51 protein-coding genes and 3 pseudogenes (2 of these 54 running past the window's edge) are annotated in these 56862 nt (G+C 70.0%); 26 read left to right on the forward strand and 28 right to left on the reverse strand.

What is annotated here, in order from left to right; translation table 11 throughout:
- Positions 1-68, forward strand: partial view of a CGNR zinc finger domain-containing protein gene (locus OOK07_RS22460; RefSeq protein WP_266682566.1) — the 3' end only. It extends 493 nt beyond the left edge of the window; 68 of the gene's 561 nt are visible here — the last part of the coding sequence; its start codon lies off the left edge, out of view; the stop codon is at positions 66-68.
- Between the two features lie 132 nt (positions 69-200).
- On the opposite strand, the gene OOK07_RS22465 is transcribed toward OOK07_RS22460, so the two are convergent.
- The 8 genes from OOK07_RS22465 to OOK07_RS22505 form a co-directional block, all read right to left on the reverse strand.
- On the reverse strand, positions 201-374 hold the full coding sequence (locus OOK07_RS22465) for a hypothetical protein (RefSeq protein ID WP_323178125.1): 174 nt from the start codon (positions 372-374) through the stop codon (positions 201-203).
- Between the two features lie 167 nt (positions 375-541).
- Positions 542-844 (reverse strand): SCO5918 family protein, encoded by a 303-nt coding sequence (locus tag OOK07_RS22475; protein ID WP_266798144.1) that lies wholly within the window; start codon positions 842-844, stop codon positions 542-544.
- A gap of 66 nt (positions 845-910) precedes the next feature.
- Complete coding sequence (locus OOK07_RS22480) at positions 911-1246, reverse strand: CBS domain-containing protein (RefSeq protein ID WP_266802005.1); 336 nt, start codon at positions 1244-1246, stop codon at positions 911-913.
- 177 nt (positions 1247-1423) lie between these two features.
- On the reverse strand, positions 1424-2893 hold the full coding sequence (locus OOK07_RS22485) for a DEAD/DEAH box helicase (protein WP_266682568.1): 1470 nt from the start codon (positions 2891-2893) through the stop codon (positions 1424-1426).
- A 169-nt stretch (positions 2894-3062) separates the two neighbouring features.
- Positions 3063-3266 (reverse strand): cold-shock protein, encoded by a 204-nt coding sequence (locus OOK07_RS22490; protein ID WP_007383480.1) that lies wholly within the window; start codon positions 3264-3266, stop codon positions 3063-3065.
- A 283-nt stretch (positions 3267-3549) separates the two neighbouring features.
- Positions 3550-4062, reverse strand: a complete 513-nt coding sequence (locus tag OOK07_RS22495) for a hypothetical protein (protein ID WP_266798145.1) — start codon at positions 4060-4062, stop codon at positions 3550-3552.
- 270 nt (positions 4063-4332) lie between these two features.
- Positions 4333-5697, reverse strand: a complete 1365-nt coding sequence (locus OOK07_RS22500; protein ID WP_266798147.1) for a S53 family peptidase — start codon at positions 5695-5697, stop codon at positions 4333-4335.
- A 167-nt stretch (positions 5698-5864) separates the two neighbouring features.
- Positions 5865-7232 carry a helix-turn-helix domain-containing protein gene (locus tag OOK07_RS22505; protein WP_266798149.1) on the reverse strand — a complete coding sequence of 456 codons (1368 nt, stop codon included), beginning with the start codon at positions 7230-7232 and terminating at the stop codon, positions 5865-5867.
- 186 nt (positions 7233-7418) lie between these two features.
- Here OOK07_RS22505 and OOK07_RS22510 point away from each other — a divergent pair, with 186 nt between their 5' ends.
- The 4 genes and pseudogenes from OOK07_RS22510 to OOK07_RS43725 all read left to right on the forward strand — a co-directional run.
- Complete coding sequence (locus OOK07_RS22510) at positions 7419-8150, forward strand: DUF4232 domain-containing protein (RefSeq protein WP_266798150.1); 732 nt, start codon at positions 7419-7421, stop codon at positions 8148-8150.
- Between the two features lie 54 nt (positions 8151-8204).
- Positions 8205-8375: a hypothetical protein gene (locus OOK07_RS22515; RefSeq protein WP_266802332.1), complete on the forward strand. Its 171-nt coding sequence runs from the start codon at positions 8205-8207 to the stop codon at positions 8373-8375.
- A 19-nt stretch (positions 8376-8394) separates the two neighbouring features.
- Positions 8395-9762 (forward strand): phosphatase PAP2 family protein, encoded by a 1368-nt coding sequence (locus OOK07_RS22520; protein ID WP_266802006.1) that lies wholly within the window; start codon positions 8395-8397, stop codon positions 9760-9762.
- 66 nt (positions 9763-9828) lie between these two features.
- A pseudogene (locus OOK07_RS43725) lies at positions 9829-9997 on the forward strand (DUF4097 family beta strand repeat-containing protein); the annotation flags it as partial.
- 273 nt (positions 9998-10270) lie between these two features.
- On the opposite strand, the gene OOK07_RS22525 reads toward OOK07_RS43725, so the two are convergent.
- The 5 genes from OOK07_RS22525 to OOK07_RS22545 all read right to left on the reverse strand — a co-directional run bounded on the left by OOK07_RS22525 (position 10271) and on the right by OOK07_RS22545 (position 13499).
- The gene (locus tag OOK07_RS22525) at positions 10271-10399 is read right to left on the reverse strand and encodes a hypothetical protein (protein ID WP_266683745.1); all 129 of its coding nucleotides are present in this window, start codon (positions 10397-10399) and stop codon (positions 10271-10273) included.
- A 127-nt stretch (positions 10400-10526) separates the two neighbouring features.
- Positions 10527-10748 (reverse strand): CarD family transcriptional regulator, encoded by a 222-nt coding sequence (locus tag OOK07_RS22530; protein WP_266518301.1) that lies wholly within the window; start codon positions 10746-10748, stop codon positions 10527-10529.
- 76 nt (positions 10749-10824) lie between these two features.
- Entirely contained in the window at positions 10825-11175 is a 351-nt protein-coding gene (locus tag OOK07_RS22535) for a MerR family transcriptional regulator (protein ID WP_266682574.1), read from the reverse strand.
- A 424-nt stretch (positions 11176-11599) separates the two neighbouring features.
- Positions 11600-13066, reverse strand: a complete 1467-nt coding sequence (locus tag OOK07_RS22540) for a DEAD/DEAH box helicase (protein WP_266798153.1) — start codon at positions 13064-13066, stop codon at positions 11600-11602.
- 229 nt (positions 13067-13295) lie between these two features.
- Positions 13296-13499, reverse strand: a complete 204-nt coding sequence (locus OOK07_RS22545) for a cold-shock protein (protein WP_266518316.1) — start codon at positions 13497-13499, stop codon at positions 13296-13298.
- Between the two features lie 597 nt (positions 13500-14096).
- On the opposite strand from OOK07_RS22545, the gene OOK07_RS22550 reads away from it, so the two are divergent.
- Together OOK07_RS22550 and OOK07_RS22555 are read left to right on the forward strand one after the other, a co-directional pair.
- Positions 14097-17201 carry an FAD-binding and (Fe-S)-binding domain-containing protein gene (locus tag OOK07_RS22550; protein WP_266798154.1) on the forward strand — a complete coding sequence of 1035 codons (3105 nt, stop codon included), beginning with the start codon at positions 14097-14099 and terminating at the stop codon, positions 17199-17201.
- Positions 17202-17246: 45 nt separating this feature from the next.
- Positions 17247-19058 (forward strand): thiamine pyrophosphate-requiring protein, encoded by a 1812-nt coding sequence (locus OOK07_RS22555; RefSeq protein WP_266798155.1) that lies wholly within the window; start codon positions 17247-17249, stop codon positions 19056-19058.
- A 45-nt stretch (positions 19059-19103) separates the two neighbouring features.
- Here the strand turns inward: OOK07_RS22555 and OOK07_RS22560 are convergent, their stop codons facing one another.
- Both OOK07_RS22560 and OOK07_RS22565 read right to left on the reverse strand, forming a co-directional pair.
- Positions 19104-19427 (reverse strand): hypothetical protein, encoded by a 324-nt coding sequence (locus tag OOK07_RS22560; protein WP_266798156.1) that lies wholly within the window; start codon positions 19425-19427, stop codon positions 19104-19106.
- A 287-nt stretch (positions 19428-19714) separates the two neighbouring features.
- The gene (locus OOK07_RS22565) at positions 19715-23014 is read right to left on the reverse strand and encodes a S8 family peptidase (RefSeq protein WP_266798157.1); all 3300 of its coding nucleotides are present in this window, start codon (positions 23012-23014) and stop codon (positions 19715-19717) included.
- Between the two features lie 290 nt (positions 23015-23304).
- On the opposite strand from OOK07_RS22565, the gene OOK07_RS22570 reads away from it, so the two are divergent.
- From OOK07_RS22570 to OOK07_RS22585, 4 genes are all read left to right on the forward strand, one after another.
- Positions 23305-23760: a hypothetical protein gene (locus OOK07_RS22570; RefSeq protein ID WP_266682580.1), complete on the forward strand. Its 456-nt coding sequence runs from the start codon at positions 23305-23307 to the stop codon at positions 23758-23760.
- A gap of 37 nt (positions 23761-23797) precedes the next feature.
- Positions 23798-24475: a two-component system response regulator CseB gene (cseB, locus tag OOK07_RS22575; RefSeq protein ID WP_266798158.1), complete on the forward strand. Its 678-nt coding sequence runs from the start codon at positions 23798-23800 to the stop codon at positions 24473-24475.
- Complete coding sequence (locus OOK07_RS22580) at positions 24472-25698, forward strand: ATP-binding protein (protein ID WP_266682582.1); 1227 nt, start codon at positions 24472-24474, stop codon at positions 25696-25698. Before cseB ends, OOK07_RS22580 begins: the two co-directional genes overlap by 4 nt.
- A 439-nt stretch (positions 25699-26137) precedes the next feature.
- Complete coding sequence (locus OOK07_RS22585) at positions 26138-26737, forward strand: hypothetical protein (protein WP_266798159.1); 600 nt, start codon at positions 26138-26140, stop codon at positions 26735-26737.
- Here the strand turns inward: OOK07_RS22585 and OOK07_RS22590 are convergent.
- Positions 26725-27708, reverse strand: a complete 984-nt coding sequence (locus OOK07_RS22590; RefSeq protein ID WP_266798160.1) for a TolB family protein — start codon at positions 27706-27708, stop codon at positions 26725-26727. The two genes, OOK07_RS22585 and OOK07_RS22590, sit on opposite strands and share 13 nt — an antisense overlap.
- Before the next feature lie 487 nt (positions 27709-28195).
- On the opposite strand from OOK07_RS22590, the gene OOK07_RS22595 reads away from it, so the two are divergent.
- Positions 28196-28780, forward strand: coding sequence for a TerD family protein (locus tag OOK07_RS22595; RefSeq protein WP_266682585.1), 585 nt, complete (start codon positions 28196-28198; stop codon positions 28778-28780).
- Between the two features lie 117 nt (positions 28781-28897).
- Here OOK07_RS22595 and OOK07_RS22600 read toward each other — a convergent pair whose 3' ends face one another.
- Positions 28898-30367, reverse strand: coding sequence for an MFS transporter (locus tag OOK07_RS22600; protein WP_266798161.1), 1470 nt, complete (start codon positions 30365-30367; stop codon positions 28898-28900).
- 141 nt (positions 30368-30508) lie between these two features.
- Between OOK07_RS22600 and OOK07_RS22605 the strand changes: the two genes are divergently transcribed.
- Positions 30509-31459 carry a LysR family transcriptional regulator gene (locus OOK07_RS22605; RefSeq protein ID WP_266798162.1) on the forward strand — a complete coding sequence of 317 codons (951 nt, stop codon included), beginning with the start codon at positions 30509-30511 and terminating at the stop codon, positions 31457-31459.
- A 405-nt stretch (positions 31460-31864) separates the two neighbouring features.
- Here the strand turns inward: OOK07_RS22605 and OOK07_RS22610 are convergent, their stop codons facing one another.
- The 3 genes from OOK07_RS22610 to OOK07_RS22620 all read right to left on the reverse strand — a co-directional run bounded on the left by OOK07_RS22610 (position 31865) and on the right by OOK07_RS22620 (position 34071).
- Complete coding sequence (locus OOK07_RS22610) at positions 31865-32563, reverse strand: hypothetical protein (protein WP_266682587.1); 699 nt, start codon at positions 32561-32563, stop codon at positions 31865-31867.
- A gap of 136 nt (positions 32564-32699) precedes the next feature.
- Positions 32700-33446 carry a hypothetical protein gene (locus tag OOK07_RS22615; RefSeq protein WP_266682588.1) on the reverse strand — a complete coding sequence of 249 codons (747 nt, stop codon included), beginning with the start codon at positions 33444-33446 and terminating at the stop codon, positions 32700-32702.
- A 79-nt stretch (positions 33447-33525) separates the two neighbouring features.
- The gene (locus tag OOK07_RS22620; protein ID WP_266682589.1) at positions 33526-34071 is read right to left on the reverse strand and encodes an RNA polymerase sigma factor; all 546 of its coding nucleotides are present in this window, start codon (positions 34069-34071) and stop codon (positions 33526-33528) included.
- 97 nt (positions 34072-34168) lie between these two features.
- Between OOK07_RS22620 and OOK07_RS43475 the strand changes: the two are divergent.
- Positions 34169-34867, forward strand: a pseudogene (locus OOK07_RS43475) (serine/threonine-protein kinase); the annotation flags it as partial.
- Positions 34868-35365: 498 nt separating this feature from the next.
- Here the strand turns inward: OOK07_RS43475 and OOK07_RS22630 are convergent.
- Together OOK07_RS22630 and xynC are read right to left on the reverse strand one after the other, a co-directional pair.
- Complete coding sequence (locus OOK07_RS22630) at positions 35366-35866, reverse strand: GNAT family N-acetyltransferase (RefSeq protein ID WP_266682591.1); 501 nt, start codon at positions 35864-35866, stop codon at positions 35366-35368.
- Positions 35867-36686: 820 nt separating this feature from the next.
- Positions 36687-38051: a glucuronoarabinoxylan endo-1,4-beta-xylanase XynC gene (gene xynC / locus OOK07_RS22635; protein WP_266798164.1), complete on the reverse strand. Its 1365-nt coding sequence runs from the start codon at positions 38049-38051 to the stop codon at positions 36687-36689.
- 173 nt (positions 38052-38224) lie between these two features.
- Between xynC and OOK07_RS43730 the strand changes: the two genes are divergently transcribed.
- Complete coding sequence (locus OOK07_RS43730) at positions 38225-38539, forward strand: hypothetical protein (RefSeq protein WP_524540337.1); 315 nt, start codon at positions 38225-38227, stop codon at positions 38537-38539.
- A 127-nt stretch (positions 38540-38666) separates the two neighbouring features.
- Here the strand turns inward: OOK07_RS43730 and OOK07_RS22645 are convergent, their stop codons facing one another.
- Both OOK07_RS22645 and OOK07_RS22650 read right to left on the reverse strand, forming a co-directional pair.
- Positions 38667-39101: a nuclear transport factor 2 family protein gene (locus OOK07_RS22645; protein WP_266798165.1), complete on the reverse strand. Its 435-nt coding sequence runs from the start codon at positions 39099-39101 to the stop codon at positions 38667-38669.
- Between the two features lie 87 nt (positions 39102-39188).
- Positions 39189-39677, reverse strand: a complete 489-nt coding sequence (locus OOK07_RS22650) for a zinc-binding dehydrogenase (RefSeq protein WP_406312176.1) — start codon at positions 39675-39677, stop codon at positions 39189-39191.
- A gap of 77 nt (positions 39678-39754) precedes the next feature.
- On the opposite strand from OOK07_RS22650, the pseudogene OOK07_RS22655 reads away from it, so the two are divergent.
- From OOK07_RS22655 to OOK07_RS22690, 8 genes and pseudogenes are all read left to right on the forward strand, one after another.
- Positions 39755-39805, forward strand: a pseudogene (locus tag OOK07_RS22655) (hypothetical protein); the annotation flags it as partial.
- Between the two features lie 9 nt (positions 39806-39814).
- Positions 39815-40234 carry a hypothetical protein gene (locus tag OOK07_RS22660; protein ID WP_266802334.1) on the forward strand — a complete coding sequence of 140 codons (420 nt, stop codon included), beginning with the start codon at positions 39815-39817 and terminating at the stop codon, positions 40232-40234.
- Positions 40235-41018: 784 nt separating this feature from the next.
- On the forward strand, positions 41019-41279 hold the full coding sequence (locus OOK07_RS22665; RefSeq protein ID WP_266682594.1) for a ribbon-helix-helix domain-containing protein: 261 nt from the start codon (positions 41019-41021) through the stop codon (positions 41277-41279).
- The gene (locus OOK07_RS22670) at positions 41276-41719 is read left to right on the forward strand and encodes a PIN domain-containing protein (RefSeq protein WP_266682595.1); all 444 of its coding nucleotides are present in this window, start codon (positions 41276-41278) and stop codon (positions 41717-41719) included. The genes OOK07_RS22665 and OOK07_RS22670 overlap by 4 nt, the downstream gene beginning before the upstream one ends.
- A gap of 1175 nt (positions 41720-42894) precedes the next feature.
- Positions 42895-43701: an SDR family oxidoreductase gene (locus OOK07_RS22675; protein ID WP_266802007.1), complete on the forward strand. Its 807-nt coding sequence runs from the start codon at positions 42895-42897 to the stop codon at positions 43699-43701.
- Positions 43702-43707: 6 nt separating this feature from the next.
- Positions 43708-45045, forward strand: coding sequence for an NAD(P)/FAD-dependent oxidoreductase (locus OOK07_RS22680; RefSeq protein WP_266798166.1), 1338 nt, complete (start codon positions 43708-43710; stop codon positions 45043-45045).
- Between the two features lie 88 nt (positions 45046-45133).
- Entirely contained in the window at positions 45134-46621 is a 1488-nt protein-coding gene (locus OOK07_RS22685) for a cytochrome ubiquinol oxidase subunit I (RefSeq protein ID WP_266798167.1), read from the forward strand.
- Positions 46621-47661 carry a cytochrome d ubiquinol oxidase subunit II gene (locus OOK07_RS22690; protein WP_266798168.1) on the forward strand — a complete coding sequence of 347 codons (1041 nt, stop codon included), beginning with the start codon at positions 46621-46623 and terminating at the stop codon, positions 47659-47661. The genes OOK07_RS22685 and OOK07_RS22690 overlap by 1 nt, the downstream gene beginning before the upstream one ends.
- A gap of 37 nt (positions 47662-47698) precedes the next feature.
- Here OOK07_RS22690 and OOK07_RS22695 read toward each other — a convergent pair whose 3' ends face one another.
- The 4 genes from OOK07_RS22695 to OOK07_RS22710 all read right to left on the reverse strand — a co-directional run bounded on the left by OOK07_RS22695 (position 47699) and on the right by OOK07_RS22710 (position 52740).
- Complete coding sequence (locus tag OOK07_RS22695; RefSeq protein WP_266682599.1) at positions 47699-49279, reverse strand: GMC oxidoreductase; 1581 nt, start codon at positions 49277-49279, stop codon at positions 47699-47701.
- Positions 49280-49453: 174 nt separating this feature from the next.
- Positions 49454-49969 carry a gluconokinase gene (locus OOK07_RS22700; protein WP_405671253.1) on the reverse strand — a complete coding sequence of 172 codons (516 nt, stop codon included), beginning with the start codon at positions 49967-49969 and terminating at the stop codon, positions 49454-49456.
- Entirely contained in the window at positions 49966-50910 is a 945-nt protein-coding gene (locus OOK07_RS22705; RefSeq protein WP_266798169.1) for a cyclase family protein, read from the reverse strand. The genes OOK07_RS22700 and OOK07_RS22705 overlap by 4 nt, the downstream gene beginning before the upstream one ends.
- A 3-nt stretch (positions 50911-50913) precedes the next feature.
- On the reverse strand, positions 50914-52740 hold the full coding sequence (locus OOK07_RS22710) for a glycoside hydrolase family 15 protein (RefSeq protein WP_266798170.1): 1827 nt from the start codon (positions 52738-52740) through the stop codon (positions 50914-50916).
- 240 nt (positions 52741-52980) lie between these two features.
- On the opposite strand from OOK07_RS22710, the gene OOK07_RS22715 reads away from it, so the two are divergent.
- The 3 genes from OOK07_RS22715 to OOK07_RS22725 all read left to right on the forward strand — a co-directional run.
- Positions 52981-53934: a DUF389 domain-containing protein gene (locus OOK07_RS22715; protein ID WP_266798171.1), complete on the forward strand. Its 954-nt coding sequence runs from the start codon at positions 52981-52983 to the stop codon at positions 53932-53934.
- 231 nt (positions 53935-54165) lie between these two features.
- A complete protein-coding gene (locus tag OOK07_RS22720; RefSeq protein WP_266798172.1) occupies positions 54166-55086 on the forward strand; it encodes an aldose 1-epimerase family protein in 921 nt (306 codons plus the stop codon).
- Between the two features lie 121 nt (positions 55087-55207).
- Positions 55208-56862, forward strand: partial view of a cation:proton antiporter gene (locus tag OOK07_RS22725; RefSeq protein ID WP_266798173.1) — the 5' portion only. 124 nt of this gene lie beyond the right edge of the window; the window shows 1655 of its 1779 coding nt (coding positions 1-1655); its start codon is at positions 55208-55210; the stop codon falls past the right edge of the window.

Here is a 56862-nt window from a genome sequence, read left to right on the forward strand (position 1 = left end):
GCGGCAACAAGATCAAGGCGGCCGCCTACCGCGCCCGCAAGAAGACCGCGCCCGCGGCGGCCCGCTGACCTGCCGGGGCCGCCGCCCCGCCGGCCCCGTACCGCACTGTCCGACACCGCCCTGTTCGACCGTCGTCGCGCGGAGGTGGCCGAGGCCGGTGTCGAGCGCCGCCCTGAGGTGGGCCGAGTCGCCCGTGGACATCATGATCGCCACGCCTCCCGGACGCCGGCCGGCAGCGCGGCGGCCGTCCGGTCCACAGGAAGAGCCGGTGACACCAGGCCGTTGGTCCGCAGGGCGCGCATGCCCCGCACGGGCTGCTCCTGCCACTGGCTGAAGGGCACCCCGGCCGGTGGCACCGGCTCACCCGACGCCATCGCGCACACCGTGGTCCGGCCGGCCGGAGACGAGGCGGCCTTCGCGCACGGCACGGTGGTCGACGCGGACGGTGGTCGACGTGGACGGCGGCCGGACGGGCGTCGCGGTCATCGCCGCCCAGCCCGTCAGGGGCCAGGGGCGAGCCGAGCGCACCGCGCGGTCCGGCTCACTCCCAGTTGACGCCCGTCACCTGCCACGGCGCGGGCTGTTCGGCGTGCGCGGCCGGCGGGGCGGGCGGGGCGTCATGACAGGTGAAGCCGAGCCGGGTCAGCGCCCTGCGCACCTCGCCCACGGTGAAGTCGCGACGGTTCTGCCGGGTGATGACCTCGCCGACCTGCATGACGGGGAAGGTACGGCGGCCGATGGTCACGGACACTCCCGTGACGGCTTCGGGCTTGATGCCCTCCATCGAGTGCTCCACCTCGAACTTGGTGAAGTCGAAGGGAAAACGGGCGATGACGCAGCGCATGTTGCCTCCACGGGGTTGAGAGGGAAACGCCGGAGCGGGCCGACGCGGTGCGGGCGGTCAGTCGGTTCAGAAAAGGAGAGCGAGGACGCCCAGGGCGCAGCCGTGCTCGTCGACCACGGGGGACACGTCCAGGGTCCGTACCCGCATGGCGGTCTCCGCGTCGCCGAGCGTGGCCGCGGACGAGGTGAACGGCCCCCGGTCGTACGGGATGTCCCGCAGCCGGGTCCGGTCGCGGTACCACGAGCCACCGCGGTGGGCGTCGAGCTGGGCCCGGGTGACCAGGCCCCCGCACCGGCCGTCCTCGTCCCGCAGCAGCAGATGTGCGACGCGGGCACCGTCGAGAACGGACAGCGCGACGTCGACCGCCATGTGGTCGTCGACCTGCAGTCCCGGCGCGTCCATGGCGTCAACGGCCGTCAGGCGGGTGCCGTCGGACTCGACGGCCGGAAGGGGAGACAGCGTTCGGGCGGGCGTCAATGGCTTCTCCTCAGCGAACAAGTGTGCGTCGGGGTATGCATGACGACGGGATGGCTGAACCAGCCGGCTCGGCCGACTGGTTCATCCGAACGACGACTGGCGTTACGCCTTCGAGCTCGGCGGGAACCTGCGGCGGCCGCTCCGGGCGGGCCGCCCGTCCCGCCCGCGACCGGCGGACCGGGCGCGCGCCGGCGGATCGGCGACCGGGACGGTGAGCACGACGGGCGACCCGGAAGGAGTCCTGGCTCCGGTGATACGGCTCAGTTCGGCCTCGCCCGACCGGGTCCGGGTGGTCCGCGCGGTTATCCCGGCGTCGTCCAGCAGCCGGGCCATCGCGCGGCGCTGGTGGGGCAGGACCAGGGTGACGACGGTGCCGGACGCGCCGGCACGGGCGGTACGGCCGCCGCGGTGCAGATAGTCCTTGTGGTCACCGGGCGGGTCGAAGTTGACGACGAGGTCGAGGTCGTCGACATGGATGCCGCGGGCCGCGACATTGGTGGCGACCAGCGCCGTGACATGGCCGTCCTTGAACTGGGCCAGGGTCCGGTTGCGCTGCGACTGGGACTTGCCGCCGTGCAGGGACGCCGCGCGCACTCCGACCGCCAGCAGCTTCTTGGCCAGCCGGTCCGCCGCGTGCTTGGTGTCGAGGAACATGATCACCCGGCCCTCGCGGGCGGCGATCTCGGTCGCGGTGGCGTGCTTGTCCTCGTCCTCGATGTGCAGCACGTGGTGGTCCATCGTGGTGACCGCGCCCGCGGCGGGGTCGACGGAGTGGACGACGGGGTCGTGCAGGTAGTTCCGCACCAGCCGGTCGACGTTACGGTCCAGGGTGGCCGAGAACAGCAGCCGCTGACCGTCGGGACGCACCAGGTCGAGCAGGGCGGTGACCTGCGGCAGGAAGCCCATGTCGGCCATCTGGTCGGCCTCGTCGAGGACGGTGACGGAGACCTGGTCCAGCTGGCAGTCGCCCCGGACGATGAGGTCCTTGAGCCGTCCCGGTGTGGCCACGACGACCTCGGCTCCGCCACGGAGCGCGCTCGCCTGGCGGCCGATCGACAGACCGCCGACCACGGTGGCCAGCCGCAGGCGCAGCGCCCGGGCGTAGGGGGTGAGGGCGTCGGTGACCTGCTGGGCCAGTTCCCGGGTGGGCACGAGGACGAGTGCCAACGGCCGTCGGGGCTCGGCCCGTTGGTCTGCGATACGGGCCAGCAGGGCGAGGCCGAAGGCGAGTGTCTTGCCCGAACCGGTACGCCCGCGGCCCAGAACGTCCCGGCCGGCCAGCGAGTTGGGCAGCGTCGCCCCCTGGATGGGGAACGGCACGGTCACGCCCTCGGCGTGCAGGGCGGCCAGCAGCGGCTCGGGCAGGTCGAGGTCGGCGAACGCCTCGACGGCCGGCAGCGCAGGGGTGACGGTGACCGGCGCCGCGAACTCCTCGCGGGGCCCGGCCGGACGGCTGTTCTTACGACCGCTGCTCCGGCCGGCCTCGGCGGGACGGGAACGAGCGTTTCGGCGCGCCGGTTTCTGCCGGGGGAGGTGTGAGGAGCCGTCACTGGTGCGGCCGGTGCGGTTCATGCAGGCCCTTCCTCGATGCGGCACGTATCGAGGAAGTCCCGCAGAGCGGCCGACGGCCGCACCGGGATTCGCAAGAATGAGCCTGCCGTGGGTCGACGGGAGATAGCAATGAATCGGGGCCCGCACCCTGGGTGCGGGCCCCGATCACGTAGAACGCGACGCGTCGGCGTCAGGCAGGAACGATGTTCTCGGCCTGCGGGCCCTTCTGACCCTGCGTGACGTCGAAGGTAACCTTCTGGCCCTCCTGAAGCTCACGGAAGCCGGAGGTGGCGATGTTCGAGTAGTGGGCGAACACGTCAGCGCCGCCACCATCCTGCTCGATGAAGCCAAAACCCTTTTCCGCGTTGAACCACTTCACGGTGCCAGATGCCATATTGAATCTCCCTTTGGGGCAGTTAACCGGAGTCCGCACCTTGCAGGCCCCGGAGTCGCCGCGATGATCGCCCCTCCGGAAAAATCCGGAAAGCTCCGGAAACAAGAAAAGGTGCTCGTCGACGCAAGTCGGTTGAGCACCCAATTTCTGATGTCTCTGGTAACCAAAACTGCAACTTTTATCACGGTATCACAGGTCGGGCCGTACGCCCCAGGATTTTTTGCGTGGCCGCCTGCCGTGTCGGTGAGTCCCCCGGTCGGCGGGCGGCCGTCCCGGTGACGGCTCAGCCGAAGAGGGCCACCCGCGGCTGCACCGTGCCCGTGGCCTGCGGGCCGATGACGGTGAGGCGGTAGACCTCGGTCAGGGTCTCGTCCGCGTGCAGGGTGCGCCGGGCGGCCGAGAGATCGGTGAACAGCGTGCCGGTCTGGGTGCCGACCCGTACGGCTTCCCAGCAGCCGTCCGCCGTGCGGCGCTCCAGCGTGATGTCCGACGGTGCCAGGAACGGTCCCGCGTCCTGAGACTCCACCAGGAGCTGCGGGGCGACCGTCCGGTCCGCTGTCGCGTCATTGCGGTAGGTGAGCGTGAACTCGTGCTGCTCGCCGGCGGCCGGCAGCGGGCTCGTCGCCAGGTTCACGAAGCCGGTGGGCGCGGCGGATGCGTGCACCCGCGAAGACGGGGACGCTCCCGCGACCGCCGGCCGGGCGGCCGCCATGGCGGGGCCCGCCGTGGCCAGACCCGAGAGTGCCACGAGGAGGGCCACGGAAGCGAGCGTGAGACAGCTGTTCTTCGAGGGCATGTTCGCCGATCCTTCGGGTTCGCTCGGATGAACCGGCCTGCCCCGCAAGGCTGTCGGCCCGGAACATTACCCAGGCTACGCAGCGCGGCCCGGACCGGCGGGACGGGTCCCGCCTCGTCGGCACACGGTCTTCACATGTGCAAGCGGATCGGGTCGCTGTGCAACCTCTGTGCAGGCGGACAGGGCGCCTCGGAGAGCGTGGACGGCCCGGGTGCGGGACCCGGGCCGTCCACGTGGCGTCAGACGTGTCCGTCAGCTGTGCCGGACGGGTCAGCCGTGGTGGCTCGCCCTGGCGAGGGCCGGGACGAAGCGCAGGGCGTCGATGGTGCCGACGCCGGTGGCGAGGTCGTAGCCGTTCACGGCCTTGTAGCCGGTGACGTGTTCGTAGCTGTTGTCGGTGCCGTCGTTGACGTCGACGACGCCGTTGCTCTTGGCGTGGTGGGCGGCGAGGTCGTACAGGGCCTTGTGGATGTTGCCCACCCGGTGGCCGGCCGCCTGGTCGGCGAGCGCGACGATGCCCGCGAAGATCGGGGTGGCCTCGCTAGTGCCGCCGGTGACGTCCCAGCCGACAGCGGTCGGGTCGTAGCTGGAGTAGATCCACGCGCCGCCGTTGACCGCGGCGGTCATGGAGATGTCCGGGGTGCCGCGGCGGGTGCCGACGACGCCCTTCACACCGTTCTGGAAGGACGGGCGGGTGAAGACGTGGGACTGGCCGCCACCGCCGGAGCCGTAGTCGTTGTAGACGCTGTCCGGCTTGACGCGGTCGCCCTTGTCGTTCAGGTGCAGCTGGGTGCCTCCGACCGAGGTGACCAACGGGTCCGCGGAGGGCCAGGAGTTGACCCGCTTCTTGTAGTACGTCTTGCCGTCCGCCTGGAGGTCGGTCGCGCCGCCGTCACCGGACGCGGCCAGCACGGTCACCTTCTTGCGGTCCGCGTCCTGGAAGGCGTACCGCAGCTTCTTGATGCTGGAGAAGTCGCCCTGGTCGAAGCCGGGGAAGGTGTTCTCCGTGGCGCCGAAGCTCTGGCTGATGACGTCGCCGACGTTGTGGTCGATCAGGTACTTCTCGGCGTCCATCATCTCCGGCAGACCGGTGGTGCCCTCGGTTTCGGAGACCGCCGTCTCCACCAGGACGATCTTGGCGGCGGGTGCCACGGCGTGCGCCAGCTCGACGTCCAGGGTGGTCTCGCCGGCCCAGCCGGTCATGTCGGAGTTCTTGGGGTCGAAGGCGGGCACATGCCCCCACTTGACCACGTTCACCTTGGTGCTGGGCAGACCGAACTGGCTGCTGTAGACGTCGAGATCGTGCTGCACGGTCGGGGAGCCGTACGAGTCGACGATGACGATGGTGCGGCCCTTGCCCGTGACGCCCTTGCGGTAAAGGGCGTTCAGGTCGTACGCCTTGCGGTACTGGAGCGGGTTGTAGCAGTTGATCTGCCACTTGGCCTGGCACTGCTCGCTCGTCAGCGGGCTGCTCACGCTGTGCGCCAGGCCGTGCCCGGCGACGGCCGGTACTGCCAGGGTGCGCGGTACGGCGGCGGATACGACGGCAGGTGCGGCGGTCGTCAGTGCGGTGACCGCGAGGGCGGCGACGGCAGTGGCGGCCGCGATCCCCCGACCGGTACGGGCTATGTGCATGTATCCCTCTGTGGTTCGGAGTCTCACGAAGTGGCCGCGGTCTCACTGAAGTGATCGCGACAGAGTGGTCTCCGGCATCCCATCGAATAGGGCATGGACAGGACAAGGCCGTTGAAGGGACGATGCCGAACCCTTTACCCCGCGATTGGTCGCCCGAGGTCCTCGGATCAGTTCCCCCGTGCGATCCACTCGCCGCCGCCCAGCGGGTAGTCGTAACCCGGGCGGCCCGCGTCGGCGCTCGTGCGGAAGGGTGCGCCGTTGTTGTCGATGCGGACCGTGCCGTGGCGGCTGCCGCTGGACCAGTCCAGGGTGAGGTCCCAGCGGACGTCGTGCGCCGTGGTGTGCGCGGTGACGTAGAAGACCTCCGGGTCGGACTCGCTGACCTTGTACGGGAAGTCGCGCTGGCCGTTCTTGACGGTGACCGTGGGGCTGCCGCCGTCGAGGCCGATGTCGAACGACTTGGTGCCGACGCCGCCACCGCAGCCGACACCCATCGAGTAGTCGTTCCAGGCGAGGGGCGCGCCCTTGGTGAGGACGCGGACGTGCAACGCGCCCAGGACGACGGTGTCCTCACCCGTGCCCTGGACCGTGAGGGCGACCCGCTGTTCGCCCGAGGACACCGCCCCGTACGCGGCGGCCCAGCGCGGAGCGTCCTGCTCGCTCGCCGGCGGGCCGACCTGCTCCGGTTCGCTGTCGACGAGGAAGTGCTGGCTGCACGGATCGTCGTAGACGTAGGGACGGGTGCCGACGGTGAGCGGGACGGCGCCGCCGGCGCCGTCGTCGGTGGTCCGGGCCCCGCCCTGGTTGCCGTCGCCCCCGGAACCGGCCGTCGCGGCAGGGGAGTTGGAGACCGATGCGGACGGCTTGCGTCCGCTGCCGCTCGGAGACGGCGTGACGGAGGGCTTTCCGCTTTCGGCGCTCCCGCCGTTCCCGGTGGTGCCGGTGATCGGCGCCTTGGCGGTGTCCCCGGTGTCCCCGACACCCGTCGGACGCAGGGCGAACACGACGGTTCCCAGCGCGGCGACCACCGCGAGGGAGGCGATCAGCGCGGTACGGCGACGACGGAGCCAAGCGGCACGAGGGGGCGGCGCGAACTCGCCCGGCATGTCGACGACAACCGGCTTACCGGACCCGTCCTCGCCCTCATCTTCGACCTTGCCCTTGCCCCTGCCCTCGTCCTCGTCCTCGCCCCGCCCAGGTCCCGCCGCAACGGCTGAACCGTCCGAACCGGCTCCCCGCGCCGAACCCGTCGCCGCAACCTGATCCGCCCGCTGCCCGCGTGCCGCGTCCGCCAGGATCCAGCGGCGGTGCAGCTCCACCAGCTCCTGCGGTGTCGCCCGGCAGACCCTGGCGAGGCGCTCCACCGGTGCGTACTCGACCGGCACGGCGGTGCCGTTGCAATAGCGGTGCACCGTCGACGTACTCATGTGCAGGCGCTTGGCAAGCGCCCCGTAGCTCAGTCCCGAGCGGTCCTTGAGCTCCCGCAGCAGCCGCGCGAACGCCTCCGCCTGCCCGGCCTCCGTCGCCCCTGACACCCGTTCCCCTCATCCCCGTATTCCAGTGGCGCGTTCCAGAACCACTGCTTTCGCCCTGGTCAGAGGGCGCTTCGGCGTTCCAGCGTCCCCAACTGCCCGCCATGTGTGGCAGTTGGGACGGATCGCCTCACAAGCTTCGGTCATCCAATCACCACCGCAACCCGAACACCGAAGGGGTACGACCACGTGTCCAGCCACCGCATCTCCCGCACCCGTCTCGCCGCCGCCGCGGCGACCACCGTTCTCGCCGCGCTCTCCCTGACCGCGTGCAACGACGGAACAGGCGCCCACGACGAGGGCGGCGGGGCGAGCACCTCCACGAGCGTCTCCTCCGGTGCCCCGTCGCCGAGCTCCAGCTCCCCTTCGTCCTCGGACGCGTCGGGCTCCTCGAACTCCTCGGGTTCGTCGGGTTCCTCCGACGCCAGGCCCGGCGCCGGCTCACGGTCCACCGCACACACCTCCGCACCGAAGGCGCCCGCCTCCTCCGGCAAGCCGGTCACCTGCGAGGGTTCCAACACCAAGACGGTCGCGGCCCCGTTGACCCGCCCCGTGAACCACATGCTGCTCACGGTGACCAACACCGGCAGCAGGAGCTGCTTCCTCTACGGCTATCCGGCCGTCCGTTTCGGCGAGGCCCAGGCCGTGCCTCCGGTCATCGAGGAGTCGCAGCCGCAGGCCGTCGTCACCCTGAAGCCCGGCGAGTCCGGGTATGCGTCCGTGAGCCTGTCCGCCACCGACGGCAGCGGCTCGAACGGCCACACCGTGAAGTCCCTGGCCGTCTACTTCCACGGCCGCTCCGGCAACGAGAGCGTCGGCGCGGGAGCCCACCCGTCGCTGCCCGCGAAGGGCGCCTACGTCGACGACTCGCTCAAGGTCACGTACTGGCAGCAGTCGATGGACGACGCCATCAACTGGTGATGACGGCCGCGGAACCACCCATGACCGGCGAACTCCCCGCACGGCTCCGCTAGCATGTTCGAACTCGCGATGAACGTCACCCATCGTCCACTGTTCACCGGGAACCATGGCATTTACCGCGATGAGCACCTCCATTCCATCGGCATCCTGAAAATCGGCCAAACAATTGAGACCTACGGCGCCGCGGTTTTTTACGCGAACAAAGTGCAGGACTACGGGCTCTGAGCGGGGCAGGCCACTGGCGATACGCTGGGCCGCGGCGGGTGCTGTGGCCCTCGGATTCCTTGTCGCGTTGGAAATCGTCGCGCGCCGCTACGGCCTGCCGGGGCCGATAACCAGTCAGGCGCGGGAGCTGATATTCCTGCCCAAATCGGGCTTCGTGCTGTACGCCGGTCTGGCGCTGATGATGGTGGTGCTCACCCGGCGGGAACGCTTCGTCGCGGCCGGTGCCGCGATCGGGATCGACGCCGCCCTCCTGTTGGTGCGTTGGGCGGCCGGCGCCAGGTTGACCGGCGGCCACCCCTTCGGCAACGGCGCCCTGTGGGTGATCTGCGGCTGTGCGGTCATAGCCGTCACGCGCCGCACCGGCCGCGAACGTGTCCTGCTGCTGAAGGGCGTCGGGCTGAGTCTGCTGCTGATAGCCGGCCGCAAGACCGGTGACACCTGGCTCCTGATCACGTCGAAGTCCCGCCCGGTGGTGCTCGACCAGTACATGGAGAACGCCGACCACGCGCTGGGCAATCCGTCGTGGCTGGTGGGCCGGGCTCTCACGGCCACCGGCCCGATCGGTGCCCATCTCCTCAACTTCGTCTACGGCCAGCTTCCGGTGGCCGCGGTCGTGGTCGCGCTGTACCAGCTGCGCCGTGTGGCGGTCGAGCGCCGCTTCCCCGGCCACCATCTGGTGCGCACCTTTCTGGTGATCGGCCTCCTCGGACCGGCCATCTACATGATCTTTCCGGTGGTCGGCCCGATCTACGCCTACGGAGCCGGGAACGCGCACTGGGCGGCCGACCACCTGTGGCTTCCCACGCAGCCCACCGGGCAGTGGGCGGTGGCCAACCTGTGGCCGGACGTGGTGCCGCCGATCCATTCCCCGCAGGGGATGCCGTTCGACCGGATCACCCCGCGCAACTGCATGCCCAGCCTGCACACGGCGTGGGCCACCACGATCTTTGTGCACTCCAGGAAGGGCCCACGGGTTCTGCGCTACGCCGGCACGTTCTGGCTGGTCGCCACGCTCGCCGCAACGCTGGGGTTCGGCTACCACTACGGCGCGGATCTCGTGGCCGGAGTGGTGTTCGCGCTGACCATCGAGGCGGCCGTGCAGGCACTCGACCGCGGCTGGGACCGGTCGGCAGTCCGGCTGGTCGCTCACGGCACGACGGTATTCGTCGCGCTGTTGCTGTCCTATCGCTTTCTGTCGATGGAGATGGCCCGCCATCCGTGGGTCTTCGGACCGCTTCTCCTTCTGGCGATGGCCTCCGTGATCCACCGCTTCGTGCGGTACACCACCCTGCAGCAACCGAAGCCGGCGCCGGCACCGGCACATGTGCCCGTGCCGGCGCCCTCGCCGGCCCCGTCGCCGTCCCCCACCTCCTCCACCGGAGGATGAAGCGGCACCGCAGACGGTCGACACCCCGCACCGATCGCCACCGTCCTGGACATCCCCGCGGGACGCATGCGGTTCATCGCCGCAGACCGGGCCGACACCACGGCCGAGGTCCCGCCCGCGGACGCCTCCAGGAGCCGCGACGTGAAGGGCGGCGGAGCAGATCGAGGCCGCTTACGGCGAAGGCGTCCTGCGGATCGAGGCCCCGTCCGCGAAGAACCGGATCCTCGGCGACTCCGCGCAGCCCTCACCGGGCAGACCGACCGAGCGGATCGTCTGCCTCGGTGCCTCTGGCCATGCCGGCACCGGCCGCTCCGTCATCCTGCGCCGCCACGTCTTCGCCAAGCGCCGCGGGACCGCACGTCCCCTGCAATCCCGGAAAACGACCGCGCCGCCCGTCCTGCCTGCGGCACAGCGGGCGGTGCTGTCCCCGGGAGTCCGGTCGCCCGGCCGAGGCGGTCGCCGAAGTCCTCCGCGCGGCCGCCGCGGCCTCGGCATGGCCGTCGGACCGCTAGGCCGCCCTGGGCCGTGCCGCTCGCCTGCGCGGGGCGGGGTCCTGTGCCTCCTCGGGCAGCGAGGTCTCGTCCTCGTACTCCCCGAAGTCGGGGGCCTGGAAGGGGCTCGTGGTCGGGGGCGGCAAAGCCGTGGCGGAGCAGCGGGGCTGCTCCTCCGGAGCGGAGAACAGCGAGGTGGGGTCGATGAGGGGGTCTGCCTTTCGTTACAGGTCCCCGAAGGGGCCTGGCGTGCCGTGACCGGGCACAACGGTTCTACAGCTTGGTCATTTTGGTGTACGGACTCAAGATCCGCATCCTGGCCGAGCCGAAATCCACGAGCACCGCGATTCCGTCCTCGATGCCGAGGACCCGGCCGAGGCCGTGCATGTCGTGGGTGACCTGGTCGCCCACCGCGAAGTGCTTGGGGGTGGGTGCGACCGGCGCCTTGAAGGGGCTGGTGGGCAGATGGCGCTTCGGTGCAGCGTGCCTTGTCATTGCCCCCAGTATGCGCCCACGTCCAACCGGGTCTTCCGCTCACTCGGCAAAGACCGGACCACCCGAGCCCACGCGATCAGCTCGAACCGGGACCGGACAGGCCGGACGCCTTGTTCGCGGCACGGCGGTACTCGGCGTTGATGCGCTGAGCTTCCTCGAGCTGGTCCTCGAGGATGACGATGCGGCACGCGGCCTCGACCGGGGTTCCCCTGTCGACGAGCTCGCGGGCGCGAGCGGCGATCCGCAACTGGTAGCGGGAGTACCGGCGATGCCCGCCCTCCGACCGCAGCGGAGTGATCAGCCGGGCCTCGCCGATGGCTCGGAGGAAGCCGGGGGTGGTGCCGAGCATTTCGGCGGCCCGGCCCATGGTGTACGCGGGGTAGTCGTCGTCATCCAGACGATCGCCGAGCGGAGTATCTGCTGCCATGTCACCTCGTTGTGCAACGCGTCGAGGGGCCCGGATGCCGTACGGCACCAGGGCCCCGAAGGGAATTCAACACCATCCGTCGGCCCTCATGCTGTGCCGACCTTCTGTTTCCGCTACCCGGCCCGCAAGGGGCAGGTGTGCGGGGATCGCAACTGCGTGAGCGGTCCTCCGTCCTTCCTGAACCAACTTGGTGAACGGGTACTGCGGTCCCACTGGACCGTGCCAACGCGAAGAAGGCTAATCGTCACGGGATGCAATGTCTACTCTGGCAAGAGTAGATTTTGGCGATCTGAAGTCGTAGGCGTCTTGTGGCCTGGGGGTTTTGCCGGGCAGCGCGACGCGGGCACACAACAGTGAGGGCCCTGCCGACGCGCGTCGGCAGGGCCCTCACCGGGTCCTGGATGGCGGTTTCCCGCCTGAGGCTCTAGGCGGCGGAGTTGGAGCCGGTCCGCCGCGGTGTCCTGCGGCGTGCCGCTTCGCCGACGGGCCGGCCCTGGCCCGCGTGGCCCCGGCGACCGCGACGGCTCTGGGAGGACGAACCCGCGCCACGGGGACGTTCCGCGACCGGCGCGGTGATGACGACCGGGACACCGGAAGGGGCCTGGGCACCTGTGATGCGGCTCAGCTCCGCCTCACCCGATCGCACCTGGGCGACCTGGGGGGTGATGCCCGCCGTAGCCATCAGGCGGCTCATGCCGCGACGCTGGTCGGGGGTCACCAGGGTGACGACGCTGCCGGACTCGCCGGCACGGGCCGTACGACCGCCGCGGTGGAGGTAGTCCTTGTGGTCAGTGGGCGGATCCACATTGACGACCAGGTCGAGGTTGTCGACGTGGATTCCACGCGCCGCGACGTTGGTCGCCACCAGTACCGTCACGTGCCCGCTCTTGAACTGGGCCAGGGTCCGGGTGCGCTGCGGCTGGGACTTGCCGCCGTGCAGGGCCGCGGCGCGGACGCCGCTGCCCAGCAGGTGCTTGGTCAGGCGGTCCACGGCGTGCTTGGTGTCGAGGAACATGATCACCCGGCCGTCTCGCGCCGCGATCTCGGTGGTCGTCCGGTGCTTGTCCGCGTCGTGCACATGGAGTACGTGGTGCTCCATGGTGGTGACCGCGCCCGCTGACGGGTCGACGGAGTGGACCACCGGGTCCGACAGGTAGCGGCGGACGAGCCGGTCGACGTTGCGGTCCAGGGTGGCCGAGAAGAGCATCCGCTGCCCGTCGGGACGTACCTGGTCGAGCAGGGCGGTGACCTGGGGCATGAAGCCCATGTCGGCCATCTGGTCGGCCTCGTCGAGGACCGTGATGTCGACGTCGTCCAGCCGGCAGTCGCCCCGGTCGATGAGGTCCTTGAGCCGCCCGGGCGTCGCGACGACCACCTCGGCCCCGGCGCGCAGCGCACCGGCCTGCCTGCCGATGGACATTCCGCCGACGACCGTGGCCAGCCGCAGGCTCACGGAACCGGCGTACGGCGTGAGGGCGTCGGTGACCTGCTGGGCGAGCTCGCGGGTGGGGACGAGGACGAGGGCGAGCGGCTGCCGCGGCTCGGCACGACGCCCCGCTGTACGGGCAAGGAGCGCGAGGCCGAAGGCGAGGGTCTTGCCCGAGCCGGTGCGGCCACGGCCGAGCACGTCACGACCGGCCAGGGAGTTCGGCAGGGTCGCCGCCTGGATCGGGAACGGCGCGGTCACGCCTTCGCGGCCGAGCGTGGCCAACAGCCGCGCGGGCATGGCGAGATCGGCGAACGCCTCGGCGGGCGGCAGCGCGGGCGTGATCGTCTTCGGCAGGGCGAACTCGCCCTGCGGGGCCGCTCCGGCCTGTCGATTTCCGAAGCTCTTGGAACGGCGCGGACCACCGGAGCGGTCATATGTACGGGATGTGCGGGCGCGATTCATGCGGAACCTTCCTTGATGGCACGCAGCAAGGAATTCCCGCAGCACAGAAGCGGCGCAGAGAATCTCGAGACGAGCCAGAGTCGATGTGGGCCGGGTCGGACCGACGGGGAATGCGTCACCGGTCGGTCGTGCGGCGGAGTCTTCCCGTCGCTCGCCCTGAAAAGCAGCGAGCCGGGGCCCGCACCCCAAGGTGCGGGCCCCAGCTGCGAAGTATCTGTCAGCGCTGGTGTCAGGCCGGAACGATGTTCTCGGCCGTCGGGCCCTTCTGGCCCTGCGCGATGTCGAAGGACACCTTCTGGCCTTCCTGCAGCTCGCGGAAGCCGGAGGCGGCGATGTTCGAGTAGTGGGCGAAGACGTCGGGGCCGCCGCCGTCCTGCTCGATGAAGCCGAAGCCCTTTTCGGCGTTGAACCACTTCACGGTGCCAGTAGCCATGTCATTTCTCCTTCGGAGGCGGAGTCAGGAATTCACCCTGTGTGAATTCCGTGTCGCCGTGATGATTAACCCGTCGGAAATGAACCTTCTGGCAACCACACCTGCAACTGAGATCGACAGTAGCACGGTGCGATCGGCCCTGCACGGTCGATAATTCCGCTCCGGTGAAGGGTCGGGGAATACTCGCGGCGCCCCGCACCTAATTCTCATTTCGCGAGCGCAGATATTGCTCTGCGTGGGCGAGACCTTCACTGTCGCGCTCGCCCACCCGCAGCCCTGTGGCCTCCTCCGACGGCGCCTGTGCCGTCATCACCGTCGTCAGCGGACGGCACGACGGTGAACCCGCCGAGACGCCACTCTGGCGACGAAGGTCACATCTCCCGCGAACACGCCGTCAGGCCGGTGCGCCGGTCAGGTCGTCCGGCTCGGCGCTGAACAGCTCGGCGGGGTCGATTCCCCTACCGGTGAAGTGAGGGCGGCAGGCGGCAGCCGTCGGGCGGATCTGCCCCGAATGCCTCCGTTGCACAGTGCGAAGGCGGGTACTCGTGGGCCGGAGGCTCTCGTGGGAGCCCAGTCCTCGACCCGAAGGTTGATGCGATGGCTCGTACATCACGACACGGCGCGCGCGGCCCGGCTGCCGGATCTGAGACCACGGTCGACGCGCTCGCCCTGGAGGCCGCGCTTCGCGACGCGGTCGACGGCGAGGTCCGCTTCGACGCGGGCAGCAGGGGAGCGTATGCCACGGACGGGTCCAACTACCGTCAGGTGCCCATCGGCGTGGTCGTCCCGCGCAGTGTGGAAGCCGCCGTGCGGGCGGTGGAGGTGTGCGCGCGGTTCAGGGCCCCGGTGCTGTCCAGGGGAGGCGGCACCAGTCTGGCGGGGCAGACGACCAACACGGCGGTGGTCATCGACTGGACCAAGTACTGCCACGCCCTGCTGTCGGTGGATGCCGACGCGCGCACCTGTGTGGTGGAGCCGGGGATCGTCCTGGACGAGCTCAACCGGCAACTGTCCGGGCACCGCCTGCAGTTCGGGCCCAAGCCCTCCACGCACAGCCACTGCGCGCTCGGCGGCATGATCGGCAACAACTCGTGCGGGGCATCGGCGCAGGCGTACGGCAAGACCGTGGACAACGTGCGCTGCCTGGAGATCGTCACCTACGACGGGACCCGTATGTGGGTCGGGCCGACCACCGAGGCCGAACGGAAGCGGATCGCCGCCCAGGGCGGGCGCCCGGCCGAGATCCATGCCGGTCTGGAGCGCATCGTCGCCGAGTACCTCGCGGACATCCGGCAGGGATATCCGAGGATTCCGCGCCGGGTCTCCGGCTACAACCTGGATTCCCTGCTGCCGGAGAACGGCTTCGACCTGGCGAAGGCCCTGGTCGGCAGCGAGGGCACCCTGGTGACGGTGCTGCGCGCCGAACTCGATCTGGTGCCGGTGCCGCCCTACCAGTCACTGCTGGTGCTCGGCTACGACGACATCTGCCGCGCCGCCGACGACGTACCCGAGCTGCTGCGGCACTGCTCACCGGGCCAGCTGGAGGCGCTGGACGGCCGTATGGCACAGCTCATGCGCGAGGAGCACGCCTACCTCGACTCCCTCGACGCGCTGCCGGACGGCGACAGCTGGCTGATGCTGCAGTTCGTCGGCGACAGCCAGGACGCCGTCGACGAACAGGCGCACGCGCTGCTGCGCGCTCTGGGCCGCAGTGAGAAGGAGGCCACGGTGGCCTTCTCCGACAACCCCGCACGTGAGCAGAAGATGCTCAGGGCCCGCGAGGCGGGGCTCGGGGTGACCGCGCGCCCGCCTGGTGGCCGGGAGACCTGGGAGGGCTGGGAGGACTCCGCCGTTCCGCCCGAGCGGCTGGGCGACTACCTGCGCGACCTGAAGACCCTGTTCTCCGAGTTCGACTACGACCACCCCTCGCTGTACGGGCACTTCGGACAGGGGTGTGTGCACACCCGCATCCCGTTCGGGCTGAAGACCGCCGAGGGTGTCGCCGACTTCCGTCGCTTCGTGGAGCGCGCCGCGGACCTCGTGGTCTCCTACGGCGGTTCCCTGTCCGGCGAGCACGGGGACGGCCAGTCCCGGGGCGAGTTGCTCACCCGTATGTTCGGCGAGCGGCTCGTGACCGCCTTCGGTGAGATGAAGGCCCTCTTCGACCCGGACAACCTCATGAACCCCGGCAAGGTCGTCGACCCCCACCCGGTCGACGGGCAGCTGCGGCTCGGGCCCGCCTGGCGGCCGGCCGGCGTCGAGACGCACTTCGGCTATCCGCAGGACGATCAGTCCTTCACCCGCGCGGTGATGCGCTGTGTCGGCATCGGCAACTGCCGCGGCCATCAGGGCGGCGTGATGTGCCCGTCCTACCGGGCCACGAAGGAGGAGGAGCACTCCACCCGCGGGCGGGCCCGGCTGCTCTTCGAGATGCTCGACGGCCACGCGGACTCACCCGTCACCGACGGCTGGCGCTCGACCGAGGTACGTGACGCCCTCGATCTGTGCCTGGCCTGCAAGGGCTGCAGGTCGGACTGTCCGACGGGCGTCGACATGGCGACGTACAAGGCCGAGTTCCTGGCCCACCACTACGACGGCCGCGTGCGCCCGGCGGCGCACTATTCCATGGGCTGGCTGCCGGTGTGGGCCCGGCTGTCCCGGCTCGCCCCGTCGCTGGTCAACAGCGCGCTGCAGGCGCCCGGTCTGGCCCGCGCCGGCAAGTGGCTGGCAGGCGTCGACGCTGCCCGCCAGGCACCGGTGTTCGCGCCGCAGTCGTTCCTGCAGTGGTGGCAGGCCCGCGCCGTGGACGAGCCGGATCCCGCCGATCCACGGACAGTGGTGCTGTGGCCCGACACGTTCAGTACCTACTTCCATCCGTCGGTCGCGACCTCGGCGGTACGTGTCCTGGAGGACGCCGGCTTCCGCGTCGCCGTACCCGCGGACGCCGTGTGCTGCGGTCTCACCTGGATCTCCACCGGGCAGCTGACCATCGCGAAGAAAGTCCTGCGGCGCACGCTCGACACCCTGCGCCCCTACATCGAGGCCGGCACCCCGGTCATCGGGCTCGAACCCTCCTGCACCGCGGTGTTCCGCGCCGACGCGCCCGAACTGATGCCGGACGACCAGGACGTGCAACGCCTGGCCGGCCAGTTCCGCACCTTCGCGGAACACCTGGTGCGGCACGCGCCCGAGGACTGGCAGCCGCCCGCGCTGGCCCGGCAGGCCCTCGTGCAGACCCACTGCCACCAGCACGCGGTCATGAAGGACGACGCCGACCGTGAACTGATGCGCCGCGCCCACCTCGACGCCGACGTCCTGGACGAGGGCTGCTGCGGCCTGGCCGGCAACTTCGGTTTCGAACGCGGCCACCACGAGGTCTCCATGGCCGTCGCCGAACAGGGCGTCCTGCCGGCCGTGCGCGCGGCCGCCCCCGACAGCCTGGTTCTCGCGGACGGCTTCAGCTGCCGCACCCAGATCGAACAGGGCGGCACCGGCCGCCGCGCGCTGCACCTGGCCGAGGTGCTGGCCCTGGGCCTCGACGGAAACCTGCCAAGTGCGCAGCCCGAGCGCCTGGCGCAGCGGCCGCCCGAACCGTCCCGCGCCGCCCGTTGGGCGATCACCGCGGGCGCCGGCGCCCTGACGGTTTCGGCTCTCGCCGTGGCCGGTCGCGGCGCCGCGCACCGCCTGCGCCGCCACGCCTGACCGCTCACCACCCGACACACGTGTCCCATCGGAAAGGTCCACACCATGTCGATGAAGGTCTCCGACCACATCCTCGAGCGTCTGCGCGCCTGGGACGTCGAGCACGTCTTCGCCTACCCGGGCGACGGCATCAACGGACTGCTCGCCGCCTGGGGGCGGGCCGACAACAAGCCCCAGTTCGTCCAGGCCCGGCACGAGGAGATGGCCGCCTTCGAAGCCGTCGGCTACGCGAAGTTCTCCGGCCGGGTCGGCGTGTGCGCCGCCACCTCCGGACCCGGCGCCATCCACCTCCTCAACGGCCTGTACGACGCCAAGCTCGACCACGTACCCGTCGTCGCCATCGTCGGGCAGACCAACCGCAGCGCGATGGGGGGCTCCTACCAGCAGGAGGTCGACCTGCTGAGCCTCTACAAGGACGTCGCCTCCGACTTCTGCGAGATGGTCACCGTCCCCGAACAGCTGCCCAACGTGCTCGACCGGGCCATGCGCACCGCCATGGCCCGCCGCTCGGTGACGGCCGTCATCGTCCCGGCCGACGTGCAGGAGCTCGACTACTCCGCGCCCGGGCACGCCTTCAAGATGGTGCCCTCCAGCCTGGGCATGCCCTCCTACACCCCGGTGCCCGCCGACCCCGACATCGAGCGGGCCGCCGAGGTGCTGAACGCCGGCGAGAAGGTCGCCCTCCTCATCGGCCAGGGAGCCCGCGGAGCCCGCCAGGAGGTCATGGAGGTCGCCGACCGGCTGGGCGCCGGTGTGGCCAAGGCACTGCTCGGCAAGGACGCCCTCGACGACGACCTGCCGTATGTCACCGGTTCGATCGGCCTGCTGGGCACGCGCCCGTCGTACGAGCTGATGCAGGACTGCGACACCCTGCTGGTCATCGGATCCAGCTTCCCCTACACCCAGTTCCTGCCGGAGTTCGGCCAGGCGCGCGCCGTGCAGATCGACATCGACCCGCACATGGTCGGCCTGCGCTACCCGTTCGAGGTCAACCTCGTCGGCGATGCCCGCGCGACGCTGCAGCGGCTGCTGCCGCACCTGAAGCCGGCCAAGGGCGACGCCTGGCGCAAGAAGATCGAGAAGAACACCGCCCGCTGGTGGGAGGTCATGGAGCGGCGCGCCGCGGTGGACGCCGACCCGATCAACCCCGAGTACGTGGCCCACACCCTGAACGGCCTGCTGCCCGAGAACGTCATCCTGGCCGCCGACTCCGGCTCCGCCGCCAACTGGTACGCCCGCCATCTGCGGCTGCGCGGCGGCATGCGCGGCTCGCTGTCAGGGACGCTGGCCACCATGGGGCCGGGCGTCCCCTATGTGATCGGAGCGAAGTTCGCGCACGGCGACCGGCCGGCGATCGCGCTCGTGGGCGACGGCGCGATGCAGATGAACGGCCTGGCCGAGCTGATCACGGTCGCGAAGTACTGGGAACAGTGGGCCGATCCGCGCCTGGTGGTGGCCGTGCTCAACAACCAGGACCTCAACCAGGTCACCTGGGAGATGCGCGCCATGTCCGGCGCCCCGCAGTTCCTGCCCTCGCAGTCCCTGCCCGATGTCGCCTACGCCGACTTCGCCCGCTCGGTGGGCCTGGGCGGGATGCGGGTGGAGAAGCCGCAGGACGTGCAGGGCGCCTGGGAGGTGGCGCTGGCATCCGACCGGCCCTACGTCCTCGACTTCCGCACCGACCCGGCCGTGCCGCCCATTCCGCCGCACGCGTCCCTGGACCAGATCGAGGCCGCGGCGGCCTCCGTCCTCAAGGGCGACAGCGATCGCGCCGCCATGGTCCGGCAGGGCTTCAAGGCGAAGGTCCAGGAAATGCTGCCCGGCCATCGCCACCGCGAGGACCGGCCCGGTGCCTGAGAGGAGCGGTGACGCGCCGTCCTGCCCCGCGTGGGGCTGCCGGGATCAGGCGCCCCAGCCGTAGGCGTCGCGTGTCGTGAGTTCCCGCCAGAACGACGGCTCGACCGGCCCCGCCACTCCTGCGGCTTCGAGCATCGGCCTGATCTCGGACCCCTGCTCCTGGAAGAACGACTCGAAGCTCTGCCGGTCGGGCCACTCGTCGAGCACCATCAGGCTGCCGCCGTCGTCGGAGCCGTAGAAGCGGTGCGCGATGAGGCCATGACGCTTGGCCGCTTCGAGGACGGTCTGCATCTTCTCCGTGTTGGCCGAGGCGAACTGCTCCACCCCCTTGGGGTCGCCGACGACCTTGAACGTCATGATCACAGACATAACTCCTCCGCTTCACTCGGACGCTGGTGCTGAGATATTCACAGCAAACGGTCCATAAGTACGTTAAGCACACCGAAACCATCCGAGTTAACCTCCAGCGCCGATACGCCGATGCGCCCGCGAGTGCTCAGCCGCCTTCGTGGATAAGGCGCAGGGCGATGGGAACGGCACCTCGGCCGAACGCACCCCGGGCCGGTCTGCCGGAAATCGTGCTTCCGGCAGACCGGCCCGCTCAGCGACTCACCTCAGCGACTCACCTCAGCGGCTCGATTCAGCCGACCGTGGCCTCACTTGCCGTAGTACGCGTTGTGGACCGAGATCGTGGACGTGTTGCCCTTCTTGTCGGTGATCTTGGCGCGGAGGGAGATTCCCTTGCCCTTCGCCGGGTTCCCCACGGTGATCTTTCCGTTCCGGACGTCGGTCTTCTTCCAGGTCCTGCCGTCGTCGTACGACACGTACACCGAGAGCGACCTGAGGTTCCGCCCCCTCGCCGCACCCTCGACGGTGACCGGACAAGTGACCGTCCGGCCGGCCTCGACCCGGCTGTCCAGGCCCGTCTTCGGCGCGAAGCGGACCGTGGAGACGGGCAGTTCGGTCGGCAGGCCGGTGGACGGCCGCTTCGAGCGGAACGTCCAGCTCGCGTCCACCCGGGTGGACGCGGCCTGGACCTGCGCGCTGCGCCTGGCCGAAGTGGTCAGGGTGTACGCGGCCTCGCCGGCCGGGACCCTGAACAGACCGTTGCCGGTGAGCGGGTCGGCGTTCGACCCGACCTTGTGGCCGTTGCGGTACAGCGTCGTCCGCACCGAGGTGAGCTGCGACTGCGCTTCCTGCCCCTGGCCGTCGGTGAAGAGGTGAAGCTGGCCGTAGATCCCGTCGGGGCCGTGGAAGACACCGGACAGGCCGGGGACCACCCGCGGCGCGAACACCGCCGTGTCGAACGTCTTCCGGTAGGTCTTGCCACCGGCGAGCTTCAGGTAGTCACCGGTGGTGGATTCGGCCTCCACGATCGGCACACCGTCCGCGTCCTTCTTCCCCGAGAACTGCTGGAAGTCGAAGTACCAGCCGGCGCCGTCGCCCGTGGACAGGTAGTACGTCCGGGTGGTCGGCAGCTTCTGGGGCAGAGGGGTGTGGATGCCGTTGATGAGGGGCAGGGTGGCGGACAGAGCGAGCACCCCGGTCTTTCCCGGGGCCGAGGCGCCCAGACCGGCCTTCACCGTGGCGAACTCGCGCGCCTTGTAATGGTGGACGTGCGTGCCGGTGATCTTCTTCACCTCGCCGCCGTCGAGCGTGTTGTACTCGGCGCCCTTGCCCTTGGTCCACTGCCCGGACCAGACCTGCGCCAGGTTGGACGGCATCTCGGGTCCGACGTGCGCGACACGGATGTCGGAGAAGGTGGGCATCACGACGTAGTTCGCCACCTGTGTGCCCTTGTGCTCGTAGAACACCATGGCCTGGAGCGGCCTGGCCTTCTTGTCCGGCACGGTGATGTCGGCCGAACGGGCCTTGTTCAGGTCGAGCGTGACCGTCTGGTCCTTGGCGACGTTCAGCACGGGCCGTACCAGCCAGTCGGCGCCGCCCTCGGTCGAGTTCGGGTCCTTCACGTTGAGCGAGTCGAGGATGTACTGGCCCTTGGGGACGCGGAGGGTGACCGTGTCGCCGGTGGACATGTCCGCGAACTGGTTGCCGTTGCGCTCGTCCCGGGACAGGGTGGTGAGGTGGACCGGGTGCTGCCCGGGGCGGTCGACGAACTTCAGCGTGACGTCGTACGCCTCCTCCTCCCGCTCGACCGCCAGCGCCGTGCGGACGGTCTGGCCGTCGCCCTTGGCAGTCACATAGGCCGTGTAGCCGCCGAAGAGGTCGCCGCCCAGCCGGGTGTCGGCGGTGACGTCCACGGACGCCCTGCCGCCGGCGGGGACGGTGACGGTCTTCGCGCCCAGGGTGAAGAAGCCGCGCGGGGCCGCGTCGCCCGGGGGGTTGAAGGCCGCGGTCGACAGGGTCAGCGTGATGTCCTTCGGGCCGGCGTTGCGGTACGTCACCTTCCTGGTGACCGGGTTGTCGTCGGTGTGCGGCCACCGCTGGACCGGGAAGCCCACCGAGGTCGTCTCGGCGAACACGCTCTGGCCGATCGCCTTGTCGACCTGGATGCGGCCCGAGCCCTGCGCGTAGGGGGTGTAGTCGCCGCCCTTGGCGGAGCCCACGAGCGCGGCCTTCAGCTCGCGGAACGTCCAGTCGGGATGCTGCTGCTTGAGGATGGCGGCGGCGCCCGCCACATGCGGGGTCGCCATCGACGTACCCGAGATCGTCAGGTAGCCGGGCGGTTTCTCGCCGACTTCCTTGTCGATGGCGCTGCCCTTGGCCGCGGCCGCGGTGATGTCCACGCCGGGCGCGGTCACGTCCGGCTTGAGGGCGCCGTCGGCGGTCGGGCCCATGCTGGAGAAGTCCGCGACCGCGTCGTGGCCGTCGACGGCGCCGACGGTGAGCGCGTCGGCGGCGCTGCCCGGGGAGTCGACGGTCTTGAAGCCCTCCTCGCCCTCGTTGCCGGCGGCTATGGCGAAGAGGGTGCCCTTCGTCTCGGACAGCCTGTTGACGGTGGCTTCCAGCGGGTCGATGCCGGGGGTGTCGCGGCCGCCCAGGCTGAGGTTGATGACGTCGGCGCCCTGGTCGGCGGCCCACTCCATGCCCGTGATGATGCCGGCGTCGTCGCCCTGGCCCTTGTCGTCGAGGACCTTGCCGATGAGGAGCTTCGCTCCGGGGGCGACGCCCTTGTACCTGCCGCCGGACTCGGCACCCGTTCCGGCGATGGTGGACGCGACGTGCGTGCCGTGGCCCTGCCGGTCCTCGGTGGTGGCGGACGAGCTGAAGTTCTTGGCGGCGAGCACCTGGCCCTTGAGGTCGGGGTGGCTGCTGTCGAGGCCGCTGTCCAGGACGGCGACCTTGACGCCCTTGCCGTCGTAGCCCTTGGCCCAGGCCGCGGGTGCGCCGATCTGCGGCACCGACTTGTCCAGGCTGGCCCTGCGGACGCCGTCGAGCCAGACATGGGAGATGCCCGGGGCGAGGGCGCCACCGTTGGTGAGGGCGTCCCACAGCTTCGGCGTCTGTGCGGTGGGCGCCTGGAGGGCGTCCATGCCCAGGGACTTGAAGGTCCGGTGGACCATGCCCGTGTCCCGGACGGCGGCCTTCAGAGAGCGTGCGGTGCCCTTGTAGCCGACGATGACCTGCAGGCCGTCCCGCTGGTTTTTGCGGTTGGCCGGCTTGTCGAGCTCAGTGACGTCGAACAGCCGCTGGTCGAGGCCGCCGTTCGCGATCAGCCGGGCCGCGTCCGTCGGAACGACGAGGGTGTGGCCGCCGGACTTCCGTATCTGCACCGGGACCCGGGCGCGGCCGTTGGCCCGCTCCATGCCGACGACATCGCCCTTGGCGTTGACGAGGACACGGTCACCGGTGACGAGGGTGATGCGGTGCGTGCCGGCGGGTTCCCCGGCCTTGGCGGCGGTCGGCACGGTGCCGGCCGGCACGGGCGTTGCCTGTGCCGTGCCGGTCAGTCCCGTGGCGAGGACCGCAGCCACGGTCGCCGCGGCTGTGCCCACGCATGCTGCCTTCACTTTTCTGTGCAAAGTTCCCCCAGGGCTTGATTGCTGGGTGGCAATGGTCGGCGTGAAGCTAGCAACGGGGATGCGCGGCAGTTCGTCGGCTGTACGGCGATGACGTACCGAAGTCGACGACGCATCGATGGGCGGCTGTTACACGCGCACGTCAGGCTGGCCGTCCCGGGGTGACGCGGCCCCTGAATGCCCGGCAGCGGCCGGTCATACCATGGCCTCCGGCTTGTACAGCAGCGATCTCCAGATGACCGGACAGCCCGGCGGAAGGACCAGGGATGCGGCCTCACCGACTCGTGTGGTGCGCCGTGCTGGCCGCTTGCCTGACCGGCTGCGGCGGGGTCGACGCCGGCGTGCGGGTCGAGGGCCCGGCGGCGACGACGGTCCCCTGGACGGGGCCGGTGTACATGACGGACTGGTTCGGCCGGGCCTGGCAGCGCCCCGAGGAATTCGACCCGACCATGCGCGTCTCGGTGAGCAGGCTGAAGTGGCGGAACTGGGGCTCGCCCCGGGCCCTGGCCACCGGGGTCGCCACGGACATCACCTGCCTGTCCGGCTGCCCCGACGGCAACACCGACCCGCCGAGCTACCGGGTCGAGGTCGTTCTGAGTGGTCTGGTCAGGCGCGGGGACGTGTCGTTCTACAGCCATGCGACCCTTACCCCCGTACATCCCCCCGCGCCGTTCTGGGCGCAAGGCAGCGACAGTACGGCCCTGGACGTACCGGATGCCTGAGAACGGCACAGGAGAGGACCGTCGGAGAGGGAACGCGATGCACGGTGTTCTGGATGTCCTGCTGGTCGAGGACGACGAGCTGATCCGGGAGGCCACGCGTCTCACGCTGGAGGAGCGCGGCTACCGCGTCCGCACCGCGGCCGACGGCCTGGCCGGGCTCGCGCTCTTCCGGGAACGCCATCCGGACGTGGCCGTCCTCGACATCATGCTGCCGGGCCTCAACGGAGTGAGCCTGGCCGGCCGTATCCGTGCGGAGTCGAGGGTGCCCGTGCTGCTGATCTCGGCCCGCAACGAACCGGTGGACGTGGTGATGGGCCTGGAGGCGGGCGCCGACGACTACGTCACCAAGCCCTTCGACGGGCCGGTCCTCGTGGCCCGCATCCGCTCCCTGCTGCGCCGGGCGGCACCCGCCGCGCAGCCGGCTCAGAGCCCGCGCCTGCACTTCGGCGACCTGGAGTTCTGCCGGGTGTCCCTGACCGCACGCCGGGACGGAAAACCACTCGCGCTGACCATGACCGAGCTGAAGCTGCTGAGTGAGTTCGCCGCCGCGCCGGGAACCGTGCTCTCCCGGGACCTGCTCCTGGAGCGGGTCTGGGACTACGCCTGGTCCGGTGACACCCGCGTGGTGGACGTCCACGTCCAGCGCCTGCGCGCCAAGATCGGCCGGGACCGGATCGAGACGGTGCGCGGCTTCGGCTACAAGCTGCGCGCATGAGACGGCCCGCCATGCGACGGCCCGCCTTGCACGTGGGCGCGAAGGTCGCCCTGGCCGTCGCCGCCGCGGCCATGTGCGTGGCGGGGACGATCGGGGTGCTGGTGCACCGGACCACCGCCGCCGACCAGTTGGCCACCGCCCGCTCCGGCCTGGACCAGGAGTTGCTGAGCGCGGCCGGCGCCCGTACCGACGGACGCAGGTCGGACGCCAGGCTCGACCCCCCTGATCTGCCCGGCCCGGTGGCACGGGCCGTGCGCGACGACGTCCGGGTGACCTACCTGCAGGAGGGCGGCAAGGAGCCGGTGCTGTGGGCGGCGACCCGGATCTCGGACCGGAAGGTGCTCGCGATCCGCCGTACGTACGCCCCCGAGGAGAAGTCCCTGGCCACCCTTGACCGGACACTGTTCGCCACGGGCGCGGGCGTCACCGTCCTCGTGTCCCTGGCCGGACTCGTGCTGGGGGTGCGGATGGGACGACGGGCCACGGCCGCCGCGCATACGGCGGAACGCATCGCCGACGGCGACCTCGACGCCCGGGTACGCCCCCGCGGCCACGACGAGATCGCCCGGCTCGCCGCCTCCGTCGACACCATGGCGGACGCGCTCGGCGCCCGTCTGGAGGCCGAGCGCCGGGTGACCGCCGACATCGCGCACGAGCTGCGCACGCCGGTCGCCGGCATGTCGGCGGCGGTCGGCCTGCTGCCGCCCGGCCGGGCGTCCGACCTGGTGGCGGGCAGCGTGCAGAAGCTGCGCGGGCTGGTGGAGGACGTACTGGAAGTGGCCCGGCTGGACTCCCACGCGGCGGCGGTGGAGACCGAGGAGCGTGAGGTGAGCGCGATGACCCGGCGTGCGGTCGCCGGGCTCGACGACGTGTCCGTGAAGGTCGCGGCGGACGTGGTCGTGGCCACCGACCCGCGCCGGGTCGAGAGGATCCTCGCCAACCTGGCCGCCAACGCCCTGCGGCACGGCGCCCCGCCCGTGGAGATGGAGGTCGACGGGCCCGTGGTCCGGGTCCGCGACCACGGCCCCGGGTTCCCGCCCGAACTGCTCTCGGTACTGCACACCTCCGGCCCCCAGCGCTTCCGCACCGGCTCCCCGACCGGCGGCACCGGCCTCGGCCTGACCATCGCCACCGGCCAGGCCCGCCTGCTCGGCGCCCGCCTGACCTTCCGCAACCGTCCGGAAGGGGGCGCGGAGACGGAGCTGTGGCTGCCGACGGACTGATCCGCCGGGCGCGGGAGCCCGTGGCGTCCTGCCGGAGATCACGGAGGACCACCTGGGCGCCGCCCGGACTCTCCGCGTCCGCTGCCCCGCGCCGGACCTCGACCTCGCCGAGCTGGTGAACGTGGCGCTCCGCCGGCTACGACCCGGACGCGATGGGCACCCTCGGCCGTCGAGGCTTCCGGGCCGTACGCCCGTCGGGCCGCCACAAGGCGTTCCGGGTCTCCCCGACGGCCTCCCCCGCTGACACAGGGCCCGTACTGACACAGCGCCCGTACTGACACAGGACCCCCGACGGTCATCTCCCGCAGGTCGCCGACAACCCGTACGGACCGGCCCGCCATCCTGCGGGACACGGACACCGGGCTGCCGATGCCTGATTAACCGTCGCGGTGGGCGGTCAGGTGGCCGACCATGAGGTGTGCGATTCGACTCCGTTCCCATGCCGGCGACCGTCGAGGCCAGACCTCGTGACAGCCGTGGCTATCCCGTACCCGCCATCACTCCGTGGGAGGGCGACGAGCCCCAGTTCGCGCTCACCGACTACGGGCGCAGCGCAGAGTGCGCGCGACAGCGTCTGTGTTCCGTCTGCAACACTCTGATGCCCAAGGGTCCTGTGTGGCGGGTGGTAGGCGCCGCGGAGAGTTCCGCGATCCGCGAGGCGCTTGCCGCCGGGCGGCCCTACCGCAATATGGCGGCGACTCTGGAGGGTCCGGGGCACCGCGCGTGCATGCTCTACGCCTCGATGGTCTGCCCGTACCTGGCTCGCCCCAACGCGCGGCGGGGGCTGACAGCCGAAAGCCCGGACGACATGACCGCGCATGTCGTCCGGGGCGCCGTTCGTGGGGAGATGGGTGCCGTGGTGGGCTACGGCGACTACGAGTTCGCCGTCACCAGGACCAGAGTCCTGTTCCGTTTTCTCGATGTGGTCGAGTATCTGCCGCACGACACGGCCGACCAGCACCTTCCGGAGCTGCAGGCCGAACTCGCCCGCTCCGGGGGCCGGTCGGGCGGCGGGTCGGACGGCGGTCAGCCGCGGTAGGCGGGCAGGCCGGTGTGCCGGGAGACCTTGACGGGACTGCCGAAGCCGTGGGCGCCCTTCGTGATGGTGTACGTACCGGTCGGGGCGCGGAAGGCGATGGTCTTGCCGCCCGGCGACCACGTGGGCTCGGTGTAGTCGGTGGTGGCGTGGGGGGTGACGTCCTTGACGGTGTTGGTGGAGCCGCCGAAGTCCTCGACGAAGAGGTGGTCGTGCCCGTGGACGGAGCGGACGAAGACGACCTCCTCGTTGTCGGGGGAGAGAGCGGGCTCGGAACCCTTGGTCAGCGCGCCGCCCTGCTGCCGCAGGTAGTCGTCGCGGATGTAGACCTCGCCGGTGTGGGTGTTCTCGTAGACGGATGAGCCGTAGCTGCCGCCGACGTTCGGCCAGGTGTTGTTGGTCTGGGGGACGTTGCCGTCCCCGTCGCCGTTCAGGCTGATTTTGGCCGGCCTGCCGTGGTTGCTGGTGGCCTTGACGCCCTCCAGGACGCTGCTGCCGTGGATCCTGGCCGAGAAGATCAGGTTGTTCTTCGCGGGGATCTGGTTCGCCCGGTCGGCGGCGGTCACCTGCCAGGTGGGGTGGGACCACGTCTGCCCGCCCGGGTTGGCGGCGACGGTGACGCGGTGGCTGCCGTCGGGGCTGGAGACGACGAGGTCGCCGTGCCCGTCGATGAAGGCGGCCTTGCTGCCGCTGGGGTTCCAGGCGAGGTCGCGGACGGCGGTGCCGAAGTCGATCGACCTGCCGTTGACCACGACGTGGCGGGTGCCGTCGCTGGTGGTGAGTCCCCTGGGCACGGTGAGCGTGTGGGCGGACGCGGCTGCGGCGACCATCGCGGCGCTGCCCTTGGCAGGGCTGCCGGAGGAGGCAGCGGCCGAAGCGGCCATCGCGGTGGCGGCCGTGCCGGACAGCGTGAGCAGCGCGGCGGCACCCGCGGTGATGACGGCTGCGGCGCTCCGACGGTTACGAGCGGACATCTAGGTTCCCCCAGGGATGTGAGTGACGCGGCGGCCAGATTTTCGCGGGAACCGCCCGCCGTCCCCGGAACCTGAACCGGTCCGCTCGGCTTGCTGCTCTTCGCTCTACAACGGAGTCTTCCCCCGGAGGGTGACGGAGACATGCGCTCGCCGTCACAGGTGTGCAATAGCGGTTCGCATGACATGAAGAAACATGGCCCGGCCCCCATCGGCTGTCGGGGCGCGGTCAGGGTTCGCTCAGGGGTGTTCCCTGATGATCCGGGCTGTCGGGCTGGAAGAGACTCGTGGCCGGCCCCACCGCCACCACTCTGGAAAGCCTCACCGTGAACTTATCTGCCTTCGGCCCCCGTTGGTCCGCCGTGGCGGCGTCCGGCGCCGGTCGAGCCGAGTGCATGCGTTGCTGTCCGGGACCCGTCACCTGGAACCACGAAGGTGCCGGGCACACTCTGCGTGTTGTAGTCCCTTCGAGAACGAGGATGAGCCATACATGATCACGCTCACCAAGGAAGACGGCCCGGCAGACCTGGACGGAGTGACCCGCCTGTCCATCGGGGTCTCCTGGGATCCCACCGCCGGCAGCAGCGGCGGGGTGATGGGCAAGCTCCGCCGCAAGAAGGGCACTGACCTCGACCTGATCGCCATCGCCATGCAGGGTGGGGACCCGGTCCGCCTCGCGGGTCTCGACTCGCTGGACCCCATGGGCAACGGCTCTTTGGTCCACAGCGGCGACAACCAGACCGGCCACGGTGACGGCGACGACGAGACGGTGACCGTCGAGTTCGCCCGGATCCCGCCCAACATCACGGCGATCGTGTTCGTCGCCGCCGCGTACAAGAAGGGCAGTTCCTTCCAGCTGGCGCGCAACATCAGCTTCAAGGTCTACGACGCGACCGGTGGCAGCTCTCAGCAGGTCGCCGACATCTGGCCGAGTCTGCTCACGAAGGACAACGGCTGCGCCGTGGCCAAGGCGCTGCGGGTCGGCGGCAGTTGGAAGCTTGAGGTGATCAACGTGACCGGCAAGATCAAGCAGGGCGACGAGCACGCCCTGATGCGCTTCGCTGTCAGCAAGTAGTCGTACGTCACTGAGGGCGGGGGCGCTGTGAGCCACGTCTTCGCCGCATGGCGCGGACGGTGCCGGTGGGCGGTGCCGTATGTGCCGGACACGGGGGCAAACGTTGCCCCCGTGGCACTAGGCAGTGGTCCGCCTGCGCAGTACCGCGCCGACGAGCACCGCACCGGCGAGGGCGACGACACCGGCCGTGACCATGCCCGTGTGCAACCCGCCCAGGATGTCGGCGCGGGACGGCGTGGCGCCCGACGAGAGGGCGCTCGTGCGGGCCGCGGCGATCGCGCTCAGACCCGAGACACCGATCGCGGCCACGTACTGCGGCAGCTGCGACAGACCGCCGACGACGCCCTGGTCCTCCTCGGTCACGCCCGTGGTCATCACGGTGATGAAGGAGACGACGCTGAAGACGTGGCCGAGTCCCATGACGGAGGAGGTGACGAGCAGGGCGGCCAGGTTCACGTCCTGCGGCAGGGCGAACATCCCTACCGTGCCGACGCCCTGGATGAGCAGACCCGCGCCGAGTACCCTCACCCCGCCGAACCGGCTGAGCAGCTTCGCTACATATATGCCGCCGAGGGTCGCGGCCGTGCCCTCGCCGAGGTAGCCCAGACCCGTCTGAAGAGCGGTGAAGCCCAGCACGTCCTGCATGTACAGGCTCAGCAGGACGGTCGTACCGGCGCACATGCCGAAGGTGATGACACCGAACAGCGCCGACCACTTCACGGAGGGCCGGTTGAGCACGGGCAGCGGCACCAGCGGCTCCGGGTGGCTCCGCTCGACCAGCAGGAACGCGGCCAGCAGCACCAGGCCCCCGACGACTCCGCCGAGCGCGGCGGGACGGGTCCAGCCCTCGTCACCGCCGGTGGAGATGCCGTAGACCAGGCCGAACAGGCCGAGTGTGGCCAGGATCGCGCCCGGGATGTCCATCCGGCGGGCGGCACCGGATTCGTGGATCGCCGGCAGGGCCAGCGCGCCGGCCAGCGCCGGTGCGCCCATCACGCACAGCGCGACCATGGTCCAGCGCCAGCTGAAGCCGTTGGTGATGACACCACCGCCGAGCGCGCCGAGCACGAAGCCCAGCGACATGACGGCGCCGTTGAGGCCCAGGGCGCGGGCGCGCTTGGGGCCCTCCCGGAAGTAGCCGGTCATCAGGGCGATGGCGGACGGGGCGATCATCGCGGCGGCGGTGCCCTGGCCGATGCGGGCCGCGATCAGCATGCCGGGGCTGTTGGCGAGGGAGGCGCCGAGCGAGAACAGGGTGAAGACGGCGACGCCGAGGGCGAACAGCCGCTTGCGGCCGATCAGGTCGGCGACCCGGGCGAACAGGGGCAGCAGGCTCGCCGACGGCAGCAGGCTGGCGGTGGCCACCCACTGCAGGGTGCCGGCCGAGGAGAAGCCGAGGGCGGTGCCGATGTCGGGCAGGGCGACGGTGACGATGGAGAAGTCCAGGCCGCACATGAAGGTGGCGCAGCACAGAGTGATCAGCACCAGCCACTCGCGTGCTGCGAAGACGCCGTCGGCGGCGGGCCCGGCTGGTGCGGCGACCTCGTGCGTGGGGTTGGCGGACGGTGCGGATTCGGTGACGGCCATGAGCGGTCCTTCCTGGTGATCTCGCAGGCCGGTCCAGCTTCGAATCGGGGGACCTGCGCAACAAGGACGATCTGTGCAACGATCGATTCGCCGGGCTCATCGTTCGAGGTCGCGGAAATGAGGGGCGCGGGAGAACCGGTCATGGAACGCCAGGAGATCGAGATTTTCCTGACCCTCGCGGAAGAACTGCACTTCGGGCGGACCGCCGAGCGCGTGGGTGTCTCGCAGAGCAGGGTCAGCCAGACCGTGGCCCGGCTGGAGCGCCGTATCGGTGCCAGGTTGTTCGACCGCACCAGCCGGCAGGTCACCCTCACGCCCATCGGGGAACAGCTCGGGAACGATCTCGCGCCCGCGTGGCGAGGGGTCGAGGAGGCCGTCGCCAGGGCCACGGCGGCCGGGCGGGGCATCACCGGCTCGCTGCGCATCGGTTTCTCCGGCGCGTTCACGGGCCATCTGCTGCACAGCATCGCCGAGGTGTTCGGGCGTCGCTACCCGGATGTGGACGTGCAGATACGGCAGGTGCAGATCTCAGACCCCTACGGTCCGCTGCGCGCGGGGGACATCGAGCTCCAGGTCACCGAACCTCCGCTGACCGAGCCGGATCTGACGCTGGGTCCGGTGCTGGTGTCGCAGCAGAGGGTGCTGCTGATGTCGTCCGCGCACCCGTTCGCACGGCGGGAGGCGGTGAGCGTGGAGGCGCTGGCGGAGGCGACGCTGCTGACAGTGGCCGGGAACGTGCCGGCGCACTGGCTGGACCACCACTTCCCGCGGCAGACGCCGTCGGGGCGGCCCATCCCGCACGGGCAGGCCATGACGCACTGGGAGGACGCGCTCTCCCTGGTTCTCGCGGGCAAGGGCGTGACACCGGTGGCGGCCGCCGGCGCGCACTACTACAGCCGTCCCGGCCTGGTCTTCAGGCCGCTCACGGACGCCCCGGGCATCGACTACGCCTTCGTCTGGCCCACCGGCCACGAGACGGCCCGGCTACGGGCCTTCGTCGAGGTGGCCATGGAGCGGGTACGCGCGGTGGGCGGCCCTTCGCGGGCCGTGGAGAGCCTGTGGGCGAACGAGGGCACCGGCATCCGAGGGTGATGGGGCGTCACCGCAGGGCTCCCGCGCCCCGCACTGCGATGTGTAAGGGATCAAGCGCGGCGCTACGCCTGGTCTGTAAGTGCAGGTCAGCGCCATGCTGCGACGTGATGGGGGCGCCTTCTCAAGGCGCCGTGCCCTCTGCGTGCCCCATCCCGGGGTACAGGAGTACTCGCAGAACGCGGCAAAGGCTTCCCAATGAAACAGCCCCAGGCTGCTGACCTGGGGCTTCAAAAAGAGCGGGTGAGCTGGGCCAGCCGTCGCACGTGCACAGGCCCGGTCTCGTCGGGACGGGATCTTCCGCTGATTGGTCACGTGAGATGTCCCGCCATCGGACCCACGCCGACCGTTCCTCGGTGTGGCACGGACGACGGGACAACACAGGGCCTGCGCCGCGGCGCAGGGAGATCAGTCGGCCAGCCGGTTGATGGCAGCGGCGGCGATGCCTTCCATATAGCCGGAGTCGTCGCTGGGCTGACCGGTGAGTTCGACGATGCCGAACCTGTGGCCGCTGCGGATCACCGCGACGCCGCCGGCGACCTTGCCGTCGCCACTGTAGGCCGGGTACCAGCTGCCCTCGCCGGCCTTGACGGTGACCGCATGCGCCTCGCCGTAGTACCAGTGGCCCGCCGGCTCATGCTGGCAGCCGCGCACCAGCTTGTTGAGCTGCTCCTCGTACGAGGCCGCCGACGTGCCGGTGGAACCGTCGGCGGCGGACTCGGTCAGCGAGGTGCCCTTGGTGTCGAAGGCCCAGGCCACGTCCGCATAGGCGACGGCCTTCCCCTTGGTCAGGGTGCGCATCGTCTCCTCGCCGGAGCACGCCGAGAGAGCTCGTTTCCCGCTCAGGCCCACGGTCGCGCCGACCGGGGCCAGGCCCTGCTGGAAGAAGTCCTCACTCTGCATCAGGCCGCCGGAGCCGAGGCCGGGCTCGGCAGCGGTGGCGGTGAGCGCGGTCGCCGACCGGTTCGCCGTACTGGTCTCCGCGCCGGCGGCAGCGGGATGAGTACCGATGACGATCGCGATCAGGGCGGTGCCGGCACAGGCAGCCGCTCCCGCCGTACGACCGCGACGCGAGAACCTCTTGCCGACTGCTTGGTGGTCGAACATCTCATCTCCTGTCTGGTGGCGACGCGGTTCGCGTCGTCGTACACCAGGGAGATGCCGCGGGTGGGCGAGATGTTGGATGGAAACCAGCGGCGACTGATGTGATCCACCTCACTCCATCAGGTGGGCTCGGACGGTCTCAGAGCCGCGTCACGGCCGCACGGACGATCCGCGTCATCGCAGCCGTGCCCAGGCAGGTGTCGACCTCCAGGACCCCGTAGTGAGAGCCGTTCTGGAGGACGGCGATGCCGCCGCACGGCTCCTTGCCCCGTGGGGCGGTCCCCGTGCTGTTCAGGTCACCGTCGTACATTCCCATCCAACTCGCGGTGATGTCCGCCGCCACGTCGATCGTGTGCGTCGGCCCGTAGACCCAGTGGGTGGCCACTTCGCTCTGGCACGGCACTTCCTCCAGCAGCAGGCGCTGTGCGTAGTTCCGGGCCAGTGCCCGGCTTCCGGCGTCGTCGGCGACTTCGCGGGCGACCTCGTGGTCGATGTTCGCCGCGGTGCCGGGGTCGTGGTTTCCGGGGTCCTTGAGTGTCACCAGATCGCGGAAGTGCGCGCCGTACGATCCCAGGGTCTGGCCGAGTGTCTTCTCGCCGGTGCAGACCGCGTTGGCGTAGTTGCCGTCTCCGACACGATCCCGCACCTGGATGCGCTGGGAGACCCCGGCCGTCCTGAACTCGGCGCCCGTCAACAAGTGCCGGTTCGTCATGGGGCCGCTCGCGGGCTTCGGTGCCGAAGAGCGGGCGCCCGGCGAGGCCGCCGCAGCGCCGGGCGTCGGCGACGGGCCGGTTGGAGTGGAGCGACCGGGCAGGACGAACCGGCCCGTCAACAGGCCGAGTCCGATGGCTGCCGTCAGGATGACGGCGATCGTCCGGGTTCGCACGACAGCCCCTCCCGGCTCTTACTCGGCTGATGCGGGCCGGCGCGGGCCGACGCGGGTCGACATGGGAAGCCGGGATGCCTCAGCAGGCACCGCCGAGGCGGTCCCGCATGAAGCGACGAGCCTGATGGATACGGTCCTTGACCGTGCCCAGGGGAGCGTCGGTGATCTCAGCGACCTGAACATAGGTCAGGTCTCCCAGGTCGCGCAGCACGAAGGATTCCAACAGGGCAGGATGTCGCTCCTCAAGCGCGGCCAGCGAGTCCATCAGGTCCAGGCGGGTCCCCGCGATGACGCTCGTCGTCCGAGGATCGACACCCTCGGGAAGGACCGCATGGCTGTCCTCCGCGCGTCGGCGCATCGAGCGATAGGTGGACCTGGCGGCGTTCGAGGCGATCACCGTCACCCACCCGAGGAACGAGCCTCGCCCGCTGTACTCGTGCAGATGGGTGCTGATGGACAGCAGAGCGTCCTGCGCGGCCTCTTCGGCGTCGGCGTGGTGCGGAAGGAACCTGGAGCAGCGCCGCATGACCGTGGGGCGGAGCCTGACGAGAAGGCGTTCCAGGGACGCCCGGTCACCCGCCTGGGCGGACACCACGAGCCGTGTCAGCTCACTCTCGTCGATCATCCTGCTGCTCCCCCGGTTCACGTACGACCGTGGACTTGGACTCCACCTGGCCACCCCGCGGTTCCCGGCCCCATCGCCTCAGGCAAAATGTCGCCGCATGCGGAAGCTAGGTCGTTACCTCCTTGAGGACAGACTGGGAGCCGGTTCGTTCGCGACGGTCTGGAGAGCATACGATCCTGAACTCGACACGGATGTAGCGGTCAAGGTGCTGGCCGACAACTGGGCGTCGAACGCCGACGTGCGACAACGGTTCCTGGCGGAGGCGAGGCTGCTCCGAAGGATCTCCAGCCCACGTGTCGTACGCGTTCACGACGTCGGTGTCCAGGACGAACGACCCTACTTCGTCATGGACTACGTCCGAGGCGGCACGCTGGCCGAGAAGGTCGGGCACTGCCGGCCCGCGGAGGCACTCCGTCTGGCGGCCGAGGCCGCATACGCCGTCCAGGTGCTCCATGACGCAGGCGTCGTCCACCGTGACATCAAGCCCTCGAACCTCCTGCTCGATGTCGGCCGTACGCCCACCGCCGTCCTCGTCGCGGACCTCGGCAGCGCGAAGCAGCTGGCCGACGCGTCCGGGCTGACCGTGACCACGGGCACTCCCGCATACATGGCGCCCGAACAGGTTCTCCAGACCGGCGGGTTCGACGGCCGGGCCGACGTATACGCCCTCGGGGTCGTCGCCTACGAGCTGTTGACCGGGCGCAAGCCGTTCGGTTCGGGCGGCCGCACCACCCTTGCGGCGGCGCAGGCACCGCCGCCATCGTCGCCGACGCTTCCCAGAGAGCTGGGGGCTCCGAACGGCATCGACACTCTTCTTCGTGCCGCGCTGTCCGTGGAACCCGAGAACCGACCCCCCCACCGCGCAGGCGTTCGCGGATGCACTGTTGTCCCAAGAGGGAGAGGAGCCGGTGCCGGCCAGGTCCTCAAGACCGACACCCCTCGCGGTCTGGCTCGCGGCGGGTGCGGTGTTCCTCGTGACAACGGTGCTGACCTGGTTGTCCCGCTGAAGGTGTGGGGTTCGTCAGGGCCGAGGCCTGCGCCGAAGGCATGCACGGACGCGATCAAGTGCGTTCCGTCGGGCGCTAGGAGCAAGTCGGTCAGGCGAGGGTGTGTGGCGAACAGGTCGTGGAACGAGGTGGCACCATCCAAGGCGCGGAACATGACGATCATCCTGCCCGCCCGCCGAACTGTGGCAGGGGTCCGACGATCTGAGCGGACCGGACCGAGGAGTACCGGCTCGGCGGTAGTGCCTCCGACGGAGCGTGGCCGATTCGAACTGACCGCAGCGCGTCTCCTAGGGCAGGGAACGGGTGAGCCACACCACTTCGCCACTGTCTTCGGCCGAGACGTGGTCGCGCTGGAACCCAAGCTTTTCGAGGACGCGAAACGATGGCGCGTTCCAGGGACGCACCGTCGACCAGAGCCGTTTCCGCCCGGTCGCGATCGCCGCGTCGAGCACCGCGGACGCCGCCTCGGTGGCATAGCCCTGCCCGTGCACGCGCCGGAACAGCTCATAGGCGATCTCCGGCTCGTCAACAGAGGCCCGACCGACAGTGAGCCCGCAATACCCGATGAAGTCGCCCGCTTCGCGGCGGATGACAGGCAGCAGAGCAATCCCTGTCAGCGCCGACGCAGCCCGCTGATCCTCGATCATCCGCCGGTTGTCCTCGATCGACGGCATGCCACCACCCCGTTCGGCGACGAGCACGCGATGGCCGTCGATGTCGGACTCGGTCCACTGACGCAACGTCAGCCGGGCGGTGTCGAGTTGGAGCGGCATCGGCCAATACGGCATGGCGACACCCTATCGACGCCACTCCCCAAGCCGGGCGACTGAGACCACGTGAGACGGGCAACCGTGGTCTGTCTCAACGAACCGAGCCCACGCATCACGCAGGTCAGCGAGACGCAGCACAAGGAAGCGGTTGAGCGAGCCGCCCGACGTAGCGGCGACCGCCCTCCAGCCGAAGGCGCGGGACCTCCAGGGTCAGCAACGAAGCCCCCTCCGTCAGTCGAATCCCGGAGGAGAACAGCAGATCAGCGAAGGCACCGTTGCGATCGGCCAGTCGCCCGGCCCACCTGGCTGACGGCAAGCCGTCAGCGCCATACCCCCGCATACCGACCTCCACCCAACGGCGAAATGCCCGCGGCGTCAGCCAACGGACCTCACTGGCACGGGCGTTCCTCGCCCAGGCCGCCGGCACCAGCACACGCGGACCGCTCCTCCCGGCCACCGACCGCATGATCACCGGGCTGAGCGTGACGTGATCTCGCTGCACCGCCCACTCGTACAGCCGGATCAGAGCGGCCAGCCCGCGGTTCCACCGTGCCCCACCGACCCGGCGCGGATTCCGCAGCGAGCGGGTCCGCCAGTCCTCGAAGTCCCACAGATCATCTGCTGTGGCGTCACGCCATGTCTTCCCGCGCCCCCACAGGAAGTCGCCAGAGCGGGGCCGCGCGCCACCGGCGGGCCGGCAGAGCCTCCGGACCGAACGCGATCAGGGCATGGCGAAGGCGCTCGCAGAACGTGCGCCCCGGGGCGTCCGCACCCGGGGCGCACGTTCGTGTCGACCGGGGCGAGTATCCGCGACGGCGCCGTATGCCGGACGGTGGTGCTACCGCTGCCCGCCTTCGGCCTGGTCGTCGATCCCGCCGGAAGCCCCGGTCACGCCGGCCACGAAGGTCGTCACGCTTCGAGCGGGAAGCGTGGCGGTGAAGGAGCCGTTCGACACGCCGGTCGTGCCCTGGGACGCGACGTTCCTGCTCGCATCGGTCAGCCAGGACGCGACACTGGAAATCCTGCTGTTCGCCAGGGAGAACTGCTGGCTCACCGCGGCAGTCCCCTTGTTGATGGCAACGACGACGACCGTGGGCTGACCGCCCCGGTACGCCGAGACGTAGACGTTCGGCGCCGGGTTCGCCGTCGCCTCGATCCGCACGTGTCCGGGGCGGACGAACCTCGCGAAGTGTGCCATGGTGGCGCCGCGCTTGCTGATCCGGCCGTCCTCCCGCATGGGGCCGTAGCTGCGCCGGATGTACCACCAGATGTACGCCTGGAACTCGGCGTCCACCATGGCGTGGTGGATGTGCTCCCCCACGTCGAGCGCCTGGGGCCAGAGGTCCGCCGAATCGGTGCTGTTGGGGTAGTAGACCTCGGTCATCCAGAGTTCTTTGCCCGCGCCCTTCTGTTTGAAGAGGGGATAGGGGAAGTCCGCGAACGGCGTGCCGTAGAGGTGGGCCCCGATGATGTCCACGTTGGCGAGCGCCACGGAGTCGTTGAGGATCGGGTCCGACATGTTCTTCCGGTACTGGAAGGACTCGGGCGCGATGACCCTGGTGCCGATCGAGCCGGCGTTCTCCCGCAGGAACCGGACCATTTCGGCGGGGGTCCACCACGTCCAGTCCTGAGCGTAATCGGGCTCGTTCTGCACCGATATGCCGTACAGGTTCACCCCGTTGTTCCGCAGGAACCCGTTGAAGTCGTTGAGGTGCTGGGCATAGGCGCCGTACATGTCGTACCTGAGGCGTCTCGCGTTGGTCTGACTGCCGTGGGCGAAGGTCTCGACCATGTCGGCGGGGGGATTCCACGGCGACGCGATGACGGTCGCCCCGAGCTCGGTCGCGCGCCTCGCCGTCGCCACATCACGGTTCCAGTCCGCCCGATTCTCGGGTACGGGAATCCTCAGCACGGATAACCCCAGCCGGTCCTCGCCGGTGCCGAACGCCGTGTCCCGCTGGGCGGCTGTCAGGTCGCCGATCCACGCCGAGTGGGTCATGCCGCCGAAGCCCCGAATCGTCTGCCGCCGCGCCGACGGGTCGATGACCGCCGAGGCGGCAGCAGTCGCGGCCGTGGCTTCGGAAGCCTCCACGGTCGACGCCGTGGCCGTGAGGACCGGCAGGGCCCCCAACGTCACCAGGACGGTTCTGCGGCTCGGCGATCGACGCTCGGTGCTCACGGGCTCATTCCGATCCTGCGTCATGTCTCCTCTTCGTGGTTGTCGGTGCGGACCTGACCGGCGCGCGTTTGGTAGCGCTCTCATTCGAGCGAAGGACCACGCGCTGGTCTTACGGAAGGGAGGTGCTGTCGCTCGTTGCCTCGGCCTGCCCCGGGCGGCTTGGCGAGCCACCTACGCCGTTCGAAGTCGCGAACAGCGTGCAGGATTACGCCTGTTGGGTAAGTCGGCAAGCTAACGACTACCACTCGCCACCGCAAGCCTCAGCCTCAGCCTCAGCGTGCGACGAGTGTGGGCGGGATGGTCGCAGCGAAGCCGGCGAAGCACCACTGCACTGTCGAGCCGATCAGGCAGCTGTCCGAGCCAACAGCAAAGGCAGGCGGCGCCGCTTCGGGGCGATCAGACGGCTTTCCTCCGGCCGATGCCAGGCTCGATATCCGGGGCCCGAGGGCGTAATGCGTCCGGCCCCGGTCACCTTCAAGACGACGGCAGGACACGGACGACTGGCTTGCTGAGAAGCAGACGGAGATCCGCCATGGCGAGTGTCGTGACCCGGAGGCCGGTGCCGTGGGCTTCCGTACTTGCGCCGATAGGTGGGTGGAGGAACGGGATGATCGACGAGGCCCGCGCCCTCGGGGAGGGTCACTCGGTGCCGGCGGGACGGTGAGCGTCCTCGTCCGGGAAGAGGGTTGCGGCCACGTGCCGGGTGTCGGCGTATTCGATGACCGAGGCGATCCTGCCGCCGCGGACCGTGTAGATGCCGAGGCAACGGTTGTCGTAGGTGTCGCCGCGTACGGTCGTGGCCCTGGCGGTCCATTCGGCCACCACGCGGTCGCCCTCGGCGATGGTGCTGACCAGTTCGATTTCCAGGGTGCCGGGGACGAAGGCAGGTCCCATGCCGCCGAGGAACTCGTTGATGATCGCGTCGCGTCCGTGCCACAACTTGGAGATGGGCAGGTCGCCCGGATAGTGCCGGCTCGCGTCCGCATGGAAGCTGTCGTGGATGACGTCGCCGTCGCCGTCGCGCACGGCCTCGACATAGCGGATGACGATGGCCCTGGGATCGCTGGTGATCATGATTCTGCTCCTTCGGCCGGTCTTGCCGCCGGTCGTTTCGGTGAGGTTCAGGACAGCGTGGTGAGGTTCAGGACAGGGTGGTGAGCTTCAGGACATGCTGAGGACGGCCTTGCCGCGGATCCGGCGGTCGCGCAGGTCGGCGAGGACGGTCGCGGTGTCGGCCCAGTCGGTGACACGGCCGATCTCGGGGTGCAGTCGGCCTTCGGCGGTCAGCCGGACGAGCGTCGCCAGATCCTCGTCGAGGCGGCTGTCCGCGTCGAGGTAGTGGAAATGACGGATGGAAGCCGATTCGGGCCCGGTGAAGAAGTCGAAGAAGTCGAGCGTCGCCGGCATGCGGCTGGCCTGCCCGAACCAGATCACCGTGCCGCGCCTGGCGAGCCGCGCGAGCGCGAGGGAGAGTGCCGGCCCGCCGGTCGACTCCAGCACGATGTCGTAAGGGCCCTGAGCATCGGTGACGTGGTGCACGACATCGGTGGCGCCGAGTTCCGCGAGCCGCGCGCCGCGCTCGGCGTTCCTGGTCACGGCGGTGACCTGGGCCCCGGCGGCGGTCGCCGGCTCGGTGACGAAGTGGCCCACACCCCCGGAAGCACCGGTCAGCAGGATCCGCCGTCGCGACAGCCCGGACCCTGCACTTCGGGAGGGCCGCCGAAGAGCTGAACACCAGCCAGCAGGCGCTGTCCAAGCGCATAGCGCGGCTGGAGAAGCAGCTGTCCGTGCAGCTGTTCGGGCGCCAGGGTGGGGTCCGGCTGAGCGAGGCGGGGGAGCGGTTTCTGCCGGCCGCACTCGACGCGCTCGCTGCGGGCGATCGCGCGATCGCGGCGGTGACGGATGCCGGACCGGTCGTACGGATCGACACCTGGGGACATCTGTACGCGCCGATGCGCACGGTCGCCGACGCGGTACAGGCACTCGGCCCGGTGCGGTGGGAGCCGAGCCCCGGACGGGACTGGCCGTCGGTGGCGGAGGCGTTGCTGCGCGGCGACACCGATCTCGGATTCGGCCGGGTCCACCCCTCCCTGACGGCCGGGACGCGAGCCTCACCCAGCGGCTGGTACGGCTGGAACCCGTCGACGCAGTCGTCGGCGGCGGCGCGGCCACGGCGACGGACGTCGACGTCTGCCCGGGACTCCTGACCTCTCGCCGGGCAGACGGCAACCCGATGGCCTCGAACCGTGTCCCGCGTGGGCCTCGCATTTCAAGCAAGTTGCCTGCTGAGCAGTGCAGTTGGGGAAGAACACCGATCGGGCCCTTGCACCCCGTGTGCCCCCGCCCGCCCTGAGCCGGACGGGCCAGGACCTGCTCGAAGGTCTCCACCAATGGATAAACCCCAGGCCACTGATCTGGGGTTTCAAAATGGAGCGGGTGACGAGAGTCGAACTCGCACTCTCAGCTTGGGAAGCGACGGCGCTTGCGTGGCCGTATGGCCACTGACCTGCGTGGATGCATCGCCCCTCCGTCGTTGCCTGTGCCTGGCTGGACCGCTGTTGCCTGTGGTTGTCCGCTCTTATGGGCACGCTGTGGGCACGGCTTTAAGGAAGGAGGCGACAGAGAGCTCGCGCGAAACGGGCTCAGCGCTTGGCTCGGCCCCCGGAGATGTCCGGCTCGGGGCGTCTTCGCGCGTGCACACGCCCGCTGGTGGGCCGTATCTCTGGAGTGCCTGGCCGGTGACGGCGGCGAACACGTTGTTGTCGTTCCCATTTGCCACGGCGAGGATGTGGCGCTGGCGGCGTGAGTCGGTGGGGTGGTGATCATCCCGGGGCGCCGCGTAGACCCTGATCGCTGTTCAGGATGGTGAGGTGGCGGCGACCGGCACGGCCAGTTTCCGCATGGTCTGCATGGTCGCTGTCGGTAGACGGTATGCGGGCAGGCAGGGACGCACGACATACATCAATCCAGTACATAGGCTACGCTTGGTACATGTCCATGAAGCGCACGAACGTCTACGCCGACCCCGAGGACCTGGCGATCATCAAGGAGGCGGCCAAGCGGCGGGGCATAAGCGAGGCCGAGATCATCCGTCAGGGCATCCATCTCGCGGCCATGGCGAACCGGGTCTGGGACGAGCCGCTTTTCTCGCGGACGTTCGAGGGGCCGGGTCGTACGTCATCCAAGGCTGAGGTCCGTGACGCGGTCGCTGACGCGGTCCGCCGCGAGACGGACTCCGGAAGCGCCGCGTGATCATCGTCATCGCCGACACGTCCGGCCTCCTGGCCGCTCTCGACTTGACGCACCCGGAGCACGGAGCGGCGAATGAGGCGATCATGGCGGCCGGTCTCCTGGTCATGTCCCCCCTCCTGCTGGCGGAACTCGATCACGTGGCCACGCGCGAGTTGGGACGCGCAGCTGCCGTCAGCGCGGTCGACGACCTGCGGCGCTGGATGAGCCGGGGTCGGGTCGTCATGCCCGAGATCACGGAGGACCACTTGGGCGCCGCGCAGTCCGTCCGCGTCCGCTACGGCGCGCTCGACCTGGACCTCGCCGACGCGGTGAACGTGGCGCTCGCGGCCGACTACGACACCGATGCGATCCTCACCCTCGACCGAAGGGACTTCAGGGCCGTACGCCCCTTGGGCCGCTACAAGGCGTTCCGGGTACTCCCGGACGACCTTCCGCTATGACGCGAGATCCTCGGCGGCCAAGCGCCTGCTCCCGCAAGGAAGTTGTGCCCCGTCTTGTCGAGACGCGCGATGAGCGGTAGGCGCCCGGCGTCGCCCGGGACGGGCAGGCTGAGTGCTCCGACCACGCGAACCTGCTCATGGTTGACGTGAAGTCGCAGGTCAGCGTTGTGCTGCAACGTGAGCGCGCTGCACCCGCAAGGCACTCGTGCCCTCCGCATGCCCCATCTTCGAGCGCGACACGTGCCAGAAAATGCGGGAGAGCCCCGCTCGCGTAAAAGCCCCAGGCTGTTGACCTGGGGCTTCAACAAGAGCGGGTGACGAGAATCGAACTCGCACTCTCAGCTTGGGAAGCGACGGCGCCTGGACGGTCAGACAGCTTCTGGCCTGGCGGTGTGTGCTCGGGTGTGGCGCTCGGCAGCGCACCGCTGTTGACCGTGGTTGACCGGTCGCAAGGGCACGCTATGGGCACGACGCGGGCGATTGGGCGCAGGGAGTGCCTCTTCGCGGCTGACGACCACCTGAGCCCTGGAAGCGAGCGCTGACCGGGAAAGCACCGTTGCGCGAGCACAGGGAGGAGGGTTCAGTGCTGGCCGGACAGCCGGCCAAGCTGAGTGATTCCGTGCAGGTACAGAGGGCTGGCGACGAGTACGTCGCCGGCATCGCTTGGACAGGCCCAGGCGGCTGGGTCGAGATCCCTGCCACCACCAACTTGGGAGCTGGTGTGGGCTCGGACGGTGAACGTGCCGCTGCGGGTGGTGGCGATGGCCAGGCGGCGGCCGGTGCCGCCGTCTACGCGGGTGCGGACGTGGCCGGGGTGGGTGAAGCGGTCGAAGACGCGCTTGCGGCCTTCGGCGGGGATACCGGGCTGTCGTCGGTCCCTTCAGGACCACGTCGTGGTCTTCCCCGGCAACTCGCGGTGTTTGGGTGCAGTTCGTAGCCCGACTGTGTGACGTGCCCAGTCCAAGTGTGGCTGCGTTGCGCGCCTATCCGTCCCGCTGCGGTGCAGGGTGCTTTCGTCGGGGGGGCCGGGTGTGCGACGGCTCCTGTGTCTGTCCTGACGGGCCGGCCGACGTCCAGCTGTTCTCCAGCGCGTCGTCCGGTCGCTGAGGGCGTCCGTCCGCAACGCAGAAGGAGAGATCGTGGTGGCTGGAAACGTCAGCGAGAGCCGCGGGGCAATGCCCGCGCAGCTTCTCAGGGGCCAGAAGGCGCTGGTGACCGGTGCCAATTCGGGCATCGGCCTGGCGACCGCCATCGCCCTGGGCCGGGCCGGAGCGGACGTAGTGGTGAACTACGTCGTCGGTGCGCACGAGGCAGAGAACGTCGTGAAGGACATCCAGGGCTTCGGGGTTCGCGCCTACGCCCACGAGGCCGACGTGTCCGACGAGGACCAGGTGAACGCCATGGTCGCGCGGATGGTCGAGGAGTTCGGCACTATCGACATCATGGTGGCCAACGCGGGCCTCCAGCGGGACGCGGCCGTGACGGACATGACGCTCGCCCAGTGGCAGAAGGTCATCGACGTCAACCTGACCGGCCAGTTCCTGTGCGCGCGGGAGGCCGCCAAGGAGTTCGTCCGGCGCGGCGTGGTGGAGGAGGTCTCCCGGTCGGCGGGGAAGATCATCTGCATGAGTTCGGTCCACCAGATCGTCCCGTGGTCGGGGCACGTGAACTACGCCTCCTCCAAGGGCGGTGTGGGCATGCTGATGCAGACCCTCGCCCAGGAGCTGGCCCCCAAGCGGATCAGGGTCAACGCGGTCGCACCCGGCGCCATCCGCACACCGATCAACCGTGACGCCTGGTCCACCCCCGAGGCCGAGGCAGACCTGCTGCGCCTGATCCCGTACCGCCGCGTCGGAGACCCGGACGACATCGCCAACGCCGTCGTCGCCATGGCGTCCGACCTGCTCGACTACGTCGTCGGGACCACCCTCTACGTCGACGGCGGAATGACGCTCTTTCCCGGCTTCGCCACCGGAGGCTGATCTCCGGTGCAGGATCACGTCACGCCCCGCCGGGTGGTCATCCTCGGCGGAGGGTTCGCGGGGCTGTTCGCCGCCCGCGCACTACGGAAGTCACCGGTCGCGGTAACCGTGGTCGACCGCCGTGCCCACCACCTCTTCCAGCCGCTGCTGTACCAGTGCGCCTCCGGGATCCTGTCCGAGGGGCAGATCGCACAACCGTTGCGCGGGGTCCTGCGGCGCCACCACAACGTGAGGTGCGTGCTCGCCGAGGCCACCGACGTGGATGCCGGCGCCCGGCTGGTGCACGCCCGGCGACCCGAGGGCGGAATTGTTCAGCTGCCCTACGACGATCTGATCGTCGCGGTGGGCATGCGTCAGTCCTACTTCGGGCACGACGAGTTCGCCGCGCACGCCCCCGGAATGAAGACCCTGGACGATGCGCTGGACATCCGCCGACGGATCTACCGGGCGTTCGAGATGGCCGAAACGGCGGCGAACGACCGGGAACGGCAGCAATGGCTCACCTTCGCGCTGGTCGGCGGCGGCCCGACCGGTGTCGAACTCGCGGGACAGATCCGGGAGATCGCCGGCCACACGCTCGACCGGGAGTTCCAGGCGATTGATTCCGCCAAGGCCCGGGTGCTGCTTTTCGAGGGGTCCGACGCGGTGCTCGGCGCGTTCGGCCCGCCACTCGCCCACCGTGCTGCCCGGACCCTGCACCACCTCGGTGTCGAGCTCCACCTGGGCACGATGGTCACCGACATCGACGCGCACGGCCTGACCGTACAAGACCACGACGGCAGGACAACCCGGTTCGGCGCACGCACCGTGCTGTGGACGGCGGGCGTCGAGGCGCCGCCGATCGCCGCCGCGCTGGCCCGGGCGACCGGTGCCAAACAGGACCGGGCCGGACGCATCCTCGTCGAACCCGACCTCACCGTCCCCGGCCATCCGGAGATCCGAGTCACCGGCGACGTGATGAGCCTGAACCGGCTGCCGGGCCTGGCCGAGGTCGCCATGCAGTCGGGCGCGTACGCGGGCCGGATGTTGCGGCACGCCGTTGAAGGCAGGACGAAGGCGCCGAAGCCCTTCAAGTACGTGGATCTGGGCAGCGCCGCCTACATCGCTCGCGGTCGGGCCGTGGTCAAGGCCGGCCCGCTGCATCTGTCGGGCTTCACCGGCTGGCTCGCCTGGCTCTTCATCCACCTGGCCTTCCTCACCGGCTTCCGCAGCAGGCTGGGAGCGGTGCTCAGCTGGTCCGTCGCCTTCGCCGGCAGCTCGCGCCGCGAACGCGCCTTCACCATGCCCGACATCGACAGGTCGGCGGCCCGGGTGGGCGGCCCGGAGGCACCTCCGCCTCCCTGACGGGCCCCGGCCGATCCTCTACGGGCGCCCTCCGCATCCTGTCCCTCCTCAGCCCCGCCACTTCGCAGGGCAGACCATCGAGGCGCACATGCTCAGCACCGTTGCCCTGCTGGCGAACAGCACCCCGGACCAACTCCTGCCGGCACGAGAGTTGATGGCCTTCACCTTGGCCTCGCACATCCTGCTGGTCCCTTTCGGGGTCGCACTGCCGTTCATCACGCTGCTCATGCACCACCGGGCGCTCCGCCGCAACGACCCCGTCGCCCTCACCCTCGCCCGGCGCTGGTCGGCGGTGATGGCCGTTCAGTTCGCTATCGGCATCGTCACCGGCACCGTTCTGTCCTTCGAGTTCGGCTTGCTGTGGCCCGGCATGATGGGCCGCTGGGGCGACGTCTTCGGCCTCGGGTTCGGCGTCGAGGCGTGGGCGTTCTTCCTGGAGGCCGTACTGATCGCGATCTACCTTTACGGCTGGCGGCGGCTCAAGCCCTGGACGCACTTCTGGCTGGCCGTGCCGCTGCCGCCGACCGCCCTCATGGGGGCGTTCGGCATCATCGCGGCGAACTCCTGGATGAACACCCCGCAGGGGTTTCGCCTGGATGCCCAGGGCAACCCTGTCGACGTAAATGTGCAGCAGACGATCTTCACACCGATGTTCGGCCCGGAGTACTGGCATTTCGTGGTCGCGATGCTCCTGACCGCCGGCTACGTGGTCGCCGGTGTGTACGCGGTCGGCTGGCTGCGCGGGCGCCGCGACCGCTACCACCGGCTCGGCTTCGCCGTGCCGTTCACGGTTGCCGCGATCCTCACCCCGATCCAGTTCATGCTCGGCGACTCCGCCGCCCGCGCCGTTTTCCACAAGCAGCCGATCAAGTTCGCCGCCACCGAGATCGTCTGGAAGACGGACACCCATGTACCGGAGTACATGTTCGGGCGTCTGCATCCCGACGGGACGATCTCCGGCGGCCTCAAGATCCCCCAACTGGACTCGATCCTCGCCGGATTCAGCCCTGACACCAAGGTGACGGGCCTGTCGTCGGTCGCCGCCAGTGACCGCCCGACGGCGACTCAGGCCACCATCGCCCACTGGGCGTTCGACATCATGGTCACCGTCGGCAGCGTGCTGATCCTGCTGGCGCTCTGGTACGCCTGGTCCTGGTGGCGGCACCGGGACAACCCTGCCAGCCGTTGGTTCTACCGCTGTGCCGCGCTCGCGGGAGTCGCCTGCCTGGTCACCGTGGAGTGCGGGTGGATCACCACGGAGGTCGGCCGTCAGCCCTGGATCGTCTATCAGCACATGAGGGTCTCGGAGGCGGTGACCAGTACCGGCGCCGGATCGCTGTGGGCGATGCTCGGCGTCGTCGTCGTCGTGTACGTGGCCGTTTTCGGCTCGTTCCTCGCGGTCGTCCTGAAGATGCGTACCCGCTGGCGCATCGCCGACGAGGGCTCGGCCGTCGCGCGAGCCGAACTGCCGCCGGAGACCGACACCCCCTACGGGCCCAGAAGCGAGCCCGAACCCGCAACCGCCGGGGCTGCGCACGACGGCGGGTCCGGTCACACCTCTGGCGGTGCGTCGTGATGGCCGACTTCATCGCATGGGTGCTGGTGATCGCGATCGCCGCCTACGCCTGCGCCGGGGGTACTGACTACGGCGCGGGCTTCTGGGACCTGCTGGCCGGCGGCACCGAGCGCGGCAAGCGGCCGCGCTGGCTCATCGACCACGCCATGGCACCGGTCTGGGAGGTCAACAACGTCTGGTTGATCTTCGTTCTGGTCATTATGTGGACCGGTTTCCCGACGATGTTCCAGGCCGTCTTCTCCGCGATGTGGCTGCCGCTGGCCCTCGCCGCCGTGGGCCTGGTGCTCCGCGGCGCCGGGTTCGCCCTGCGCAAGCCGACCCGCCGCCTGGCCCAACAACGCGTCTACGGCGCGATGTTCGCCGTCTCGTCGCTGGTGACGCCGTTCTTCCTCGGGGCGGTGCTCGGCGGCATCGCCTCCGGCCGGGTCAAGGTCGGCACGACCGCCTCGGCCGACGCCTGGGCCAACGGCACCTCCGTCCTCGTGGGGTTGCTGGCCATCGCCGCGGCCGCGTTCCTCGGAGCGGTCTTCCTCTGCTCCGACGCCCTGCGGTTCGGCGCGCACGATCTCGTCGACTACTTCCGCGTACGGGCACTGATCGCCTTCGGCGCCGTTGTCGTGCTCGCGCTCATCGCCCTGCCCGTCACGCACAATGACGCCCGCTACGTCTGGGACGGCCTCACCAGTGGCTTGGGCCTGCTGCTGATCATTCTGGCTGCGGTCTGCGGTCTGGCCACGGTGTTGCTTCTGCTGCGCCGGTCCCACGGCTGGTCCCGCTACACCTCGGTGGCGAGCGTGGCCCTGGTCGTCGGTGCCTGGGGCTTCGCGCAGCGGCCTTACGTGCTCCCCACATCGCTGACAGTGGCCGAAGCGGCCGGGGCCGCCCACACCCTGCGCTGGCTGGTGATCGTCACCGCCATCGCGATCGTGCTGATCGGGCCGGCGCTGGTACTGCTCTACCGGCTCGACACGATGGGTGAGCTGGAGGAGCTCACCGACGCCGACACCCGGGCCGCCAGAATGTCCGGCGACAACCTGTAGCGACGTTCAGCCGGTTCACGGTGCGACGGCGTCCCGGTCACCCCAGCCGGGCGGCGATGTGGTCGCCGACCCGCAAGGCGTTGGCGATGGCGGTCAGTGACGGGTTCACCGCGCCGATGCTGGGGAAGAAACTGGTGTCCACGACGTAGAGGTTGTCGAGGTCGTGGGCCTTGCAGTTGACGTCCAGGACGGAACTCCGCGGGTCGTCGCCGAACCGCACGGTGCCGGCCTGGTGTGCGGTGGCGCCGATCGGCATGCCCTTGTGCAGGTAGATGCTGTGATCCAGCAGGTGGTGCTCGTGCATGCCCAGGTGTCCGAGCATCCCCCGCAGCTTGTGCTGGAGGCGCTTGAGCCCGGCGATGTTGTTCTTCTCGTCGAGAGCCAGGTGGATGGCGTCGTCCTTGTCGAGGGTGACCCGGCTCTCGGGCAGGGGCAGGTCCTCCCCGCACAGCCAGAAGTCGACGGCGTGGTGGGCGAGTACCTCGAAGGGCATGTCGGGCATGACGGCACCGGCCCAGCGCGGCGCCTCGCCGTGGATCTGCTCGGAGTCCGACTTGCCGAGCATCTGGATGCCGCCGAGCGGAAACTCCCAGTCGTCCGCGCCCAGGTACCAGTCGTTCAGCGCCAGGGTCTTCTGGAATCTGGTGGGGTTCGGTTCCTTCGAAATCGCCATCAGCGCCAGGTTGTTGTGCCGCATGTAGTGGCGACCCACCACGTCCGAGCTGTTGGCCAGGCCGCCGGGGTGCTTGTCGTTGGCCGAACGCAGCAGCAGAACGGCAGAGTTGACCGCGCCGGCGGCGACCACCACGATGTCGGCGCCGAACGTCTCGGTCGCTCCGTTCCTGAGCTCGGCGACCACCCTGGTGACGGTGCGTCCGGTCGGGTCGGTCTCCAGGCGCCGTACGTTCGCGTCGGTCACCATCGTGACGTTGTCGTACTTCAGCGCCGGGTCGACGCAGATCACCTGCGCGTCGGACTTCGCACCCACCAGGCAGGGGAAGCCGTCGACCCGGTCGCAGCGGATGCAGGCGCTGTCGTGGGTGGCCCGGCCGTGCTCGTCCTGGGTGAGGTTCACGCCGATCGGCAGGTGGAAGGGGTGCAGGCCGGCCTTCCCCAGATCGTCGCTGAGCTGCTGGATGCGCGCCTCGTGCTCGACCGGCGGGTAGGCGTACTGCGCGCTGGTCGGCCCTCCGGTGGGGTCCTCGCCGTGCCGGCCGTGCACCAGGTAGAGGTGCTCTGCCTGGGTGTAGTACGGCTCCAGGTCCTCGTAACGGATCGGCCAGGCCGGAGAGATGCCGTCGTGGTGGCGCAGTTCGCCGAAGTCCTCGGGCCGGAGCCGGAAGAGCGCGGCGCCGTAGAACTTGGTGTTGCCCCCGACGTAGTAATTGACCTCCGGCGGGAACTGGTTGCCATGCCTGTCGTACCAGAACTCCGGGGCACGGTACTTGCCCTTGACGAAGACGGCGGTGGATTCCCAGTTGTCCCGCTCCCGCGGCAGGTAGCCGCCGCGTTCCAGGATCAGGATCCGCTTTCCGGAGGGGGCCAGCCGGTGGGCGAGCGTGCCGCCGCCGGCTCCCGTACCGATGACGATGACGTCGTAGTGCTGATCGTCGGCCATGAGAGGGTCCCGTTCTAGGAGTCGTCGGCTGTCCTGGCTGAAGTGCCCGTCCGGGGGACTCCGGGCTGTGCTGTTCCGCACGGACATTCGCGCATTCGGGACATTTAGCTCCAATTTCCAAGTTATCGGGTGGTTCGGTCGGCTGCGACCCGGCAGAGTCGATCAGGCGCCCGGTCACTTCACGGCCCGGACGGCGCGCACCGCCTGGTCGACGAGGGTCTGCGGGGCGGACCGCGCGTCAACGGCCAGGCCGGGCTCGTCCGGCCGCAGCGGTTCCAGGGCGGCGTACTGGGAATCCACCAGTCGGGCGGGCATGAAATGGCCCACACGGCCTGTGACCCGTTGGTCGGCGATCGCGCGGTCCAGCGCCAGATACAGGAACCACACGCCTGCGCCTGCCCTGCGCAACTCGTCCCGGTACTCGTGCTTGAGGGCCGAGCACGCCACCACCCCGCCCCGTCCGGAGTCGCTCGCCTCGCGGATCCATGCGGCGACGGACCGCAGCCACGGGCGGCGATCCTCGTCGTCGAGCGGGCGACCCGCGGCCATCTTGGCGCGGTTCGCGGCCGGGTGGACGTCGTCCGCCTCCAGGAAGGGCACCATGAGCCGCTCCGCGAGCAGCAGTCCCACGGTGGACTTGCCCGATCCCGAGACACCCATGACCACCACGACCGAGGGTGCCGGGATCACAGGACGGCAATCGGATTGACCGGCGACCCAGTGGCGTCCGGCAGTCTCAGCGGGGCGATCACGCAGAGGAAGGACCAGCGTCCCTCCGCCTCGCAGACCGGTGCCAGGTCCTCGAACTGCAGGTAGTCCAGCAGGTGCAGGCCCATGGCGTGGACCGCCAGGACATGCACGGGAAAGTCGACGCCCTCGGTGGAACTCGGGGCCGTGTCGTTGTTACCGTCGCCGCCGAGCACGGCGACCCGCCGGGCGGCGAGGAACTCCAGTGCCGACGGGTGGAGTCCGGCGCGCTCAAGCGTCGCGTGCCACGGCCCGAGTTCGGCGCGGCGCCGGCGGTGGCCGACCCGCACGAAGAGGAGGTCACCCTCTTTCACGCGCACGTGCTGCGCGGTCTCGGCCGCGGCGAGGTCGCCGGCCGTCACGTGATCACCCGGTTCGAGCCAGGGCACGCCGCGCAGTCGCGGAATGTCCAACAGCACGCCGCGTCCCACGATCCCGTCGCGCGCCACCTCGAGAGAGAGCGCCGTGGCCCCGTCCGCCGTGACGCTGCTCGCGGACACGCCGCCGTGCAGGGTGCCGTCGTAGATCACGTGGCAGAGGGCGTCGAGGTGACTGTCGGCGTCGCCGTGCACGTTCATCGCGAAGCTGTCCCTCGCGAAGTGCAGTCCGTCGGAGACGTCTTCGCCTGTCTGAGGGCTCATCCGGTGCTTCGCGGGCTCCGGATTGTCCGGGCCGGGCAGCGTCTCCACTGGCGCGGCGAGCGTCATCGTCCGGCCGGTCCGCACCTCCCGGGTGGCGGCCACCACCCGGGCAGGAGTCAGGGCCTCCAGAGCGCCACGGTCCCCCGAGGCCCAGGCGGCGCGCGAGAGCAGGCGCCGGTACAGCCCGGTGAACTCGTCCTCGGTCAGCCGTGGGGATGCTGCCGGACGGGCACGGGTGACCATGGGTCAGCGCCCGTTCTCCGCGTCTAGCATCTGGTCGAGGGTGGTGGCCGCCATGACGAGCGACAGATGGGTGAACGCCTGGGGGAAGTTGCCCAGTTGCTCTCCGCTGGGACCGACCTCCTCGGCGAAGAGCCCGACGTGGTTGGCGTAGGTCTGCATCTTCTCGAACGTGTAGCGGGCCTGGGGCAGTCGTCCCGCCCGCGCGAGTGCGTCGACGTAGAGGAAGGTGCACAGACTGAACGTGCCCTCCGAGCCGCGCAGCCCGTCCGGCGATGCCGCCGGGTCGTAGCGGTAGACGAGGCTGTCGGAGACGAGCTTGCGGTCCATCGCGTCGAGCGTGGAAAGCCAGGCAGGGTCCTTGGGGGCGATGAAGCCGACCCTCGGCATGAGCAGAAGGGAAGCGTCCAGGACGTCGCCGCCGTAGTGCTGGATGAAGGCGCCCTCGTTCTCGCTCCAGCCGCGTTCCATGATCTGTTCGAAGATGGCGTCCCGGGCTGTGCGCCACCTCTCCAGGTCGGCGGGCCTGCGGAAGCGCTCGGCGAGGCTCATCGCGTGGTCGAAGGCGACCCAGGACATCATCCGGCTGTAGGTGAAGTCCTGGCGGCCGCCGCGGGTCTCCCAGATGCCCTCGTCCGGCCGGTCCCAGGCGTCGGCGAGCCAGTCCAGCGTCCTGGCCAGTGTCTTCCACCCCCGGTAGGTGGCCTGCTGCGCGATCCCGAGGCCCTGGGACAACGCATAGACGGCTTCGCCGTAGATGTCCAGCTGGAGCTGGTCGGCGGCGCCGTTGCCGATCCGGACGGGGGCGGAACCGCGGTAGCCCTCGAAGTGGTCGAGTGTCACCTCCGGCAGGTCGGGGCTGCCGTCGACCCGGTACATCGTCTGGAGCGGCTCTTCCTCCTTGCCCTCGCGCTCATGCAGCCTCTCCACGAGCCAGTGCACGAACCCGGTGGCCTCCTCGACGAAGCCGAGATCCAGCATGACCCGCACGGACAGTGCGCTGTCACGTACCCAGGTGAACCGGTAGTCCCAGTTGCGCTCTCCGCCGACCTGCTCGGGAAGACCCATGGTGGCCGCCGCGACGAGGGCGCCGGTGGGGGCGTAGGTGAGGAGCTTGAGGGTGATCGCCGAGCGGTGCACCAGCTCGGGCCAGCGGCCCCGGTAGCGGGACTGGCGCAGCCAGTGCTGCCAGAACTCGGTGACTTCCTGGACCTGTGCGTTGAGCCCGTCGACGGTGGGGGGTGCGGGCGCCTCGCCACCGGACGCGCACACGGTGAACACGACGCCGCCGACCTCGCCGGCGTTGAGCGTCGCCCTGCCGCGTACGTCCTGGCCGTCCCGCTCCAGCGGGAAGGAGGTCCGCAGGTGCGCGTCCATCACGGGGGACCGGAACAGGCCGCTGTTCTCGCCCTCGCCGAGCTCCAGCCGGTGCTCGGCCCGGCCGTAGTCGAAGCGCGGTCGGCACTCGAGCGTGAAGTCGACGGTCCCCCGCACGGCACGCATGACGCGTATGAGGGTGTGACGGTCGGTGGCGGTGCGGGTCCGGTCCGGAGGCATGAAGTCGACCACCTCGCCCACCCCGTCCGGTGACATGAACCGGGTCACCAGAATGGCCGTGTCGGGGTAATAGAGCTGCTTGCACGTCAGGTCGGGGTGTTCGGCGGCCAGCCGCATGTACCCGCCGCCGTCGTGGTCGAGCAGGGCGGCGAAGACGCTGGGCGAGTCGAACCGCGGAGCGGCGAACCAGTCCACGACACCCTGCGACGAGACGAGCGCGGCGGTCTGCAGGTCGCCCACCAGGCCGTGTTCGGCGATGGGAGGGTAGCGGTCCATGGATGCTCCGAACTCTCGGAAGGAGCCCCCTGCGCCCACTATCGGCCACTTGGGTGGTTCTTGCGCGTTGGAAGCGACGCAAGTGACCCGGGGTGCTGGAGCGGAGCAGCTCACCCGGCTTGCCGACCCCGACCCACCGGGCGTTACTTGCTGGAGCCGGTCTGTCACAGATGGGAGAGCTCCTGCATCCCGGGCACCGTAGCGCCTCGGTGGTCCGTCGGAGGGCGATGGAGGTGGTGCATGGAGATGATCCACGTCCGGCTGGTGAGCCCCACCGATCTCACCCCCCGGGCGGTCGGGCTGCTGACCGACGACCGCTATGTCTTCAACCTGGTCATCCTCACCGAACTGGCGCACAACCCCGACGGCGACGCGATCGAGTGCGACATCCTGGCGGGCGCGGCCAACGCCGTGCTGCGCGGTCTGCGCGAGCTGGAACTCGACCGCCGCGGATCCATCGTCATCGAACCGGTCGAGATGGCCTTCTCCGGTTCAGCGGCCGAAGCCGAGCAGCGGCAGCTCGGGGCGCTCGCGCACGCGCCGGTCTGGGAGGAGGTCGAGGCGCGGATTCGCGCCGAGGGCACCTATCTGCCGAGCTTCTACGTCTACCTGGTCATTGCAGGCGTCATCGGGGCGGTGGGAATCATCACCAACTCCCAGATCCTGATCGTCGCGGCGATGGTCGTAGGACCGGAGTACGGCGCCATCACCAGCGTGGCGCTGGGCATCGACCGCGGCAACGGCACCAGGATCCGCCAGGGCCTGTTCGCCCTGACCGTGGGATTCCTGCTGGCCATCCTCGTGACGTTCCTGTTCTCGTGGGCGGTCCGGGGCCTCGACTTTCAACCCAAGGCATTCGAGCTGGGCTTCAGGCCCGTCTCCACGCTGATCGACGCCCCCAGCGCCTTCTCCGTCGTCGTCGCGGTGCTGGCCGGCATCGTCGGGATCATGTCCCTGACCCAGGCCAGGACGAGCGCGCTGCTCGGCGTCTTCATCTCGGTCACCACCATCCCGGCCGCCGCCGACATCGGCGTCTCCTGCGCGTTCTCCAGCTGGAGCGAGGCGCGCGGATCTCTGGGCCAACTCCTGCTCAACGTCGTGCTGCTTATCGTGGTGGGCGTGCTGATGATCAGATTCCAACGGGCTGTCTGGCGGCGCATCGGCCGGCGCAGCGGGAGCTTTGGCACCGGGTGACGCCGCCGTCCCCCGTCCGGCAGACAGCAACAGGGCCCGTGCGCCGACCCTCCCCCGCTCCTGCCAGTGGCCCCAGCGGGCGAACCTGCCCGGCGATCGCGCCGACAGGAACGTGTCGTGCTTGACCGGGTCCATGACAGGCCGCACGCTCCCGACGGAAGGGCCGGCACCACAGGCCACCACTACGCCGGCGTCCGAGGACGCCGGCCGGGCGGATCGAGGAGGCCACGCGTGCAGGAGAGCGGCACCGGACGGCAACTGACCCTCCGTCACGGCACACACAGGGCCGTCGTCGTCGAGCTGGGCGCGGCCCTTCGGTCGTACGCGGTCGGTGAGCGCACGGTGATCGACGGATTCGGCGAACAGGACCCGATCACCGGCGGGCGTGGCCAGATCCTGGTGCCGTGGCCGAACCGGATCCGCGACGGCCGCTACCCCTGGGACGGGCAGGAGCAGCAGCTGCCGCTCACCGAGCCGGACGGCGGCAACGCCATCCATGGGCTGCTCCGGTGGGTCGCGTGGCGGGTCGTGGAGGCGAGCGACAGCCGCGCCGTCCTGGAGGTTCCGCTGTGGCCGCAGCCGGGCTACCCCTTCCACCTCCACGTCCGCGCCGAGTACTCCCTGGGCGAGAGCGGGCTGGAAGTCGCCGTCATCGCGCGCAACCTCGACACGAGGGCCGCACCCTATGGCTTCGGCCAGCATCCCTACGTCACCGCGGGCACCGCGGTCGTCGACCAGGCGGTGCTGACCGTTCCCGCACGCACGTGGCTGCGCACGGATGAGCGCGGCCTTCCGGTCGCCGCCGAGCCGGTCGCCGGGAGTGAGTACGACCTGCGGACGCCACGAACCGTCGGTGCGCTCCGGCTGGACACCCCCTTCGGCGACCTCGACCAGGACGCGGACGGCCGGGCCGCGGTGCGGCTGGCCCACCCGTCCGGTGCGTTCGGCACGGACGTGTGGCTCGGTGAAGGCGCCGACTACGTACAGCTCTACACCGGCGACACCCTCCCGCCGGACGAGCGCCGTCGCGCGGTCGCCGTCGAGCCGATGACCTGCCCGCCGGACGCCTTCCGCAGCGGCACCGGGCTCATCAGCCTCGGCCCCGGCGAGCGGCACACCGTCCGCTGGGGGATCACTCCATGGGGGGAGTGACCACGCCGCCACGGCGTCCGACAGTCCCGCGGCACCCGGCGGAGGTCTGACCCGGCCAGGCCGCGCAGCCGGCCGGCAAGAGCACCCACTCGTCCACCACCCCGCATCGAAAGGGCCGCATGTGACGACGAACCAGGTGCTCATCGGCGTGGGCGTGATCCTGGTCCTGGCCGTCGGATCGCAGATCCTGGCCGGCCGCCTGCACATCCCCGCCCTCATCGTCCTGCTGCCGGTCGGCTTCGCCGCGGGCGCGCTGATCGACGACGTCGCCCCCGAGCAGCTACTGGGCACTGCGTTCTCACCGCTGGTGTCGCTGGCCGTCGCCGTGATCCTCTACGACGCCGGCCTCGGGTTGGAGCTGGCGAGGCTCAAGGGCCACACCCGCCGCGTCGTCGTCCGGCTGATCTGGATCGGTGTCCCGATCACCGGACTGCTCGGCACGCTCCTCGCTGCGCCGCTGCTGGGGATGTCCGCACGGGCAGCCGTCATGATCGGCGCGATCCTCGTGGTCTCAGGGCCGACGGTCGTCGGACCGCTGCTCAGCTTCGTGCGACCGAAGGACCGCCTACAGCACATCCTGATCTGGGAAGGCTCCCTCATCGACCCCGTCGGCGGCGTCCTGGGAGCATTGGTCTTCCACGCGGTCGTGGCCGGCTCGCGCCACCACCTCGGCAGTGGGATGGAGCGTTTCCTCGCCAGCATGGCCGTCGGAGCGGCCGGCGGAGCGGTCGGGGCGGCTCTGCTGTGGATGCTGTTCCGGGTGCTGCGGCTCGGCGAGGTCCTCGGCACCACGGCGCAGCTTGCCGCGGTGATCGGTGTCGCGGCGTTCTGCGATGTCCTGCGCGACGACACGGGACTCATCGCCGCCGTGGTGATGGGCCTGGCCGTCGCCAACCTCCCCGGCATGGACGTACCCGCGCGTCGGCCCTTCTTCGAGACCCTGGTCAGCCTGATCCTCGGCCTGCTCTTCATCTCGATCTCGGCCACCGTCACCCCGCACTCGCTGCGCCACGTGTGGCTGCCCGCGCTCGGGCTCGCCGCCTTCCTGGTCCTGGTCGTCAGGCCGCTGGTCGCGGTCGTGTCCACCCTCGGCACCGAACTGACACGCAGCGAGCGCGGTTTCATCGGCTGGATGGCGCCGCGTGGCATCGTCGCGGCCGCCACGGCTTCGACGTTCTCCGCCGACCTGGTGGCCCAGGGGATCGGCGGCGCTTCGAAGATCCTTCCGGCCACGTTCGTGGTCATCGTCGCGACCGTGACGCTCTACGGCCTGACCGCCTCTCCCGTCGCCCGGCGCCTGGGCGTGGTGCGCCCGTCCCGCTCGCGGCCCCTGCTCGTCGGCGGCGCCCCCTGGGTGGTCGACCTGGGCATGGCCCTGAATGCGGCAGGGCTGGAGGTGCTGATGTGGGCAGGTGAGGATGAGCAACGCGAAAGTATCCGGCAGGCCGGGATCGAGCTTGCACCGGGTGAGCTGCTGGGCGCCGCCACGGGTGGGGCCGCGGAGCTGGAGGGCATCACGGCCGTGTACTTCCTCACCGCCCAGGACGACTTCAACGCACTCGCGGCGGTGCTTTTGCGAGGCGGCGTGGAGGGCCCGGTCCACCGTCTCAACGCACCGGCCGACAGCCACGGCGTAGTGGCGCCCTTCATCGGCGGCGAGGTTCTGTTCGGCCCGGACCTGACCTGGCCGACGTTCTCCCGCAGGTACGAAGACGGGGCAGCCGTTGTGGGGCAGCCCGCCGACGACGCCCTACGACCAGGCAGCGATCTGCTGTT

Source organism: Streptomyces sp. NBC_00078, assembly GCF_026343335.1.
In the GTDB taxonomy this organism is placed as follows: Bacteria; Actinomycetota; Actinomycetes; order Streptomycetales; family Streptomycetaceae; genus Streptomyces.

What these genes read in the sequence shown, in the direction of transcription:
- OOK07_RS22465 (WP_323178125.1), bottom strand. Translation starts at nt 374, where the DNA reads ATGGCGTCGGGTGAGCCGGTGCCACCGGCCGGGGTGCCCTTCAGCCAG.
- OOK07_RS22475 (WP_266798144.1), bottom strand. Translation starts at nt 844, where the DNA reads ATGCGCTGCGTCATCGCCCGTTTTCCCTTCGACTTCACCAAGTTCGAG.
- OOK07_RS22480 (WP_266802005.1), bottom strand. Translation starts at nt 1,246, where the DNA reads ATGGACGCGCCGGGACTGCAGGTCGACGACCACATGGCGGTCGACGTC.
- OOK07_RS22485 (WP_266682568.1), bottom strand. Translation starts at nt 2,893, where the DNA reads ATGAACCGCACCGGCCGCACCAGTGACGGCTCCTCACACCTCCCCCGG.
- OOK07_RS22490 (WP_007383480.1), bottom strand. Translation starts at nt 3,266, where the DNA reads ATGGCATCTGGCACCGTGAAGTGGTTCAACGCGGAAAAGGGTTTTGGC.
- OOK07_RS22495 (WP_266798145.1), bottom strand. Translation starts at nt 4,062, where the DNA reads ATGCCCTCGAAGAACAGCTGTCTCACGCTCGCTTCCGTGGCCCTCCTC.
- OOK07_RS22500 (WP_266798147.1), bottom strand. Translation starts at nt 5,697, where the DNA reads ATGCACATAGCCCGTACCGGTCGGGGGATCGCGGCCGCCACTGCCGTC.
- OOK07_RS22515 (WP_266802332.1), top strand. Translation starts at nt 8,205, where the DNA reads ATGTTCGAACTCGCGATGAACGTCACCCATCGTCCACTGTTCACCGGG.
- OOK07_RS22530 (WP_266518301.1), bottom strand. Translation starts at nt 10,748, where the DNA reads ATGACAAGGCACGCTGCACCGAAGCGCCATCTGCCCACCAGCCCCTTC.
- OOK07_RS22535 (WP_266682574.1), bottom strand. Translation starts at nt 11,175, where the DNA reads ATGGCAGCAGATACTCCGCTCGGCGATCGTCTGGATGACGACGACTAC.
- OOK07_RS22540 (WP_266798153.1), bottom strand. Translation starts at nt 13,066, where the DNA reads ATGAATCGCGCCCGCACATCCCGTACATATGACCGCTCCGGTGGTCCG.
- OOK07_RS22545 (WP_266518316.1), bottom strand. Translation starts at nt 13,499, where the DNA reads ATGGCTACTGGCACCGTGAAGTGGTTCAACGCCGAAAAGGGCTTCGGC.
- OOK07_RS22550 (WP_266798154.1), top strand. Translation starts at nt 14,097, where the DNA reads ATGGCTCGTACATCACGACACGGCGCGCGCGGCCCGGCTGCCGGATCT.
- OOK07_RS22555 (WP_266798155.1), top strand. Translation starts at nt 17,247, where the DNA reads ATGTCGATGAAGGTCTCCGACCACATCCTCGAGCGTCTGCGCGCCTGG.
- OOK07_RS22560 (WP_266798156.1), bottom strand. Translation starts at nt 19,427, where the DNA reads ATGTCTGTGATCATGACGTTCAAGGTCGTCGGCGACCCCAAGGGGGTG.
- OOK07_RS22570 (WP_266682580.1), top strand. Translation starts at nt 23,305, where the DNA reads ATGCGGCCTCACCGACTCGTGTGGTGCGCCGTGCTGGCCGCTTGCCTG.
- cseB (WP_266798158.1), top strand. Translation starts at nt 23,798, where the DNA reads ATGCACGGTGTTCTGGATGTCCTGCTGGTCGAGGACGACGAGCTGATC.
- OOK07_RS22580 (WP_266682582.1), top strand. Translation starts at nt 24,472, where the DNA reads ATGAGACGGCCCGCCATGCGACGGCCCGCCTTGCACGTGGGCGCGAAG.
- OOK07_RS22585 (WP_266798159.1), top strand. Translation starts at nt 26,138, where the DNA reads ATGCCGGCGACCGTCGAGGCCAGACCTCGTGACAGCCGTGGCTATCCC.
- OOK07_RS22590 (WP_266798160.1), bottom strand. Translation starts at nt 27,708, where the DNA reads ATGTCCGCTCGTAACCGTCGGAGCGCCGCAGCCGTCATCACCGCGGGT.
- OOK07_RS22595 (WP_266682585.1), top strand. Translation starts at nt 28,196, where the DNA reads ATGATCACGCTCACCAAGGAAGACGGCCCGGCAGACCTGGACGGAGTG.
- OOK07_RS22600 (WP_266798161.1), bottom strand. Translation starts at nt 30,367, where the DNA reads ATGGCCGTCACCGAATCCGCACCGTCCGCCAACCCCACGCACGAGGTC.
- OOK07_RS22605 (WP_266798162.1), top strand. Translation starts at nt 30,509, where the DNA reads ATGGAACGCCAGGAGATCGAGATTTTCCTGACCCTCGCGGAAGAACTG.
- OOK07_RS22610 (WP_266682587.1), bottom strand. Translation starts at nt 32,563, where the DNA reads ATGTTCGACCACCAAGCAGTCGGCAAGAGGTTCTCGCGTCGCGGTCGT.
- OOK07_RS22620 (WP_266682589.1), bottom strand. Translation starts at nt 34,071, where the DNA reads ATGATCGACGAGAGTGAGCTGACACGGCTCGTGGTGTCCGCCCAGGCG.
- OOK07_RS22630 (WP_266682591.1), bottom strand. Translation starts at nt 35,866, where the DNA reads ATGCCGTATTGGCCGATGCCGCTCCAACTCGACACCGCCCGGCTGACG.
- xynC (WP_266798164.1), bottom strand. Translation starts at nt 38,051, where the DNA reads ATGACGCAGGATCGGAATGAGCCCGTGAGCACCGAGCGTCGATCGCCG.
- OOK07_RS22645 (WP_266798165.1), bottom strand. Translation starts at nt 39,101, where the DNA reads ATGATCACCAGCGATCCCAGGGCCATCGTCATCCGCTATGTCGAGGCC.
- OOK07_RS22665 (WP_266682594.1), top strand. Translation starts at nt 41,019, where the DNA reads ATGTCCATGAAGCGCACGAACGTCTACGCCGACCCCGAGGACCTGGCG.
- OOK07_RS22675 (WP_266802007.1), top strand. Translation starts at nt 42,895, where the DNA reads ATGCCCGCGCAGCTTCTCAGGGGCCAGAAGGCGCTGGTGACCGGTGCC.
- OOK07_RS22685 (WP_266798167.1), top strand. Translation starts at nt 45,134, where the DNA reads ATGCTCAGCACCGTTGCCCTGCTGGCGAACAGCACCCCGGACCAACTC.
- OOK07_RS22690 (WP_266798168.1), top strand. Translation starts at nt 46,621, where the DNA reads ATGGCCGACTTCATCGCATGGGTGCTGGTGATCGCGATCGCCGCCTAC.
- OOK07_RS22695 (WP_266682599.1), bottom strand. Translation starts at nt 49,279, where the DNA reads ATGGCCGACGATCAGCACTACGACGTCATCGTCATCGGTACGGGAGCC.
- OOK07_RS22705 (WP_266798169.1), bottom strand. Translation starts at nt 50,910, where the DNA reads ATGGTCACCCGTGCCCGTCCGGCAGCATCCCCACGGCTGACCGAGGAC.
- OOK07_RS22710 (WP_266798170.1), bottom strand. Translation starts at nt 52,740, where the DNA reads ATGGACCGCTACCCTCCCATCGCCGAACACGGCCTGGTGGGCGACCTG.
- OOK07_RS22715 (WP_266798171.1), top strand. Translation starts at nt 52,981, where the DNA reads ATGGAGATGATCCACGTCCGGCTGGTGAGCCCCACCGATCTCACCCCC.